We start from the raw sequence: 51,527 nt of genomic DNA, 5'->3' as shown, positions 1-51,527 counted from the left end.
ATCAAACTCTTCAGTTCAATCTCTGTGTGACCCTCGCGGGTCTCGCTCTTTCGAGCGGTCGCTCACTCTCAGAAAACTGACTGACCAGATCCGAAGACCCAGTCACGTTTTGCTGTGCGAGCACTGTATAACTTGAAGCATCACTGTCCGTAGACAGCGGCGTCCGCTACCCAGCGCCCACACTTATCGGTTGTTTGTTTGTTAAAGAACTTCGCCGCCCGGCTTTGCCGTTCAGCGCGCTGCGTTGTCTGCAGCAGAGAAACGAGATTATGCAGAGCTTTCTTCGTTTCGTCAACCGTTTGCAGCAATCTTTTTTGCTGCCGTCAGCGCTGCAAACCTCGCTGCGCCAACCTCCCGGCCGACCCCGCAACCCTTGCTGCGCCTGCCTTGCAGGGGCCGCGTCGCGTTGCGAGGGGGCGAATAGTAAGCGAGCGCAGCGGGGTTGGCAAGGGGTATTTGAAAACTTCTTCGTGCCGCCATCGGCGGCCCCTTAAAATCGGCAAATGCCTGACCTGACTACCTATCAACCGTCGCGCCTGCCCGCGGACGGTACCCGCCTGCTCGATGCCCAGTCGCTGGCCGCCGCACTGTCGCGTCCTATCGTATTTGTCGACCTCGAAACCACCGGTGCGGACGCCCAGCGCGACCGCATCACCGAGATCGGCGTGGTGGAGGTGGGCCCGGACGGTATTGTCGAATGGGAGACCCTGCTCGACCCCGGCATGTCGATCCCGCCGTTTATCCAGCGCATGACCGGCATCAGCGACGACATGGTGCGGGGTCAGCCCACCTTCGAATCCCTGGCCGAGTCGCTCGCGGAGCGACTGCAGGGGCGCCTCTTCGTGGCCCATAACGCACGCTTCGACTACGGTTTCCTGAAGAACGCGTTCCGGCGCGCCGGGGTGACGTTCCGGGCCGACGTGCTGTGCACTGTCAGGCTCTCGCGCTCGCTGTACCCGTCGGTCGAGCGCCATGGCCTGGATGCGCTGATCGCCCGCTTCGGCCTGATGCCCAAGGGCCGGCACCGTGCGCTGGCCGACGCCGAGCTGCTGTGGCAGTTCTGGCAGAAGATCCATGCCACCTATTCGGTCGACCTGGTGGAAGCGGCGGTGCGCACACTGGTGCGGCGCGCCAGCCTGCCGGCCGGCCTGGAAGAGACCGCGCTCGAAGACGTGCCCGCGGCGCCTGGCATTTATATCTTCTATGGCGACCAGGACGTGCCGCTCTATGTCGGCAAGAGCGTGCACCTGCGCCAGCGGATCGGCGCGCATTTTTCGGGCGACTACCGCTACGGCAAGGATATGCGGCTGGCGCGGCTGGTGCGCCGGGTCGAATGGCGGGAAACCGGCGGCGAAACCGGCGCGCTGTTACTGGAAGCCCGGCTCGTCAAGGCCATGCAGCCGGTGCACAACCAGCTGCTGCGCCGGAATACGCGCCTGTACGCATGGGAGTTGCCGCAGCAGTTGCCGGTGCCGCGCCTGCGCTCGGATCGCGACACGGACTTCTGCCGGCAGCGCGACCTGTTCGGTGTCTTCGGCAGCCGTGGCGCGGCCGAGGCACGGTTGCGCGCGCTGGCCGAGGAGCACGGCCTGTGCCTGGCCACGCTGTCGCTGGAAAAGACCACGCGCCGTGGCAGCCCCTGCTTTGCGCGCCAGGTCCACCGCTGCGCCGGCGCCTGCGTCGGCGTGGAATCGTCGCGCGAACATCGTGCCCGTCTGGCCGCCGCGCTGGGGCCGATCGCGCTGGTGCCATGGCCGTTCGACGGCCCGGTGGCCTGGCGCGAGCAACACGGCGCGCGCGCATGGTGGCATGTGGTTGACGAGTGGTGCTACCTGGGCTGCGCGGACACGCTGGAGGAAGCCGGCGCACTGGCCGCCGCGCCCGCACATTTCGACCTGGACACCTACCAGATCCTGGCGCCGCGCCGGGAGCAGTGGATGCCGGACGCGGTGCCGCTGTCGGTGCGCCGGGATTTCACGCTGACCGCGCCAGAGACGCACGCTGAAGCCGCGCGTCCTGCACGCGCGGTGGCGACGCATGCTGCGCGCAAGTCCCCTGCCGCCGCCGGGCAGCAAACCCTCGGCTTGTTTGCCGAGTAAGCCTGCCAGGCCGCCGGCCGCGGCAGTCTGTACGCCAGGCCCCAAACGCCTCTTGCAAACGATGTGACGGCTCCGCTAGTCTCCACAGACCGGCCCTTGCCGCCGGCTGCGCCGATGTGGAGCCGCCATGCCCGCCAATCCAGCCCGATTTGCGTATGCCGCCCGAACCGGGGCGCGCAGGCTAACGCGCGCCGCTGTCCTGTGCGTGGCGACTTTGGCCGCGGCCTGCGCGGGAATCGGGACGGGCGCGATGCAAGACGTCATCGATTCCTGGAAGAACATTTCCGTCGAGGAGGCGAAGCGCCAGTGGGGCCCGCCGCAGGCCGTGCAGGCCCTTCCCGCCGGCACCGCCTACGTCTGGACCGATTCCGTGCCGGCCGCGCGGCCGCCGGGCAGCGGCCCGCGCGATGCCGGCATGGAGCGCACGCCTGTGCCGGGGCAATGCCAGCGCAAGCTGGTGGCGGATCCCAATGGCATCGTGACCGGCGGTGAGTGGCGCGGCGATGCCTGCTGCATCACCGCGCTGGCCGGGCGCTGTGCCGCGCTCAAATACCGGGCGCGCCGCTGAACCCGACCATCGTCCGGCGCTCAGCCCACCGCGCTCAGCGTTCCGGCCACGCGCCGGTATCGTCCAGCACCGGCGAGAATTCCCGGAACGCGAAGCGCAGCGGCAACACGCGCTCGCGCCGCACCACGCGTTCGACATGCAGCCGCACCAGCCGCTCGGCGCCAGCGTAAGAGGCCAGCTCCTGGCCCTCCCAGATCACTTCGGCGCGCCCATTCACATGCAGCAGCGAACCGTCGGCAAAATCCGGCACGACGATGCCCGCACGTGGGTCGGCCAGCAGGTTGCCGATCGTGTTGAAGAAGTTATTGCCGTTGAAATCCGGAAACGTCAGGGTATGGGCGTCGTCCACGCGGATAAAGCCAGGCTTGCCGCCGCGGTGCGAGACGTCGACACCCCCGGTGTGCTCGCCCTCGTCTTGCGGCGACGCGACATGGCTGGACGCGATGAACAGCGTATCGGCGCCGCGCAGCCAGACGCTGGCCTGCGCGTCGAGCGCGTCGCCGTGCCATGTTGCAGGGGCGGCGGCAAGCTCGGCAGCGGCTACGTCGCGCAGCTGGATGTAGCGCGGGCAGTTGCCGAAGCTCTGCTCGACCTCGACCGTCAGCCCCGCCTGATCGCGCGCCACGATGATCCCGTTCATGCGGTTGCGCCGGCGCGTCGGCAGCTCGATGCCAAGCAGCCCGATGCGTGCGCCCTGCTCCAGCGCCGCGGCCAGCGGATCGCCGGGCAACGGCACGGCGTCGATGCGCAAGTGCGTGGCGTCCGGCGTCTGCGCAAACCCGGGGGGGCCGACCAGCAGCGTGGCCCACGGCATGCCGTCGGCATCGACCGCCCCGGCCAGCAGGAACGGTAGTTGCGCGAAGAACGTGCGGTGCTGTTCCGGCATCTCGCCGCGGATCACGCGCGGACCCGCCGCGGCCATGCGCTCGCGCTTGCCGGCGCGCTGCTGTGCGGCGAGTTCGCCGGCGTGGAATGGCAGGCCGGCATGCGGCCAGGTGGGCAGATCCATGTTTGGCTCCTTCGCAACGGAAATGGCTTGACGCTCGCCGGACGCAATGGCTAGACCGCCACGCTGGGCTTCGATACCAGCATCGGCACGAAGCCAGGCAATGCCTCCATGCGGCGCAGCCAGGCATTGAGCGCCGGGTACGGCGCCAGCGGCACGTTGCCTTCCTCGGCGCGGGCGATATAGCTGTAGGCGGCCACGTCGGCAATGGTGGCGTGATCGGCGGCCAGGAACGAGCCACCGGCGAGCACCGATTCCATCAGCGTGAACAGCCGCTGCGCGCGGGCGACGGCATCTTCCATCGGCACCGGCCGGCCGAACAGCACGCCCAGGCGCGCGGCGGCCGGGCCGAACGCAATCTCGCCGGCAGCCACCGACAGCCAGCGCTGCACGCGGGCGGCGCCGACCGGATCGCGCGGCAGCCAGCGGCCGTCGTCGTAACGCGTGGCCAGGTAGACCAGGATCGCGTTGGAATCGCCCAGCACCACGCCGTCGTCGTCCAGCACCGGCACCTGGCCGAACGGATTCAGGCGCAGGAAGGCCTCGCTGCGTTGCTCGCCGCCGCGCAGGTCGACGTCCACCAGCCGGCAGGGCAAGCCCAGCAGCCCCAGCATCAGTTCGGCGCGGTGCGCGTGGCCGGACACCGGCGAACGATACAACACCAGCGGCCTGGCGGGCACTGCGGGGGAATTGGTCTGTTGCATGGCACTCTCTCCTGAGCGGTTGGTATGGATGGATTCTCGACGCCGGCGACAGTGGAATAAATGGGGCCATTGATATTTGACTACTCCGGAAAATGGAGTAATGTTTGGCGCCATGGACAAACTACGTGCAATGCAGACCTTTGTGCGGATCGTCGACGAAGGCAGCCTGACGGCCGCCGCGGCGTCGCTGCATACCTCGTTGCCGGCGGTGGTGCGCACGCTGGCGGCGCTCGAATCCGAACTGCAGGTGCGGCTGCTCAATCGCACCACGCGGCGGCTGTCGCTCACCGCCGAGGGGCGCAGCTACCTGGACGGCTGCCGGCGCATCCTGGCCAATATCGACGAAGTCGAAGCGGGCCTGACGGAGAGCCATGTCGAGCCCAGCGGCCAGCTCACCCTGACCGCCTCGGTGCTGTTCGGCCAGATGTACGTGGCGCCGGCGGTGACGCGCTTCGTGCAGCGCTATCCGCGCGTGCGCTGCCGCATGGAATTCACCGACCGCGTGGTGAACCTGCTCGAGGAAGACCTCGACGTGGGCGTGCGCATCGGTCCGCTGGCCGACTCTACGCTGGTGGCGCAAGCCGTCGGCCGCATCCGCCGCGTGGTGGTCGCCACGCCCGCCTATCTGCGCAAGCACGGCGTGCCGCGCCACCCGGACCAGCTGGCCAGCGCCAACTGTTTGCGCTTCACCGGCAACCATGCGCACTGGTGGTCGTTCCGCGATGGCGAACGCGAGTTTCATGTGCCGGTGTCGGGCAACCTGGAATTCAACCAGACCGCGCCCGCCGTGGCCGCCTGTGCCGCCGGTGCAGGCTTCGGCCATTTCCTGTCGTACCAGGTCGCGCAGCTAGTCGAGGAGCGCAAGCTGCGCATCGTGCTGGAGGACTTCGAGCTGCCGGCGTGGCCGCTGTCGCTGATCTATCCCCACGCGCGGCTGCTGCCGGCGCGTACGCGCGCCTTTATTGACTGGATGCGCGACGAGCTGAGCCCGCGGTTCAGCTGAACCCTGATCTCACGCGCTCGCATTCACAATGCTCTGATTGATCGCTCCGGCAAAGCGCACGGCACGCGGCTCGCACTGTCGTGCACCGCATGGCATCCGTGCGGGATATTTGCAGGGCCAGCCGACAAAACCTCTTGACGCGTTGCGGTGCGCACCGGTATTTTCAAATTCGAATCCGAATTCGAATACGGAAATATGACCATGTCAGCGACGCCTTCCAGCTTCCCCGCCAACGCTTCCTTCCCCCGTATCGACACCCCCTCGATCCTGCAACCGCCCCGCCAGCGCCGTGCGCGCGAGACCGAGCAGGCCTTGCTGGGCGCGGGTCGCGAATTGCTTGCGACGCGCGACTTCGCCGCGGTCTCGGTTGCACAGATCGCAGCGGCGTGCCAGGTCTCGGTGGGCGCCTTCTACGGGCGTTTCCGCGACAAGATGGCCTATTTCGAGGCGCTGCGCGCGCTGGTGATGGAAGAGACCTCCGCCTCGATCGACCGCTACCTGGCGCAGGAACGCTGGGACGATGTCGCCACGCCGGTGCTGCTGGAAAAGACCGCCAGGTTCATGGTGCTTGGCACGCTCGCCAACCGTGGCGTGATGCGCGCGTCGCTGCGGCATGCCTCCACGCGCCCCGAGGAATGGCTGCCCCACCGCCAGAACGGCGAAGCCATTGTCGAGCGCATGGTGCAACTGCTGGTGCCGCGCCTGCCGCTGCCCGCCGACACCGCCGAACTGCGCGTGCGCTTTGCCATGCAGGCCGTCTTCAGTGTGCTGGTCAATGCCGTGCTCAACGATTCCGGCCCGCTGCACCTTGACGACGAACGGCTGATCACCGAGCTGAGCCGCCTGATGGCTGGCTATCTCGACGTCAGGCCGACCGAGACGGCCTGAGCCTGCCTGGGTAATGCAGCCGGGCCATGGCTGCTATGAATTGCGCGGCGCTTGCTTGGCGGTGGCGCCGGCGCTCCCTACAATCTGCCCACGCCCGGCCCCGCGCCGAGGCAGCCTTATCCGCCTCACTGCTCATCGGGACCACTCATGGCCACGCTTTTCCTCGTCCGCCACGGACAAGCCTCGTTTGGCGCCGCCAACTACGACTGCCTGTCGCCCACCGGGCGCCAGCAGGCGCGCTGGCTTGGCGAATATTTCGCTGAACGCGGCGTCAGCTTCAGCCGGGTAGTGTCGGGCACGCTGGTGCGCCAGCAGGACACCGCCGCGGAAATCCTGGCCGGCATGGGGCAGCCGCAGGCCGCGGTGATCTCGCACCCCGGCCTGAACGAATACGACGGCGAGGCGCTGTACCGCTGCCACACCGGCGGCGCCGACCACCGCGCCCACCAGAACGCCGACTACAACGACTACTGGCGCACCTTCCGCGCGGCCTACGCGGCCTGGACGCAGGACGGGCTGGCCGACATGCCCGAGAGCTGGGTGGACTTCGGCGCGCGCATTGCCGGCGCGCTGGCGCAGGCCAGCGAGGGCACCAGGCGCGAGGACGCAATCCTGGTGGTCAGCTCGGGCGGCGCTATCGGCCGCGCCACCGCCGACCTGCTCGGCGCGCCGGCGCAGGCTGCGATCGAAATGAACCTGCAGTTCCGCAATACCGCGTTCTGCGAGATCATCGTCGGCCGCGGCGTGCAGCGTCTGCTGAGCTTCAACAACGTGCCCCACCTCGAGCGTGCCGACCGGCGCAGCGCCGTGACCTTCGCCTGACGTACCTTGCGGGTTCGGCGCCAGCCGCCCACCAAATGACAATGGCCGCGATTTCGCGGCCATTCTTTATCTTTCTCCGGCTGCTGGCGCGGGCACTTTGACATGCCCGCGCCGCCGGTCCTTCTCCCTTTACTGCTCTGTGCCGCTGCGCCTCTGTCTTACAGGCGCTCGACGATGGTCACGTTGGCCAGCCCGCCGCCTTCGCACATGGTCTGCAAGCCGTAGCGCTTGCCATGCGTATGCAGCGCATGCACCAGCGTGGTCATCAGCTTGGCGCCGGAGCCGCCGAGCGGGTGGCCCAGCGCGATCGCGCCGCCATGCACGTTCAGCCGCTCCGGATCGGCGCCGGTGGCCTTGAGCCAGGCCAGCGGCACCGGCGCGAAAGCTTCGTTGACTTCGAACAGGTCGATATCGCCGATACGCAGGCCGGCGCGCTTGAGCGCCACCTCGGTGGCCGGCAGCGGCGCTTCCAGCATCACCACCGGGTCATGGCCGATCACGGTCATGCTGTGCACGCGCGCCAGCGGCTTGACGCCCAGTTTCTTCAGGCCGGCTTCGTTGACCACCATCTGGCCCGCGGCGCCGTCGCAGATCTGGCTGGCGGTGGCAGCGGTGACGCGGCCGCCTTCGGCGATCAGCTTGACGCTGCCGATGCTTTCCAGGGTGGCGTCGTAGCGGATGCCTTCGTCGGTGGTGTGCATCTCGCCGTTGGCGCCATCGGCGGTGCGCACTTCCACCGGCAGGATCTCGGCGCTGAAGCGGCCGGCCTTGGTGGCGGCGATGGCGCGCTGGTGACTTTGCAGCGCGTAGGCGTCGAGCTGTTCGCGCGACAGCTCGTACTTGCGCGCGATCATCTCGGCGCCGGTGAACTGGCTGAATTGCACGCCGGGATAACGCGCCTCGACGCCCGGGCTCTTGGGCACGCCGAAGCCGTTCTTCGCCGGCAGCTGCGAGGACAGGCCCATCGGTACGCGCGTCATGCTTTCGACGCCGGCGGCGATGACGACGTCCATCGCGCCCGACATCACCGCCTGCGCGGCGAAGTGCAGGGCCTGCTGCGACGAACCGCACTGGCGGTCGACCGAGGTACCCGGCACGCTTTCCGGCAGGCGCGAGGCCAGGATGGCATTGCGCGCCACGTTGCCCGCCTGCTCGCCCACCTGGCTCACGCAGCCCATGATGACGTCTTCGACCAACGCAGGATCAGCGCCGGCGCGTTCCACCAGTGCGTCGAGCACCTGCGCGGCCAGGTCGGCCGGATGCCAGCCCGACAGCTTGCCGCCCTTGCGGCCGCCGGCGGTACGGACCGCCGCGACGATGTATGCCTCTGCCATGTGATCTCCTTGGTTCGGTGCGGGCCGCCGGGGCAGCCGTGTTGTGGTGCGGCATGCCGGCATGAGAGCCGGCAGGCGTCGATGGCTATTGTTGCGCCGCGGGTGGCGCCGAGCGTCGTCGGAAGCGACGAAGTTGCCGCAGCACTCAGGCGCGCGGCGCCAGCACCGCGAAGATCGCCGTGGCGCGCAGCAGGCAGCGCTCGCCGCTGAACAGCCGGCAGGTGCCGTAGCGCAGCCGCGAGCCGAGCTTGTCGAATTCCACGCGGGCTTCGACCCAGTCGCCCGGGCGCGCCGAATCGAGATAGTCCAGACTCAGGTTGACCGTGACCGCGCTTTTGGCGCGGCCGGTTTCCAGCGACATCATCATGCCGATGGCGGTATCGGCCAGCGTCGCCAGCATGCCGCCGTGCGGGATACCCAGGTTGTTGAGGTGGCTCTCGTCGATGCGCACCGCCAGCGTGCGGCGGGCCGCGTGCAGATAGAGCTGGCCGAAGCCGGCCATGTAGCCGCTCATCCGCCGCAGCGGGACAAAGCCTTCGGGCACGTCGGCGCCGGCTTCGGCCGGCGCGGCGCTGGCGCGTGCCAGCGCCGCCTCGATTTCCGCCTCGGCCATGGCGTCAGGCGAAGTAGCGCGAGGCCACGCTGAGGTGCTCGCGGCAATCGGCTACCATGCGCGCGATCAGTTCTTCGCAACTGGGCACGTCGTCGATCAGGCCCACGCACTGGCCGGCGCTGATGATGCCGCCGTCGGTCTCGCCCGCCTTGAGCGCCGCCTTGCCGCGCACGCCGGCGACCAGGTGCTTGACGTCCTCGAACTGTGCGCCGCCGGGACGGCGCTCGATGCTCACCACTTCGTCCGACACGGCATTCTTGAGCACGCGCGCGGTGTTGTGCAGGGTGCGGAAGATCAGGTTGGTGTCGCGCTCGCTCGCCTGCACCAGCGCCTGCTTGACGTTGTCGTGGATCGGCGCCTCGCGCGTGGCGCAAAAGCGCGTGCCCATGTTGACGCCCTCGGCACCCAGCACCAGGGCCGCCGCCATGCCGCGCCCGTCGGCGATGCCGCCCGAGGCGATCACCGGGATCGACAGCTTGCGCACCGCCTGCGGGATCAGCACCATGCCGGGCACATCGTCCTCGCCCGGATGGCCGGCGCACTCGAAGCCGTCGATCGAGACCGCGTCCACGCCCAGCCGCTCGGCCGACAGCGCATGGCGCACCGCCACGCACTTGTGGATCACCTTGATGCCCGCGGCCTTGGCCCGCGCGATATGTTCCTTGGGGTTGTTGCCGGCGGTCTCCAGCACCTTGACGCCGCTCTCGATAATGACGTCGAGGTAGCGCGCGTACGGCGGCGGGTTGATCGACGGCAGCAGGGTCAGGTTCACGCCGAACGGCTTGTCGGTCATCTCGCGGCAACGGCGGATCTCGTCGGCCAGGTCCTCGGGCGTGGGCTGCGTCAGCGCCGTCAGGATGCCCAGGCCGCCGGCGTTGGAAACGGCGGAGGCCATTTCGGCGTAGCCAACCCATTGCATGCCGCCCTGGATGATCGGGTAGCGGATGCCAAGCAGTTCGGTGATGCGTGTCTTCATGGTGGTCCTTTTGCTGTCTGTGCCGGCAGCGGCAACGGCGCAATGTCGTGATGTGCCGGCCCTGCCGCCTGCCCGGCATCAGTCTACGGTGCCGCGCGCCGTCACAGCCTCGTCGGAAGCGACGATTGCGGGCGGCGCAATCTGCACTAGTGTTGGGCGAGCCCGCCCCCGCTGCCTGCGCTAGTCCCGGCACCTCCGGCATCCCTTCCTACCCCCCAGCAGGAGCCCGCATGACGCCAGCCACGCCTTCGTTCGAAACCCTGCGCTATGCCGTTGCAGACGGCGTTGCCACCATCACCCTGCACCGCCCGGACCAGCTCAATGCCTTCACCGCGCAGATGATGCATGAGCTGATCGCGGCGTTCGACGCCACCGATGCCGACGACAACGTGCGCGCGGTGATCGTCACCGGCTCGGGCCGCGCGTTCTGCGCCGGCGCCGACCTGTCCGGCGGCAGCTCCACCTTCGATTTCGAGAAACGCTATGGCGCCAGCCCGGACACCGCGCATCGCGACGGCGGCGGGCGCGTGTCGCTGCGCATCTTCCGCAGCCTCAAGCCAGTGATTGCCGCGGTCAACGGCGCCGCGGTCGGCGTGGGCGTGACCATGCAGCTGCCGATGGATATCCGGCTGGCCTCGACCGATGCCAAGTTTGGCTTTGTCTTTGCACGCCGCGGCATCACGCCGGAAGCGGCGTCGTCGTGGTTCCTGTCGCGCGTGGTCGGGATCTCGACCGCGCTGGAGTGGTGCTATACCGGCCGCGTGTTCTCGGCGCAGGAAGCGCACGAGCGTGGCCTGGTGCGCTCGCTGCACGCCCCCGAAGACCTGTTGCCGGCGGCGCAGGCGATTGCCCGCGAGATCGCCGCCAATGCCGCGCCGGTGTCGGTGGCGATCTCGCGCCAGCTGATCTGGCGCATGGCCGGCGCCAGCCACCCGATGGAAGCACACAAGCTCGACAGCCGCGCGATCCAGTCGCGCGGACGCTCCGCCGACGTGAAGGAAGGCGTCAGCGCATTCCTGGAAAAGCGCCCCGCCGCGTTCCCGGAGACCGTGTCGCACGACATGCCGGACTTCTTCGACTGGACCAGCGAGCCACCCTTCGCCTGACGCGCACGCGTCGATGTTTTTTCCGGAGTCCCGATGAAAGTCAGCCAAGCCGTCGCCAGCCGCAAGTCCGTCCGCGGCTTCCTGCCCCGGGCCGTTGCGCCCGACACCATCCGCCGCGTGCTCGACGCCGCGGCGCGCGCGCCGTCCGGCGGCAACCTGCAGCCATGGCACATCCATGTGGTCGGCGGCGAGGCGCTGGAGCGGCTGCGCGGCATCATGCGCGAACGCATCGCCGCGGCCCCTGCCGGCGAGGCGCGCGAGTACGACATCTATCCGCGCGAGCTGGTCTCGCCCTACCGCGAACGCCGCTTCGAGGTGGGCGAGGCGCTTTACCACCACCTCGGCATCCCGCGCGAGGACAAGGCCCGGCGGCTGGCGCAGTTCGCCAGCAACTTCACCTTCTTCGGCGCGCCGCTGGCGCTGTTCTGCACCGTGGACCGGCGCATGGGCCCGCCGCAATGGTCGGACCTCGGCATGTACCTGCAGACGGTGATGCTGCTGCTGCGCGAAGAAGGCCTGGACAGCTGCGCGCAGGAGTGCTGGGCCATGTATCCGCAGGCCATCGCCGAATTTTTGTCGCTGCCGGCCGAACGGATGCTGTTCAGCGGCATGGCGATCGGCTACGAGGATCCCGAGGCGCCCGCCAACCGGCTGCGCGCCGGGCGCGCGCCGCTGGCGGAATTCACCGAATTCATCGGTATCTGAGCCGGAGCTTCAGAGCAGGCCGAGCTGGCGCGCGATCGCAACCGCCTGGGTGCGGTTGCTGGCGTGCAGTTTGGCGCTGATATTGCGCAGGTGGGTGCGCACCGTGGTCTCGGACACGAACAGGCGCTCGGCCATGGCCACGTTGGAATAGCCCTCGGCGAGCAGGTGCAGCACCTTCTGCTCCTTGGGCGTCAGCGGCTCGACCAGCGCCGGCGGTGCGGGCCGGCCGGCGCCGGGCGGCTCCGCGGCGGCCTGGCCGCAAGCCTGCAGCAGCTTGTCGACGTAAGGCGCCGGCAGGCTGGCCGCCTGGCGCGCGCAGGCGTCGGCCACCAGCCGGCGCACATCGTCGCCCTCGTCGGCAAAGATGCGCACGAAGCCTTCGGCCGCGCCGAAGCGCAACGCCTCGCCCATCACTACCAGCGCATGCGCGCCGTCGCCGGTGCGCTGCCACGCCTGCGCCAGCAGGATGCGCAGCTTGAGCGCGCGGCGCATCAGCTGGTTGCCCGCGGCGGCCGCGAGTTCGCGTTCAATGGCCTCGCGCACCGGCGTGCCCGGGCGCGCGTACAGGTCCAGCCGCAGGCGGCCCAGCGTGATGTCCTCGACATCGCTGGCAAACGAACTGACGCCGGGCCGCGTGCGCCACAGCGCCGGATCGGCGGCGCGCTCGATCGCCTCCTGCGCCGCGTGCACATTGCCCTGGCGCAGCGCCAGGCGGGCGCGCTCCAGCATCGCCGCCATCACCAGCCGCGTCAGGCCGCGATGGTGGCCCAGCGCTTCGAGCTGCGCCAGCCATTCGTGAGCCTGGTCGGTCTCGCGGCGCTCGAAGGCGATGCGGGCCAGCACCGCGTGGCCGGTGATGATCTGGTCGGGCAGGCCGAGGTCGCGCGACAGCGGCAGGTAGACGTTGAGCAGGCGGCTGGCGCGCTCGGAATCGCCGCTCTCGTACAGACCCTCGGCCAGCAGGATGCCGGCCATGGCATTGCCGTTGGTGGGTCCGAAGCGGTTTGGCAGCATCGTGCTGGCGGCGATGCGGAAGCGCGCCAGCGCCTGCTGCAGCCGCCCCTGGCGCAGGTCGATCAGCCCCTCGACCGATTCCGAGAAGATCTTGTTGAAGTTGCTGTCGGACCCGCGCACCGCGTGGCGCGCCACCTGCAGCAGCCGGCGCGCCTCGGGGTAGTCCCCCACCACCGCGGCCAGCCGCGCCATCGAGGTGGCCAGGATCGCGTCGGGGAAGGCATAGCCCATCGGCAACGGCGGCAGCTCGTTGCGGGCGAAGGCGCGCGCGTCGTCGAAGCGGTCCATCATGTTCAGCAGCATGTGGCGCAGCGCGCGGATATGCGCCAGCAGGTCGCCGGCCGCGCCCTCGGTGGGGATCTGCTGCAGCAGCGCGATGGCTTCGGCCGGCCCGCGCGTGAACGACACTGCCCACACCCGCGCGATCTGCAGCTTGGGCAGCCGGGCCAGCTCGTCGGCGGGCACCGACTCCAGCCAGCGCGTCAGCAGCCGCATGCGGCCCTGCGCCAGCAGGTCGTCGGCGGCGCTGTCCAGCAACTGCAGCGCATGCGCCAGCGCACCGGCGGCGAAGGCATGTTCGATGGCGGGCACCAGCCGCCCCTGCGACTCATACCAGCGCGACGCGGACAGGTGCAGCCGCGGCACGGACCCGGGCATCGCCTGCGCCAGCTGCGCGCGCAGGAAACCGGAGAACAGGCTGTGATAGCGATACCACTGCTCGGGCGCGGCGCCGGAGCCGCGCTCGCCATAGCGTTCGCTCTCCAGCGGCAGCAGGAACAGGTTGGCGCGCTCCAGCCAGGCGAGGATCTCCTCGCTGCTGCCGGCTGCAGGCTGGCACACCGCATCGCACAGCGGCCCGCACAGCTGGTCGAGGATCGAGGTGCGCAGCAGGAAGTCGCGCACCGCTTCGGGCAGGTGCAGGAAGACGTCTTCGACCAGGTAATCGGCAATGGCCGCGTTCGAGCCCGAGAACCCGGCGATGAAGCCCTCCGGCTGGGTGCGCCGCTCCAGCGCCACCGACGCCAGCCACAGCGCCGTGGCCCAGCCCTCGGTGCGCCGGTGCAGCACGCTGATGGCGGACTGTTCCAGCTTCAGCCCGCGCGCCTGGCGCAGGAAGGACGCAGTCTCGTCAGCGGAAAAGCGCAGCTGCGCCGGCTCGATCTCAAGCAGCTCGCCGCGCGCGCGCAAGCGCGCCAGGCCGGTTTCGGGGACCCAGCGGGTGCCGACCACCACGCGGCAGCCGGGCGGCAGGCTTTCCACCAGTTGCCAGACCAGTCCCGCCACGGCGGCATTCTGCACAGCTTCGAAATCGTCGAGGAACAGCGTGAAGTCGCCGTGATGGCTGGCGAGGCGGTCGATCAGCGCCAGCGCCTGCTCGCCCGGGTCCTGCGCCAGCGCCTGGCGCGCGGACCGGTCCGGCCCGCCGCTGCCCAGGCCCTGCGCGATCGCAGCCTCGATCGAGCCTAGGAAGCGCGAGGGGTCGTTGTCCGAGCGGTCCAGCGTCAGCCACGCGGTGCGGCCGCCAGCGGCCTCGAGCCGCGCGCGGCACTGGAGCATGGCGGTGGTCTTGCCGAAGCCGGCGGGTGCGCGCACCAGCACCAGCTTGACGAAGCCCGCCGCGCATACGGCATCGCAGATCGCCGCGCGCTGGACCTGGAACGGGGTCAGCAGCGGCGGGCGCAGCTTGGCGGCCAGCGATGCCGCGCCGGCAGGTGGCGGCGTACGCCGTCCGGTCTCCTCGATACTTGCCATTGGCTGTCAGTGGTCTCCCGCACATCGCGGCCCTTGGCGGGCGCGCCATGCGCCCCCGGCGCTGCAGGGTGCAGGCGGGTGGCCGTGGCTGTGGTGTAGCGAGGCATTATGACGTAAACCGCTGCGCTGGCGAAAACGCGGGCAGCGGCCAGGCACCGTTTGCCGCGGTCTCACACCAGCTTGCTGGCGTGTCCGGCCCAGTAGCGGTCGCGCAGCAGCCGCTTGAGCAGCTTGCCGGTGGGCAGGCGCGGCAACTCGGGCTCGAAGTCGACCGAGCGCGGGCACTTGATGGCAGACAGGTTGGCGCGGCAGAACGCAATCAGCTCGGCCGCCAGTTCGGGCCCCGCCTGGCCCATGTCGGCGGGCTGCACCACGGCCTTGACCTCTTCGCCGAAATCTTCGTTGGGCACGCCGATCACGGCGACATCCATCACCTTGGGGTGCGTCATCAGCAGGTTCTCGGCCTCTTGCGGATAGATGTTGACGCCGCCGGAGATGATCATATTGGCCTTGCGGTCTGTCAGGTACAGGTAGCCGTCCGCGTCCACGTAGCCGACATCGCCAATGGTGCTCCAGTCCGGATGCTGCGGATGGCGTGTCTCCGCGGTCTTGGCCTCGTCGTTGTGGTACGTGAAGGGACGGCCCTCGGCAAAGTAGATGGTGCCCGGCTCGCCCGGCGGCAGCAGCGCGCCGTCTGGCCCGCAGATGCGCAGCTTGCCCACCATGGCGCGCCCCACCGTGCCCTTGCGCTGCAGCCATTGCGGCGTGTCGACCACGGTCACGCCGTTGCCCTCGGTGCCGGCGTAGTACTCCCAGATCACCGGCCCCCACCACGCGATCATGGCTTCCTTGACCTGCACCGGGCACGGCGCGGCCGCGTGGATCGCCACGCGCAGCGACGACACGTCATAGGCCTGCCGTTGCGCCTCGGGCAGCTTGAGCATGCGCGAGAACATCGTCGGCACCAGTTGCGCATGCGTGATGCGGTGTTGCTGCACCAGCCGCAGGAACTGCTCTGCATCGAAATGCTCCATCACCACCGCGGTGCCGCCCAGTGCCTGCACCGACATGGTGTAGCGCAGCGGCGCCGCGTGGTACAGCGGCGCGGGCGAGAGGTAGCGCGTGTCGGCATCGAAGCCGTAGAGCCGCTGGCACAGCGCGGTCAGCGTCGTCGGCGCGTCGATGTCGGGACTCGACGGCGGCGCGTACACGCCTTTGGGCCGGCCAGTGGTCCCTGATGAATACAGCATGTCGCCGCCGGTGACCTCGTCGTCGATGCGCGTGGCCGGACAATTGGCCAGCGCGGTCTCATAGGCCTGATAGCCGGGCACGATGCCGTCCAGCATCAGGCGCGCCTGCAGCGCCGGCGTCTGCCCGCTCAGCGCCGCGGCGATCTCCGCCTGCGCGTGCGTGGTGACCAGCACGCGCGCGCCGCTGTCATTGACGATATAGGCGGCATCGGCCGCGTTCAGGCGCGTGCTCAGGCAGATATAGACGATGCCGCTGCGCTGGGCACCCCAGCACAGCTCGAACAGCCGCGGATGGTTCTCCACCATGAAGGCCACGCGGTCGCCGGGCCGCAGGCCGAGCTGGCGGAACAGGTGAGCAACCCGGTTCGAGCGCTGGTCCAGCTCGCGGTAGGTGACGACGGCGCCGCTGCCGCCCATGATGACGGCGGGCTTGTCGGGCGTGCGCTGCGCGTGGATATGCGGATGCATGGCGTGGAGCTCCTCGACTGGGATGGTGGGTGGGCGGATGCCGATCCCGCATTCTCGGAACCCTGGCGGGTTCGACCATCGTCGGAAGCGACGAAGCGGCATGGCCGCGTTTTGCCGCAGCGCCGCAAAAAACGGCTTCCTCCGGGCGGCGCCTCAGCTTCGTCCGATGCGACGATGCGCCGCCGGCCGGCATGGCCGGAAGATGCCCGCCAGACTACCGCCCTCACGCCTCACCCTTATCCGAAGGAGCCAAGGTGGATTTCCAGTTCAGCGAAGAACAGTCGATGCTGCGCGACACGCTCGCGCGTTACCTTGCCGATCACTATGATTTCGAAGCCCGCCGCGCGGCGGCGCAGTCCGGGGCGGGTTGGCGCCCGGATTGCTGGCGCGCGTTTGCGCGCGACCTCGGCATCCTTGGCGCGGCCTTCCCCGAGCGGCTGGGCGGCCTCGGCGGCGGCGCCGTCGAGCACATGGTGGTGATGGAACAGCTCGGCCGGCACCTGGTGCTGGAGCCCTACCTGGGCACCGTGGTGCTGGGCGGCGGCGCGCTGCTGCACGGCAGCCCCGAGCTGGCGGCGCAGTGGATCCCGGCCATCATCGGCGGCGAGGCCACCGTGGCGTGGGCCCATGCCGAGCCCGCCAGCCGCTACTGCCGGCACGATGTGCAGGCCAGCGCCACGCGCCAGGGCGACGGCTACCGGCTCAGCGGCCACAAGCACGCCGTGGCCGGCGCGCCGTTCGCGTCGCACCTGGTGGTCAGCGCCCGCACCAGCGGCGCGCGCCGGGACCCGCGCGGCATCAGCCTGTTCTGGATCGCGCGCGACACGCCTGGCGTGACGCTGCGCACCTATCCCACCTTCGACGGGCAGCGCGCCGCCGAGGTGCTGCTCGACAACGTACAGGTGCCGGCCAGCCAGCGCATCGGCGCTGAAGGAGAAGCGCTGGCCCTGATCGAGCAGCTGTGCGACCACGCCATGATCGCGCTGGCCGCCGAAGCCAATGGCGCGATGGCGCGCATGCTGGCCGACACCATCGACTACGCGCGCCAGCGCAAGCAGTTCGGCGTGCCGATCGGCACCTTCCAGGTGTTGCAGCACCGCATGGCCGACATGTACATGCAGCTGGAGCAGTCGGTGGCGCTGACGCAGGTGGCCGCCATGCAGGCCGGCAGCGCTGCGCCCGTGCGCGCGCAGGCCGCGTGCGCGGCGAAGATCCAGGCCGGCCAGGCGGGCGCCTTCGTCGGGCAGGGCGCGGTGCAGATCCACGGCGGCATGGGCGTGACCGAGGAACTGGCCGTGGGCCACTACTTCAAGCGCGTCACGGCCATCGACCTGCAGTTCGGCTCGGCCGAGCACCACCTGCGCCGCTATGCCGACCTGCTCTATCCCGCCCGGGCCGCGGCCTGAAGCCATCCCGATAAACATCGATTACCAGCGAGGCCCGTCGATGCATCTCGATTTCTCCCCGCAAGACCAGCAGTTTCGCGAAGAAGTGCGCGCCTGGATTGCCCAGGCCTATGACGCCGACCTGCGCGCGATGATGGCGCAGTCCAAGAACGGCTACCTCGACAAGGCCGGACAGGTGCGCTGGCAGAAGGCGCTGCACGCGCGCGGCTGGGCCGCGCCGAACTGGCCGAAGGAATACGGCGGCCCGGGCTGGAGCGCGGCCGAGCGCTTTATCTTCCAGTCCGAACTGGCCGCCGCGGGATGCCCGCCGGTGTCGCCGATGGGCCTGAAGATGGTCGCGCCGGTGATCATGAAATACGGCACGCCCGAGCAGAAGCAGCGCTTCCTGCCGCCCATCCTGAGCTCCGACGTGTGGTGGTGCCAGGGTTATTCCGAGCCCAACTCCGGCTCCGACCTGGCGTCGCTGCAGCTGCGCGCCGACCACGGCACCGACAGCGACGGCGAGCACTACATCCTCAACGGCTCCAAGATCTGGACCACGCATGCGCAATGGGCCGACTGGATGTTCTGCCTGGTGCGCACCAGCCGCGAATCGAAGCGCCAGGAAGGGATTTCGTTCCTGCTGCTCGACATGCACACGCCCGGCATCACGGTGTCGGCGCTGCCGACGCTGGACGGCCCGATGCCCGGCCAGCAGGAGGTGAACCAGGTCTTCTTCGAGAACGTGCGGGTGCCGGTGGCCAACCGCATCGGCGAAGAAGGCAAGGGCTGGACCTACGCCAAGTACCTGCTGGAATTCGAGCGCGGCGGCACGTATAGCCCGATGCTGCGCAAGCAGCTTTCCAAGATCGCGGAGATCGCCGCGGATCAGCCTGGCGACGACGGTGGGCGGCTGCTGGACGACCCGGTGTTCCGGCGCAAACTGGCCGCGCTGCACCTGCGTGCGGCGGCGCTGGAAGCGGTGGAATTGCGGGTGTTTTCCGGGGTGGAATCGGGCACCTCGATCGGTGCCGCGTCGAGCATGCTCAAGCTCACGGGCACCGAGACGCTGCAGGCGGTTAGCGAACTTGCGGTGGAGGCGGCGGGGCCTGCGGCGCTGCCTTTCGTGCACGATACCTGGGCCGGGTTGCAGGGACGCGAGGCGCCGGCACGGGTCGGGCCGGATTATGCGGCGGTGCTGGCGCCGCGCTATTTCAACTATCGCAAGGCGTCGATTTACGGGGGGTCTAATGAGATCCAACGGAACATCATTGCGAAGGTTGTGTTGGGGCTTTGAGGTTGAGGGGGGTTACGTGCGAACCGGTTTTTTGGGGGTGGTCGCTGTTGGTGACATGCTGTCGGCTGTTGAAGCGCGTGGTTCCGCCCTCCTGGGCGGGTCACTTTTTGGCCGAGCGCCAAAAAGTAACCAAAAAGCGCGTTTACTGCCCTGCGGGCGGCATGTCTTATCGTAGTGTGCGTTGGGGTTTTCGTACGGGGCTTGGCTTCCTCACATAGCGGGACTGCCTGCCGCGGTGGTGCACCACCGTGGCAGGGGCGTTGAAGTGTGGGTTGAACGAGCCCAGAGCGCGGAGTGGCCCCTGCTGCGGGCCTTGTCGTAGGAACGCCTACGGCTGCGCTGCGCGCCGGCAGTATCGTGGGCCAAGGGCATGCACGGAACGCGTCGCTGCGCTCGCTTGGCGCTTTCGGTGCGAGCGCAAGATTCGCGTCGCTTCCGCGCAGTGGGCCTCCGGAGGGGCGCGTTCGCGCCGCGACAGCGCGTGCGAGCACAGCGACGCACTCCGTGCCAGTGCAGTAGACCTGAGATTGGGAGCGCGCGCAGCGCAGCCGTAGGCGTCCCACCAATAACGTCGTTAGCAGGCTGCCACCGACCTAAAGTCGGGTTCGTCCATCCGACCCCGAACGCCAGGCACATCCAGGTAGCGTCAGCAGGGTGGAACCACCATCCGCCTGTCCGTCAGTCACCACCGCTGGAACCACCAACGCCGCCTTAGCCAGCCGCTCAGGCGACGCGTTTTTTGGTTACTTTTTGGCGCTCGGCCAAAAAGTGACTCGCCGGCTACGCCGGCGAAACAGCCACGCCCGCCAAGAACGATCCCCCTCGGTATTGCGCCCCTCCTAGGGTTCCCCCTTAATTGACGCTCCCTCCCCACACCCATATATTTTTATGAACACTTAGTTCATTTTTGAACACAACCCAATCAGCCAGCTTGAAAAAATGCCTCTCAAAATCGGAATCAACGGCGCCGGCATAGGCGGCCTCGCCGCCGCCATCGCACTACGCAAACTCGGCCTGCACCCAGTCGTCTACGAACAAGCCCCCCGCTTTGCCCGCGTCGGCGCCGACATCAACCTGACCCCCAACGCGGTGCGCGCGCTGGACGGGCTGGGCGTTGGCGAGGCCCTGCGCGAGACCGCGGCACGCCCCAGCCACCGCATCAGCCGCATGTGGGATACCGGCGCCGAAACCTCGCGCCTGCCGATGCAGGAAGAGGCCGAGCGGCGTTATGGCGCGCCGCAACTGACCATGCACCGCGCCGACCTGATGACCGCGCTGGAAGCCGCCGTGCCGGCCGCCGGCGTGCGGCTCGGCCACAAGGCGGTGGCGGTCGAGGCCCGCGCCGATGGCGCCACGCTGTCCTTTGCCAATGGCGCGCAGGAGCACGTCGACGTGCTGGTGGGCGCCGACGGCATCCATTCCACCGTGCGCACCGCGCTGTTCGGCCAGGAAAGCCCGATCTTCACCGGCGTGGTTGCGTATCGCGCCGTGGTGCCGGCCGCGCGCCTGGCCGGCGTGCCCAACCTCGGCGCCTTCACCAAATGGTGGGGCCCGGACGCGGCCACGCAGATCGTCACCTTTCCGCTCAACCGCGGCCGCGACATCTTTATCTTTGCCACCGTCGCGCAGGACGCCTGGCGCCATGAGTCGTGGACCACGCCGGGCCGCGTGGAAGACCTGCGCAACGCCTATGCCGGCTTCCATCCCGAGGCCCGCGCGCTGCTCGACGCCTGCGACGACGTGCTGATCTCCGCGCTGTACGTGCGCGATCCGCTGCCGGCCTGGTCGGCGGGCCCGGTCACGCTGATGGGCGATGCCTGCCATCCGATGATGCCGTTCATGGCGCAGGGCGCGGGCATGGCGATCGAGGACGGCGTGGTGCTGGCGCGCTGCCTGGCCGATGCCGCCGGCGACGGCGCCGCTGGGGTGCCGGCCGCGCTGGCGCGCTACCAGGCCGCGCGCCACGCGCGCACCAGCCGCATCCAGGTCGGCTCGCGCAGCAATGCCTGGCTCAAGGAAGGCGGCAATGCCGACTGGGTGTACGATTACGACGCTTGGAACGTCGCCCTCGGCTGAAGCCCGCGGCCCGCGTTCCACGCCAGCACGGCCGCCTGCGCGGCCGTTTTCCATGGACAGTCCACGCCAACATGCCCAAGTCCCGCCTGACCACCGAACCTGACCTCGACGACGGCGCCGCACCGGAGGATGCCCGCGAGGCCCAGCTGGTATCGCCGGTCATCCGCGGCCTGCGCCTGCTGCGCTTTATCGCCGAAGGCGGCGCCACCGCCAACCTGAGCGAGGTCGGCCGCCGCATCGACGTGAACCGGGTCACCGTGATGCGCCTGCTCGATACGCTCGAGCATGAAGGCATGGTCGAGCGGCTGCCCCAGGGCGGCCACCAGGTCGGCTTCAACTTCCTGAAGCTGGCCTCGCGCGTGCTGGCTTCCAACGACCTGACCAGCTTCGCCGGGCGCGTGCTGGCCCGGCTCAGTGCGTCGCTGCAGCTGTCGGCCTACCTGGCGGTGCGCGATGGCGGCGATGCGCTCTACCTGCTGCGCCAGATGCCGGCGGCGGCGCTGGTCAGCAATATCCAGGTGGGCAGCCGCGTGGCGGCGCACCTGACCACGCCGGGCCGGATGCTGATTGCCGAACTGCCGCCCGAGACGCTGCGCGAATTGCTGGGGCCCGATCCGCTGCCGGCGGTCACCGGGCAGAGCCCGGCCACCCACGCGCGGCTGGCCGAGATCCTGGCGGCCGACCGCGAACGCGGCTGCGCGTGGAGCTTCTCCGCCTACGAACCCGGCATCGATGCCTGCGCGGCACCGGTGCGCGGCGCCGACGGCGCGGTGATCGCCGCCATCAGCGTGGCCGGGCCGCAGCAGCGCTTCGAGGCCGACGGCACGCTGCGCGAGCGCGTCGCCAGGGAAGTCCGGCAGGCCGCGCGCGACCTGTCGGGGCTGATGGGTTACCGCGGCGACGCTACTCCGCGGTGATGCCGTATTGCCGGATCAGCTTGGCCCACGTCGCGGTTTCCTCGCGGATGCGCTGGGCGAGCGCCTGCGGCGTGCTGCCCACCGGCTCCATGCCCTGGCGCTGCAGCTCGGCCCGCACCGCGGGCGTGGCCAGCAGCGCGCGCACGTCGGCGCCGAGCGCATCGGCCGCGGGCTGCGGCGTGGCTTTGGGCACCAGCAGCGCGTACCACGAACTGACGTCGATGCCGGGCACGCCCTGCTCGGCCAGCGACGGCACGTCAGGCGCGGCCGGTGAGCGTTTCGGCTGCGTCACCGCCAGCGCGCGCAGCGCGCCGGAGCGGATGAACGGCGCCAGCGTCGGCCAGGTGCCGAACAGCAACGGCACCTGGCCGCCGACCACATCGTTGAGCGCCTGCGTGGTGCCCTTGTACGGCACGTGCAGCAGCGCGATGCCGGCCTGGTGGCGGAACAGTTCGCCGGCCAGGTGCAGGCCGCTGCCGACGCCCGGGCTGGCATAGCCGAGCGGCTTGCCAGACTGGCCGGCCTGCCGCGCCAGCCTGACCAGGTCCTGCACCGAATCCGCCTGCACCGACGGATGCACCGCCAGCACGTTGGGCGAGCCCGCCAGCAGCGACACCGGCCGGAAATCGCGCTCGACGTTGTAGGCCAGCGCGGGCATCAGCGTCGGGTTGATGGTGAGGTTGCCGGCAGGGGCCAGCAGCAGGGTGCAGCCATCGCCCGGCGCGCGCCGCACCGCGTCGATGCCGATATTGCCGTTGGCGCCGGGCTTGTTGTCGACCACGAAGGGCGTGCCGCGCCGCTGCTGCAGCCCGTGGGCCAGCGTGCGCGCGAGCTGGTCGGCGGGCCCGCCCGCCGGAAACGGCACCACGATGCGCACATTGGCGCAGGCCGCCGCCTGCGCCGCCTGCCAGGGCACGCATGCGGCCAGCGCCGCGGCCAGCACCGTGCCGGCCAGCCATTGCCGGCGTCGCGGCGCCGCCTGTCGTTGCTTGCATTGCTGCATCTTGCTTTCCCCTGGTGGCGGGCGGCACCGGGCCGTCAGGCGAACGGCCTGGGCACCTCCGGCCGGTAGTCGAGCAGCCGCGACAGCTCCGCCGCGGCGCGCCGCACCTGTTCCACCATGTTGTCGAGCTGGTCCGGATCGATGCGCGCGGCCGGGATGGTCGCGCCCAGCGCCGCCGTCACCTTGCCGCTGCGGTCGCGCACCGGCGCCGCGATGGTGGAGATGCTGGCCTCGAAGAATCCTTCGTGCAGCACATAGCCGCGCTGGCGGTCGCGCTGGACCATTTCGTACAGCTCTTCGACCGTGCGCGGCGTGCTTTCCGAATAGACTTCCAGCCGCTCTTCCGGATAGAGCGCGCGCAGTTCGGCCAGCGACAGGTCTTCCAGCAGCACGCGCCCCAGCACCGTGGCATGCGCCGGCAGCCGGGTGCCGACATTGACGGTGCTGGCAAACGGGCGCGACGCCACCGACTTGGCCACATAGACGACGGAGCGGCCGTCGCGCACCACCAGGTTGCACGGGTAGTGGATCTCGTCGCGCAGCCGGTCCAGCAGCGGGCGCCCAAGCTCGGTCAGCTCCAGCGAGGCCAGGTAGTCGAAACCGAGGCGCAGCACCGCCATGCCCAGCCGGAACTCGCGCCCGCCGTCGGTGCGCTCGACAAAACCCATCATTTCCAGCGTGGCCAGCAGCCGGAACACGGTCGAACGCGGCACCTTGAGCCGGCGCGCCAGCTCGGCGGCCGACAGGGTGCGCTCGCGGCTGCTGAATTCGCCCAGCAGGCGCAGGCCGCGCTCCAGCCCCGGCACGATGTACTTGTCCTGCGCGCTGTCCTGCGCACCCTCCTGGCCGCCTTCCTGCGTGTCGTCCTGCGGCGAATCGGTCGTCATGGTCTGTCTCTGCAATAGTCGGTCTTGGCGCAACGCTCTCATATATCACGCCCGCACCCGATAGGGTACCCGTATTGCGGACAGTCCCGCCGTCAGGGCCGCTATGCGCCCGGGCGCAGGTAGTCGCGCAGCCACGCCGCGCACTGCTCGCCATGCGCCGCGGGCCAGCGCACCACGATGGTCTCGTCGGCGCGGCGCAGCTCGATGCAGATCTCGGCAAGCGGTCCGCGCGCGGCGTCGCCGCGCCCGAACAGGCGTGCCAACAGCCCGGCCGGAGCGGCTTGCAGCGCCTGCGCGCGCGGCGGCAGCACTGCGTGGCCGTTGGCGGCCGTACGCGGCGCGGCGGCCGCCGCCTGCGCCACCGCGGGCGCTTGCGGCGCCGCCTCGGCCGCGGGCTGTCCGCCCTGTGGCTCCAGCCGCGCCAGCAGGTTGGCCCCGAACTCGTCCCACATGCGGTCGGCCTTGGTTTTCATCACGCTCAGGCCGAAGGTCCCCAGCCGCCCCAGCACATCGACCTGCACCCTGATGCGCAGCTGCGTGCCGCCATCGTCTAGCGGCGTCAGGAACAACTCGCTCGACTGCCGCAGCGAGCTGGCCACCGAAGCGTCCTCGCCGGTGCCCTCGGTGCGCAGGTAGTGGGGCGCGCGGGTCTCGACGATCTTCGTATGCAGCCGGAAGCGCGCGTTGATGAAGGCGATCTTTACCGCCATGTGCGCGACGTACTCGACCTCGCTGAGCACTTCGATCGATGCCATGCCGGGCACGCACGCGCCCATCACGTTGGGGTCGAGCAGCAGCTCCCACACGCGCGCCGGCGGCGCCGCGGTGACCAGGGTCTTTTCAATTTCCACGCATTGCCTCCGCGGCGGACAGGACCGATTCGACGATGCCGACATAGCCGGTGCAACGGCACAGGTTGCCGTTCAGGCCATGGCGGACTTCTTCTTCGGTCGGATTGGGATTGTTGGCGAGCAGCGCGCACGCCGCCATCAGGAAGCCCGGCGTGCAATAGCCGCACTGCAGGCCGCCGTGCTCCATGAAGCTTTGCTGCAGCGGATGCAGCTGGCCGTCGGCGGCCAGGCCCTCCACCGTCATCACATGGCGGCCGCGCGCCTGCACCGCGAGCATCAGGCAGGACTTGACCACCTCGCCGTCGACCAGCACGGAGCAGGCGCCGCAGATGCCGGTCTCGCAGCCACGCTTGGTGCCGGTCAGGTTCAGGTCGTCGCGCAGCAGGTCGGCAAGCAGGCGCCGCGCCGGCACCTGCACCAGGTGTTCTTCACCGTTGACGGTGACTTCGATGCTGATTGGGTTCATGGGTAGGCTCCTTACTCCGATGCCACGCCGAACAATGCGGCAATCGTGCGGCGCGCGACCACGCGCACCATCTCGCGGCGGTAGGCCCCGGACCCGCGCGCGTCCGACACGGCGTTGATGTCCTCGGCGACGATGGCCGCGGCTTGCGCGGCCAGTTCCGCCGTCACTGCCTGGCCCGCCAGCAGCGCCTCGGCGCGCCGCAGCCGGCACGGCACCGGCGTGGAGGCGCCCACCGCCAGGCGGGCCTCGATACAGAACGCCCCCTCGCGCCGCACCGCCAGCGCCACGCTGGCCAGCGGGCGGTGCTCGGCAGCCGTGCGCAGGAAGCGCGCATAGTGGCCATCGGCCCCGGCACGCGGGGCCGGCACGCGGATCTGCGTGACGATCTCGTCCGGCGCCAGCGCCGTGACGTAGTAGTCGACCAGGAAGTCCTCGATGTCGATCACGCGCTCGCCGCCGCGTCCGCTGACCACGATCTGCGCACCCAGCGCCATCAGGCAGCCAGGCGGATCGGTGGCAGGATCGGCATAGCAGAGGTTGCCGCCGAGGGTGCCCTGGTTGCGCACCTGCGGATTGGCGACGCGCGCGGCCATGCTGGCCAGCATCGGGTAATGCGCCTGCACCAGCGGCGAGCGCGCGACCTCGGCATGCAAGGCGAGCGCGCCGATGCGCAGGCCGTCGCGCGCATCGAAGCTGATGCCGCGCAGCGCATCGAGCCGGCCCAGCGAAACCAGGTGGCCGGGCGCCAGCATGCGCTGGCGCATGCCCAGCATCAGCGCGGTGCCGCCGGCAAAGATGCGGCAGCTGTCGCCCAGGTCGGCCAGCATGTGGCTGGCTTCGGCCACGGTGGCCGGCTCCAGCAAGGCAAAGTCACGCATGGGTGGCCTCCTCTTCCTTCAGCGCGCGCAAAGCCGCCAGCACCTTCTCGGGCGTGATCGGCAGCGACTGGATGCGCACGCCGACCGCGTCGAACACGGCATTGGCGATCGCCGCCGCGCCCGGCAGGATCGCGGTCTCGCTGGCGCCCTTGGCGCCGTAGGGGCCGTTGGGGTCGTTCGATTCGACCACGTCGGTGCGCAGCATCGGCACGGCGTCGGCGGTGGGCATGGTGTAGTCGGCGAAGTTGCCGTTCATCAGGCGGCCGTCCTCGTATTGCAGGTGCTCGTACAGGGTCCAGCCGATCGCCTGCACGGTGGCGCCGTGGGTCTGGCCATGCACCGCGAGCGGGTTGATGGCCTTGCCGCAGTCGTCGGCGACAAAGCTGTCGATCACGGTGACCTGGCCGGTACAGGTATCGACCTCCACTTCCACCGCCTGCGCCGCGAACGAATGCGCGGGGGCCACGTTGCCGTAGTAGTCGGCGTCGTGCATCACCGTGGGCGCGTCGTAACTGGCGCGCACGTGGATGCCCTCGCCGCCGTGGCGGAAGATATGCAGGCGCGCGATCTCGGCCAGCGTGGCGGACTGGCCGGGCTGGTCCGGCACGGCGATGCGGCCGTCGGCGATCACCAGTTGCCGCGCCTCCACGCCGAGCTTTTCCGCCGCAAGCGCCAGCAGCTTCTGCCGCGCCTCGCGCGCCGCGCGCAGCACCGCATTGCCCGAGATGATGGTCACGCGCGACGCCAGCGAGCCCAGGCAGAACGGCGCGGTATCGGTATCCGGCGCCATCACGGTGACGTGCGCCAGCGCAATGCCCAGCTCCTGCGCGCAGATCTGGCTGAGCATGGTGTTGGCGCCCTGCCCCATGTCGCACTCGCTGGTCTGCAGCATCACGCGCCCGTCTTCGTTGATCTTGAGCAGGATGGTCGAGCCGTCCCAGTTGCCCAGCGTGCGGTTGCCGCTGACGTGCATCGCCGCGGCAATGCCGACGCCGCGCCGGCGCGTGCCGGTGCCGCGCGGCGCCGCGCGCTTTTCGTCCCAGCCGATGGCGCGGCGCGTCATGTCGAGGCATTCGGCCATGCCGGTGCTGCTGATCTTCCAGCCATGCACGCTGGTCTCGCCGGCGCCGATGGCATTGCGCCGGTGCACTTCGATCGGGTCGATGCCGAGCATGCCGGCCAGCACCGTCAGGTGGCAGTTCAGCGGAAACTGCATCTGCTGGCCGCCGAAGCCGCGGAAGGCGCCGCGCGGCGGGTTGTTGGTATAGGCCATCACCGCGTGCGAGCGCACGTTGTGCACGCGGTGCATGTTGTCGCTGCGCATGGCGGTGACGTGCATCACATCGCCGGCAAGTCCGGAATAGGCGCCGCACTCGGCCGTGATGCGCACGTCCTTGGCCAGGATCACGCCGTCGGCGTCAAGGCCCAGGCGCAGCCAGACCTGCATCGGCACGCTGGCGCGCGCGCCCTGGAAGTCTTCCAGCCGGTTGTTGACCAGCCGCACCGGGCGCTCCAGCCGGCTCGCCAGGAAGGCGCAGATCAGGCTGTTGTTCTCCTCGACGATCTTGGCGCCGAAGCCGCCGCCGGTGGTGGCCTGCACCACGCGGATGGTCGAGACCGGCCGGTCCAGCGCCTCGGCCAGCCGCGCGCGCGCCAGGAACACCGACTGCGTCGACGCCCACACCGAGAGCCGCCCGTTGCCATCCTGCGCCGCGACCGATGCCATCGGCTCGAGGTAGCCGGGATACTGCGAATGCATCTCGTAGGTGGCTTCATACACCGCTGCGCACGCCGCGAACGCGGCCTCGACATCGCCGCGCTCGATGCGCATTTCATGGCCGATATTGCGCGTGCCGGCGTGGATCTCCGGCGCGTCCCCGGCCAGCGCCGCGGCCGGCGTCAGCAGCGCGGGCAGCGCCTCGTACTCGACCCGGATCAGGTCCAGCGCGTCGCGCGCGATCTCCTCGCTGAGCGCCACCACCGCGGCCACTTCCTCGCCGACATGGCGCACCACGCCGCAGGCCAGGATGCGCTGCTCCTTGCGGTGCGGGCCCCAGTGACGGGCGGGCACGTCGTGGCCGGTCACCACCAGCTTCACGCCGGGCAGCGCCCTGGCGGCGGCGGTGTCGATGCGCACGATGCGCGCGTGCGGGTGCGGGCTGCGCAGCACCTTGGCGTGCAGCATGCCGGGCAGCTTGATGTCGCCGGCATACTGCGCGCGCCCCATGACCTTTTCCCGCGCGGTCACCTGCGGCGTGGACGTTCCCACGATGGCCCTGCTCATGCCGGCCTCCTGTCTGTCGTTGTCGATGGCGTGGTGCCGGAAGGCGATGCGCCGGCGCGGCTCATTCCGCGGTGATCGCCAGCTCGCGGATCACCTTGCCCAGGCGCTCGTGGTCGGCCGCGTTGACTTTCTCCAGCGCGGCCGGTGCGCCGCCGACGGGGGTGGCGCCGAAGGTGGCCATCTTGTCGGCCACCTCGGGCAGGCGCAGCACCTCGTTGAGCTGCTGGTTCAGCGTCCTGACTACCTCGGGCGGGGTGCCTTTGGGCGCCATCACCCCGTGCCACGCGCCGACCACCACGTCCTTGTAGCCCAGCTCGGCCAGCGTCGGCACGTTGGGCAGCAGCGGCGAGCGCCGCGCATCGGTGATCGCCAGCGGAATCAGCCGGCCCGTATTGAGGTACTGCGCCACCGGGCCCAGCGTGACGTAGGCAAACGGCACGTGCCCCGCCACCACGTCGTTGACCGCGGGCGCCACGCCCTTGTAGGGCACGTGCTGGATCTTCACGCCGGCGGCGCGGTTCAGCATCTCGCCGGCGATATGCATCGGCGATCCCGCGCCCGGGCTGCCATAGGTCAGCGCCTTGCCGGCCCTGGCCGCGGCCACCATCTCGCTCACGCTTTTCACGCCCGCCTGCGGGTTGGCCACCAGCAGCACCGCCTGCACGGCGGTCTGGATCACCGGCGTGAAGCCGTGCAGCGGGTCATAGCTGGCCGACGGCGCCAGCTTCAGCACCATCGGCGCCAGCGTGAACGGGTTCGGCGTATACAGCAGCGTGTAGCCGTCCGCCGGCGCGCGGCTGACGAATGCGGCACCCACCACGCCGCCGGCGCCGGGACGGTTCTCGACGATGACCGGCTGCTTCAGGCGGGCCGACAGCTTGTCGGCGTAGAGCCGTGCCATGGCGTCGGTATCGCCGCCTGGCGGGTAGGCCACCACCATGGTGACGGCCTTGGCTGGATACGCGGGGGCGGCCAGCGCGGTGCCCGCGCTCAGCGCAAGCACGGCCATGGCCGCGGTGGCGACGGCGGCAGCGGCGCGTCGGGGACGTTGTTGTCTCATCTACAGCTCCTGTGGGGGCGCATTCGCGACGCTGGAGTCACCGGTTGTGCACATCGCGAAAACAGGGGTGGCTTAAGTACAACTCTCTTCGGTTGTTTTATTAATGAAACGCAAGTTCAAACAAGGAACACATCCATCGTATGCGCCGTAAGTTGACAACTCAACTTACGTTAAACACTAATTGACTATCCGTATTTTTTTTGGGATTTATTTGCATTCACCCGGGTCGCCACACCGTGGCGGCAATGGCAAGCGCCTGTGAGACAATCTGCCCCGCCCACCGGCCACGCATCCTGGCCGACAGACCAGACCAAGAGGAACGCATGCCCCGTGATGCCGCGCCTGCCAATGGCACGCCCGCGCCCGCCCCTGCCGCCAACGCCAGCCCGTGGACCGACCTCGACGAGGCCGGCAGCGGCCTGACCGTCGACAACTTCCTGACCACGATGCTGAGCCAGCTGGTGACCGCGCTGCGCAGCACGGTCACCAAGCCCTATGCGGAGCAGTTCGGCCTGACCGTGCCGGAATGGCGCATCCTGGCGCTGCTGGCCCATGCGCGCGCGTTGCCGTTTGCCGAACTGGTGACCCAGTCCACCTCGGACAAGGCGCTGGTCAGCCGCACCCTGCGGCTGCTGGAGGATCGCGGGCTGGTGCAGCTGACCTCCGCCGGCAATACCCCGCGCAAGAAGCTGCTGTGCGCCATCACCGAAGCCGGCATCGCGCTGCACGACCAGGTGATGCCACTGGCGCGGCGCGGACAGGCCGAGGTGATCCGGCAGCTGTCGCCGCAGGAGCGCGAGGCGGTGTACCAGGGACTGCGCAAGCTGTTGCGGGCCCAAGCCTGAGGCCACTGGCCCGCCACCGCCGCGGCATCCGCCGGATACCCGCTGTCCGGGTTTCATCTGGCAAAACTTCTCCACGCCTGGGCATGACGGCACCAGCCAGATAGCCTATAACGTCTGCTACCGGTTTCACGTAACGAAAACCGGACCCAGGAGACGAACGGCGTGACCATCCCGAGCACTTCATTGCAGAAGGCTTGCCGCCTGCTGCGCGCGCTGACCGATGCCCGCAACCGCCGCCTGACCGACCTGGCGCTGGCCGCTGGTGTCGACAAGGCCTCGGCGCTGCGGCTGCTTGAAACCCTGGCAGCCGAGGGTGTGGTCCAGCGCGATCCGGCGACCAAGGCCTTTGCGCCGGGGCGCGAATGGCTGGCGTTGCACGCCGCCGCCCTGCAGCGCACCGACCTGCGTCCGCTGGTGCGCCCGGCGCTGATCCGGCTGGCCAATGCCTTCGAGGACAGCGCCATCCTGTCGGTGCCGAGCGGCTGCGAATCCGTTTGCATCGAGCTGCGCCTGGGCACCTTCCCGATCCGCGCCAATTACCTGGAAATCGGCAGCCGCCGGCCCCTGGGCGTCGGCGCCGGCAGCCTGGCGCTGCTCGCCGCGCTGCCCGATGCCGAGGTCGACGCGGTGCTCGAAGGCATCGCCCCGGCCATGCGCCGCTACCCCCGCTTCAGCCGGCCCATGCTGCTGGAGCATGTGCGCGCCACGCGCGAGCGCGGCTACGCGGTGCTGCTTGACGTGGTGATCGAGCGCATGGGCGGCATCGCCATCGTCCTGCCCGGCCCCGACGGCTACCCGCTTGGCGCCCTCAGCATCGCCGCGCTCAATGACCGCATAAGCGGTCGCGAGACCGCCATGGCCCGCGCATTGAAGCGCGAGGCCGATGCCATTTGCCAGGCCTGGCGCCGGCACGCCGGCGACGCAGATCGCCGCGGCCCGGCCAGAGCCGCATACCACAACACACCGGAGGAGACACCATGACGCTTCGCCATTCGATCCGACGCCGCGCCGCCGGCGTGCTCGCGCTTGCCACCGGGCTTGCCACCGCGCTGGCCTGCGGCGCCGCGCAGGCCCAGCCCAGGGCCGCGATTTCCGACGACGTGGTCAAGCTCGGCATGCTGCTCGACATGAGCGGCCTGTACGCCGACGTCACTGGCCGCGGCAGCGCCACCGCGGCGCAGATGGCCATCGACGATTTCGGCGGCAAGGTGCTCGGCAAGAAGATCGAGCTGGTCGTGGTCGATCACCAGAACAAGGCCGATATCGCCGCCAACAAGGCGCGCGAGTGGTACGACACCGGCAATGTCGACGCCATCCTCGACGTGGCCGCCTCGGCGCCGGCGCTGGCGGTGCTGGAAGTGGCGAAGCAGAAGAACCGCATCGTGGTGTTCTCGGGCCCCGGCACCGAGCGCATCACCAACGACCTGTGCACGCCGGTGTCGGTGCACTACGCCTACGACACCTACGCGCTCGCCAACACCACCGCGCGCGCCACGGTGCAGCGCGGCGGCAAGAGCTGGTTCTTCCTGACTGCCGACTACGCCTTCGGGCACACGCTGCAGGACTCCGCCACCGCGGTCATCAACGAGACCGGCGGCAAGGTGGTGGGGGCCGCGCGCCATCCGATCGGCGCCAGCGACTTTGCCTCGTACCTGCTGCAGGCGCAGGCCAGCAAGGCGCAGATCGTCGGGCTGGCCAACGCCGGCGGCGACACCATCAACGCGATCAAGGCGGCATCCGAGTTCGGCCTCACGCGCAACAACGCCCAGCGCATGGCGGGCCTGCTGCTGTACGTCAACGACATCCACGCCATCGGGCTGAAGACCGCGGCTGGCCTCATGCTGACCGAAGGCTTCTACTGGGACATGAACGATGCCACCCGCGCGTGGTCGCGCCGCTATTTCGAGAAGCTGAAGAAGATGCCCAACATGAGCCAGGCCGGCGCGTATTCGTCGGTGATGCACTACCTGAAGGCGGTGCAGGCGGCAGGCACCGACGAGACCGCGGCGGTGATGAAGCAGATGAAGTCGATGCCGATCAACGACTTCTTCGCGAAGAACGGCCGCATCCGCGAGGACGGCCGCATGATCCACGACATGTACCTGTTCGAGGTGAAGACGCCGGCCGAATCGAAATACCCGTGGGACTACTACAAGGTGGTGGCGACGGTGCCCGGCGAGCAGGCCTTCATGCCGGCATCGAAGTCGAAATGCCCGCTGCTGCGGCACTGACATGCACGCCACCTTTGTACGTGGCACCGGCAATACGCGCTTCGGCCGCATCGACGGCAGCACCCCGCTGACGCTGATGGCGCAGGCTGCCGATGCCGCGCTGGCCGACGCCGGGCTGGCGCGCGCCGAGCTCGACGGCGTGCTGTGCGGCTATGCCACCACGCTGCCGCACCTGATGCTGGCCGACCGCTTTTGCGAATACGCCTCGCTCAGGCCCGCCTACGCCCATGGCGTGGCGGCAGGCGGCGCCACCGGGGGCGTGATGGCGATGCTGGCGCACGAGCTGGTGCGCGCCGGCCGCTGCCGCCATGTGCTGGTGGTCGCGGGCGAGAACCGCCTCAGCGGCCAAAGCCGCGACCAGTCGATCCAGACGCTGGCGCAGGTGGGCGAGCCGCATGCCGAGGTGCCCAACGGCGCCTCGGTGCCGGCCTACTACGCGCTGCTGGCGTCGCGCTACCTGTACCAGACCGGCATGGATGCCGATGCGCTGTCCGGCTTTGCGGTGCTGATGCGCGCGCATGCCGCCGGCCATCCGGATGCGCACCTGCGCGAGCCGCTGTCGCTCGCGCAGGCATGTGCGGCGCGTCCGATCGCCACGCCGCTGCGGCTGTCCGACTGCTGCCCGATTTCCGATGGCGCGGTCGCGGTGATCGTCTCCGCCGAGCCCGGCGCCGGCACGCCGGTGCGCATCGCCGGCGCCGGCCAGGCGCACCGGCACCAGCACCTGGGCGCGCTCGACGACGTGATGCAGACCGGCGCCGCCGACGCCGCGCACCGTGCCTTTGCCGAGGCCGGCGGCGACGTGGACAGCATCGACTGCCTGGCGATCTATGACTCGTTCACCATCACCCTGGTCATGCTGCTCGAAGAACTTGGACTGGCGCCACGCGGCCAGGCGCACGCGCGGCTGCATGCCGGCGATTTCGGCTGCGATGGCGCGCTGCCGCTCAATACGCATGGCGGACTGCTGGCGTTCGGCCACTCCGGCGTGGCGGGCGGGCTGATGCATCTCGCCGAAGCCGCGCGCCAGCTCGCGGGCCGCGCCGGCGAACGCCAGCTGAGCCGGCGCCGCCGCGCGCTGTTCCATGCCGACGGCGGCGTGCTGTCGTCGCATGTCAGCCTGGTGCTGGAGGCCGCAACATGAGCGATCCCGCCCGCCATCCCTATACCGACGGACTCGATGCCGGCGTGGTGCGCTACCAGTGCTGCGACGGCTGCGGCGCCTGGCAGCCGCTGGAGCGCCACGCCTGCCGCGCCTGCGGCAGCCTGCAATTGCACTGGCGCGATGCCGGCGGACTGGCCACGGTCTACGCGGTCACCGAGATCAGCCGCGCCCCCACCGATGCCTTCCGCGCCCTGGCGCCTTACACGCTGGTGCTGGCCACGCTGGACGAAGGCCCACGCGTGATGGGCCATGCCGAGCCCGGCGTGGCGATCGGCGAACGCGTGCGCGCGGGCTTCCGGCGCTTCGGCGAAGCCACCCTGCTGCGTTTCCTGCGCGAATAGCGGCCCGCGGGCGCCAGCCGGCGCGCGCCCGTCCCCATCCCGGCCGGCAATCCCAACCCGGAGAACTCCCTTGGCACCGAATCTATCCCGGCGGCACGCGCTCGCCCTGTTTTCCTGCCTGGTCCTGTCCGCTGCGGCCGCGCCGCCCGCGCTGGCGCAATCCTTTCCGGCACGGCCGGTCCGGCTGGTGGTGCCCTACCCGCCGGGCGGCCCCACCGACATCGTCGCGCGCGTGGTGGGCCAGAAGCTCTCTGAGCGGCTCGGCCAGCCACTGGTGGTGGAGAACCGTCCCGGCGCCGGCGGCAATATCGGCGCCGAGGCAGTGGCCCGCGCCGCGCCCGACGGCTACACGCTGCTGGTCGCCACCACCGCGCATGCGATCAACATGACACTGTTCCGCAAGCCCGGCTACGACACCCGCAAGGACTTCGCGCCGGTGAGCCTGCTCACGCGCGGCCCGCTGGTGCTGGTGACGGCGCCCGCCACGCCTGCCGCCAATGTCGCGGAGCTGATCGCCATGGCCAGGACCAGGCCGGGGCAGCTCACCTTTGCCAGCTCGGGCAACGGCCAGTCCACCCATCTCGCCGCGGAGCTGTTCAACAGCATGGCCGGCGTACGCATGACCCACGTCCCGTACAAGGGCAGCGCGCCCGCGCTGACCGACGTGATGGGCGGCCAGGCCACGGTGATGTTCGACACCATGCTGTCGGCGATGCCGTTCGTGCGCGATGGCAAGCTCAGGGCGCTGGCGGTCACGGGCGCGCAGCGCTCGCCGGCCGCGCCGGACACGCCGACCATCGCGCAGTCAGGCCTGCCCGGCTACGAGGCCACCGCCTGGAATGCGCTGCTGGCCCCCGCCGGCACGCCGCCCGCGGTGCTCGAAACGATCGCTGCGGCGCTGAAATCCGTGCTCGACGACGCCGACGTGCGCGCGCGTTTTGCGACCCAGGGCTTTGCCGCGGAATGGACCTCGCCACCCGCCACCGCGAAGTTCCTCGACCAGGAAATCGACAAATGGGCGCGGGTGGTCAAGGCCTCCGGCGCCACCATCGACTGAGCCCCACGCACCCGCCACGCACCAGCCACCCATACGCCACGCCCTCGCCATGACCGCTTCCCTCCAGTCCCTGCTCGCGCCCCGTTCCATCGCCGTGATCGGCGCCTCCGACAACGTCCACAAGATCGGCGGCCGGCCCATCCATTACATGAAGACGCACGGCTACGCCGGCACGCTCTACCCGGTCAACCCGCAGCGCGACACCATCCAGGGCCTGCGTGCCTTTCCGACGCTGGACGCGCTGCCGGAAGTCCCGGAGCTGGCCATCGTCATCGTTGCCGGCGACGCCGCGGTGCAGGCGGTGCGCGACTGCGCCCGGCTGGGGGTGGCGGCGGCGATCGTGATCGCGTCAGGCTTCGGCGAGGCCGGTGCCGAGGGCCGGCGCCAGCAGGACGAGATGGTGCGCGCCGCGCGCAGCGCCGGGATGCGGCTGGTCGGCCCCAACAGCCAGGGGCTGGCCAACTTCGGCAGCGGCGCCATCGCCAGCTTCTCCACCATGTTCATCGAGGTGCCGCCGCAGGACGGCCCGGTCGCCGTGGTCAGCCAGAGCGGCGGCGTGGCGGCGATGGTCTACGGGCTGCTGCGCGGCCAGGGCATCGGCGTGCGGCACATGCACGCCACCGGCAACCAGGCCGACATCACCGTCAGCGAACTGGCGCTGGCGGTCGCGCACGATCCCGGCGTGCGGCTGGTGCTGCTGTACCTGGAAAGCCTGTCCGATCCCGAGGTGCTGGCGGAGGCGGCGCGCGTGGCGCGGGCGCGCAACGTGCCGGTGGTGGCGGTCAAGGCCGGACGCTCGCAGGACGGGCAGCGGGCGGCGGCCTCGCACACCGGCGCGATGGCCAGCGAGGATCGCGCGGTCGATGCCTTTCTGGCGCGCCACGGCATCTGGCGTGTCGACGATGCGCACGCGCTGGCGCGCTGCGCGCCGCTGTACCTGCGCGGCTGGAACACGGAAGGACGCCGGCTGGTGGTGGTCAGCAACTCGGGCGCCAGTTGCGTGATGGCGGCCGATGCCGCGCCCTCCTTCGGGCTGGCGCTGGCGCCGCTGTCCGACGCCACGCAGGCTGCGCTGGCCGAACGCCTGCCGGGCTTTGCCGCCACCGCCAATCCGATCGACGTCACCGCGGCGCTGCTGACCAACAGCGCACTGTTCGGCGACGTGCTGCCGGTGGCGGCGCGCGATCCGGCTGCGGACCTGTTCCTGCTCGACATCCCGGTCTCCGGCATGGGCTACGACGTGCCCCGCTTTGCCCGCGACGCGGCCGCCTTTGCCGACAGCGCAGGCAAGCCCATCGCGGTGGCAGTGTGGCAGGCCACGGTGGCCGAAGCCTTCCGCCAGGCCGGCGTGCCCACCTTCGCCAGTGCCGCCGAGGCGCTGGGCGCTTTCGGGCAGCTGGTATCGCACCAGCAGCGCCTGCGGCAGATTGCAGAGGAAGGCGCGCCGCCGCTGCCGGCAGCCCCTGCGCTGCCGGCGAGCATCGCTGCCGGCGTGACGCTGAGCGAGGCCGCCAGCCTGGCACGCCTGTCCGCCGCCGGAATCTCGGTGGTCGAGCACTACCTGTGCCAGGACGTCGACGCCGCGGTAGCCGCGTGGCGGCGCATCGGCGCGCCGGTCGCGGTCAAGGCCAGCTCGCCGCAGGTCCCGCACAAGAGCGAGCATGGGCTGGTCGCCCTGCACTGCAACGACCCCGAGGCCGTCGCCAGCGCCTTCACCTCGCAAGTCCGCACCCTGAAGGCCATGGGCGCCGCGTGCGAAGGCATCGTGGTCGCGCGCATGTCGCGCGGCCAGCGCGAATGCATGATCGGCGCGCACTGGGATCCGGTGTTCGGCGCGGTGCTGGTGGTGGGCGATGGCGGCAAGTACGTGGAAGTGCTGCGCGACACCGCGGTGCTGCTGGCGCCCTGCCGGCCGGCGGAGGTTGCCCGGGCGCTCGACGGGTTGCGTATTGCGCCGCTGCTGCGGGGGGTGCGCGACGAGACCGGGGTCGACATCGGCGCGCTATGCCGGCTGGCGATACAGGTGGGCGACCTGGTCCATGCCGCCGGCGGTGCGATCCGCTCGGTCGACCTCAACCCGGTGATGGCTGGTGCGCAGGGCGTGGTGGTGGTCGATGCGCTGATCGAGGTACCAGATGCCGCACTGCCCATGCGCTCCTGACGGAAGCGGCATGGGCACCTGCCCGCTCAGACCTCCAGCTCCTCCAGCACCCGCCCCTTGGTCTCGATGCCAAGGCAGTGCACGGTGATGGCCGCCAGCGCCGGCACCACGGACAGCGCGAAGAAAGCGAAGCTCAGGTCGCCGCTGCCGATGGTGCTGGCGATCAGCCCCGGCGCGAAGATCGCCGCCAGCTTCAGCCAGGCCCCGCCGAGGCCGCAGCCCATGGCCCGCACGCTGGTCGGATACAGCTCCGGCGTGTAGACATAGGCGGTGATGAAGCCGCTGGCGAGGAAGCCCATCGCCAGCGCGCAGAAGGTCGCGACCACGTACACGCTGGAGGCGTGGAACACGCCCGCCAGCACCAGCGACAGCGCGCACAGCAGGAACGACACATTGATCACCGGCTTGCGCCCGACCTTGTCGACGATCATGGCGCAGACCAGCGATCCCACCACGCCCAGCACCGACGCCGCCGCGGCCAGGTTCAGCGCCAGCTGCAGCGGCGCGTGGTAGACCGTCTTGTAGACCGTGGGCAGCCAGGTCGACAGCCCGTACTGGATAAAGCCGCACGTGGCCCACAGCATCCACACCGCCAGCGTGCGGCCGAGATAGGCCTTGCCGACGAGGTCGCGCAAGCGGCGGCGCGGGTGGCTGACCATGCGATCGTAGGCGCTGGCGTCGACCGGCGGCGGCAGCGGCGTGCGGGCGCGCGCCTCGAACGCGCGCAGCGCGGCGTCGGCCTCTTGCAGCCGGCCCTTCTCGGCCAGCCAGCGCGGCGATTCCGGAATCACGCGGCGCAGGATAAAGAACAGCACCAGCGGCACCCCGCCGATGAAGTACATCACCTCCCAGCCGTAGTGCGGCACCAGCCAGGCGCCGACCCCGTTCGACACCATCAGGCCGATCGGGAACACCACCTCGTACAGCAGCACGAAGCGCCCGCGGCCGTGCGCGCGCGTGACTTCGTTGATATAGGTGGCGGCCACCGGCAGCTCGCCGCCGAGGCCCAGGCCCTGCACGATGCGCAGCAGCAGGAAAATCTCGAACGACGGCGCGAAGCCGCAAGCAATGCTCATCAGGCCGATGATGCCCGCGCTCCAGCCGATCGAGCGCAGCCGGCCGAAGCGCTCGGCCAGCCCCGGGAACAACAGCGCCCCGACCAGCTGGCCGACCGACGGCGCCGCGATCAGGACCCCGATCTGCCCGGGCGTGAGCGACCACTGCGCTATCAGCAGCGGCAGCGTGGCGGCGATGGCGATCACGTCGAAGCCGTCGAAGAAGGTGGCCAGGCCGATCAGCAGCCGGGCCCGCACATGCATGGCGTTGCCGGGCATGCGCTCGATGCGGGCGACGATATTGCCGCGCGTGAGCGGGCCGGTGCGGGCGCCGGCGGCGCTCTGGCCGGCACTGTCGGCCACGGTCACGATACCTGCGGTGGCGGCCACCGGTGCGCCGGGGGACGCTGCGTCTTGTCTCTGGGTTAGCACGGGATTCTTTGGGTTGGGTCTTTAATGGCTCCCCTCTCCCGCTTGCGGGAGAGGGGTTGGGGGAGAGGGCCGGCGCTTGCAGGCGGCAGACGCCCGGCTTGCCCGTGGCCCTGGATGCGGAAGTCGGAACCCGGCATGGCGCTGGCTTCGGCCGGCGCTGGCCCTCTCCCCCGCCCCTTTCCCGCTCGCAGGAGAGGGGCGAAAACACGCGCGGAACGCGCGATGGAGGCTTACAAGTCCAGCACCAGCTTGCTGCCCTTGCACCCCGACACGCACACCATCATGGTCTTGTTGCTGGCGCGCTCGCTGTTGCTCAGCACGCTGTCGCGGTGGTCCGGGCAGCCTTCCAGCACGGCGGTCTCGCACGAGCCGCATACGCCTTCGCGGCAGCTGTATTCGACCTCCACGCCGGAATCGAGCAGCGCGTCCAGCAGCGACTTGCCCGACGGCACCTTCACCAGCGAGCCGGTGCGCGACAGCTGCACCACGTACTCGCCTTCCTGCACCGCTTCGGTCGACGGGTCGGCGGCGAAGCGTTCGATATGGACGTTGGGATAGGCATGCGCTGCGCATGCGGCCTCGAATGCGTTCAGCATCGGGCCGGGGCCGCAGCAGTAGAAGTGCGTCTGCGCGTCCTGTCCGGCCAGCATGGCCTGCAGGTCGGGCGGCGCGCCGGCTTCGTCGTCGAAGTGGAAGCGCACGGTGTCGCCGTACGCCGACAGCTGTTCGGCGAAAGCCGCCTCGGCGCGCGAGCGGGCGCAGTAGATCAGCGTGAACGAGCGGCCCAGCTCGGCCAGCCGGCGCGCCATGCAGACGATCGGCGTGACGCCGATGCCCCCGGCGACCAGCACGGTATGCGCGGCGCTCTCGTCGAGCTCGAAGTTGTTGCGCGGCGCGCCCACGGTCAGCGTGGCACCGACGCGCAGCTGCTCGTGCACGTAGCGCGAGCCGCCGCGGCTGCCGCGGTCCAGCAGCACGCCCACGGTGTAGCGGGTGCGCGTTTCCGGCGCGCCGCACAGCGAGTAGCTGCGCACCAGGCCGTTGCCCAGGTGCAGGTCGATATGGGCGCCCGGGCTGTACTCGGGCAGGGTCTTCCCTTCGGGGTCTTGCAGTTCGATGCTGACCACGCCGCGCGCTTCGTAGCGCATGGCCTGGACCCGCAGGGTCAGGGACTGGTGGGCACTCATTGCTGCTTCCTTCTGTTGCGCTGCTGCTTACCGCTTCTCGGTCAGGAACTTGCCTGCCGGGCCGCCCGCGTCCTTCTGGCGGCGGGTGTTGCCGTCGATGCCGCCCTCGATCGCCCATTCGGCGAACATGGTCGGGCCCGGCTCGAAGGCGCGCGGCTCCCAGTGCTCGTCGAGCTGGTCTTCGTCGGCGTAGTACTCGATCAGGCCGCCGGCCGGATTCTTGAAGTACCAGAAATAAGCCGATGAAATCGGGTGCCGGCCCGGGCCCAGCTGCGTGTCCCAGCCCTTGCGCGACACGTGCATGCCGCCGCCGAACACTTCATGGATGTCGCGCACGGTGAAGGCGACATGGTTCAGGCCGCTCTTGGGCTCCGGCAGCTGCAGCAGGAACAGGTCGTGGTGGCCGCCGTCCGCGGTGCAGCGCAGGAACGCGCCGCGGTCCGGATAGCGGTCGGACGGCACGAAGCCGAACTTCTCCACATAGAACTGCTCCGTAGCCTTGACGTCCTTGACGAAGAACACCACGTGGCCAACTTCGATCGGCGTGGCGTGGTCGTAGATCGGGCTGCGCTGGTTCATGCGCGGCTTGTCGTTCCACGTGTTCATCAGCGCGCATTCGACCTGCACGTCGTGCTTGCGCGTGACCTGGAAGCGCACCGCCAGGCCGTTCGGGTCGGTGCAGCCGATGCGCAGCGTGGCGCCTTCGCCTTGCCTGATGAAGCCCGGCGCATCGGCGATCGCGTTGGCCAGGTGATCGAGCGATGCCTGCGATTCAACGCCCCACACCACTTCGCGCAGCGTCGGGCCGGCCTCGATCGCGGGCGGCAGCGACGGGTCGTCGATGCGGCGCACCAGCACGCGGCAGCCGTTCAGCGTTTCGAAGTCCAGGCCCTGCGCATCGTCGCGCTTGATGGCCAGGCCCCAGTCAGTGAAGAAACCGCGGCAGGCGTCGAAGTCATCCGCGCCGTACACGATCTCGTCGATTCCCAATACCTTGATCATTGCTTCTCTCCAGCGTGCCGGGTTCAGTGGTTGGCCCACGGCAGCGGTTGTTCGTTCAGGCCCCAGTACACGCTTTTCTGCTCCATGTACTGCAGGATGCCCAGCCGTCCCTTCTCGCGGCCCAGGCCGCTGTCGCGCCAGCCGCCGAACGGCGTCGCGATCGAGAACTGCTTGTAGGTGTTGATCCACACATTGCCCGCCTGCACGGCACGGGCCACGCGCCACGCGCGCTTGTAGTCGCGCGTCCAGATGCCGGCGGCCAGCGCGTAGACGCTGTCGTTGGCCTGCTCGATCAGGTCGTCCTCGTCGTCGAACGGGATCGCCACCAGCACCGGGCCGAAGATTTCCTCCTGGCAGATGCGGGCGTGGTTATCCAGGCCTTCGATGATGGTCGGCGTGTAGAAATAGCCGTTGGGCAGCCCGGCCACGTCGGGACGCACCCCGCCGGTGCGCAGCTGCCCGCCTTCGTCCACGCCCGCCGCGACGTACGATTCGATCGAATCGCGATGGCGGTCGGTGATCAGCGGACCCATCTGGGTGCGCTCGTCGGCCGGGTCGCCCACGCGCAGTTGCGCGGCGCCGTGCGCCAGCCGGTCGATGAAGGCCTCGTACTGCGACCGCGCCACGAACAGCCGCGAGCCCGCGATGCACGATTCGCCCGACGAGCTGAAGATGCCGTACAGCACGCCGTTGACCGCGTGGTCGAGGTCGGCATCGTCGAACACCATGGTCGGCGACTTGCCGCCCAGTTCCAGCGACACCGGCATCATCTTGTCGGCGGCGATATGGGCGATGTGCTTGCCGGTGGTGGTGCCACCGGTGAACGACACGCGGCGCACCAGCGGATGCTTGGTGATGGCGTCCCCGATCACCGAGCCCTTGCCCGGCAGCACGCTGATCAGCCCCCTGGGCACGCCGGCTTCTTCGCAGATGCGCGCCAGTTCCAGCGCCATCAGCGGCGTGACTTCAGCCGGCTTGACCACCACGGCGTTGCCGGCGGCAAGCGCGGGCGCCATCTTCTGCGCCTCGCTGGCGATCGGCGAGTTCCACGGCGTGATCGCCGCGACCACGCCCATCGGCTCGTAGACGCTCATGGTCAGGCAGTCGCCGCGCTGGGGCGTGATGGTTTCTTCCAGCGTTTCGCAGGCGGCGGCAAAGAACTGGAAGGTGCCGGCGGCGCTGGCAACCAGCGCGCGCGTTTCGCTGATGGGCTTGCCGTTGTCCAGGCGCTGGCGCTGGGCCAACTGCTCGCCCTGGGCGCGGATCAGCTCGGCCACGCGGTACAGCACGGCGGCGCGTTCGTGGGGCTTGCGTTGCGCCCAGCCGCTGGTGAGGAAAGCGTGGTGAGCACCCTGCACGGCTTCCTCGACGTCAGCCAGGCTGGCGGCGTTGAGCTCTGCGACGACTTCGCCGGTGGCGGGGTAGCGCGTGCCGTAGCGGTCGCCGGTCCCCAGGCGCCATTCGCCTGCGATGCAGATGGGGAGTACTTCTTGTGGGTTCATGTCGTTGCCTGCTGTGTCTGTCGTGGCCTGCGGTGCTTTGCTGCCGGCCTTACTGCGTTATTTCGCTGCGATGCCCTCACCCATGCTGCGGCGGGACTCCCCTCTCCCGCTCGCGGGAGAGGGGTGGGGGAGAGGGCGGGCGCTTTTCACGGAGTGACGCGCGTCATGCTTGCCACACGCCTGCCCTCTCCCCCGGCCCCTCTCCCGCAAGCGGGAGAGGGGAGCAAACCCGCAGCGGTCGTTGGCGCCTCAGTCGCTTAAATCGAAACCGCGTGCGCCCGGTTCCCCAGCGCCCGCACCACGCTGAACACCGTCAGCGCCGACGTCTTCGGGTTCGCCGCCAGCGGCTTGCCGCGCATGGTCAGCTCAAACCCGCCGAACGCCCCGCGCGCTTCCACGTGATGCACGTTCTCCACCGCGTGCGGATCGGCCAGCAGCTTCACCGAAGTGCGGTCCAGCCCCAGGCCGGCCAGCGACACCGTGGCGGCGACGTTGGCGTTCTTCGGGTACAGGCGCGCGGCGTCGCGCGCGGTGCCTTCGAAGATCACCGTGGTCTCGGTCAGCGCGGTCAGGTCGAAGAGCTGCTCGGCCGGCGTGCCGGTCCATGCGCGCGCGGGCTTGCGGCCGGTGTAGATGACCTCGTCCAGCCCGCCGACGCGCGCCGCGGCCAGCGCGTCGATGGCGCCGATCGCGCCGGACAGCAGCTGCACCTGCGTGCCGCCGCGGCGCGCCGCGGCTTCCAGGCGCTCGGCCATGCCGGGCTCGGACAGCGCGCCCACCGACACCACCATGCACGGGATGCCGCGCTCCAGCGCCGGCACGATGTGCTCCTCCAGCGCATGGTGGCCGGCGCACTCGACCAGCAGGTCGGGCCGCTGGTCGTCCAGGTGCGTGGCAACGCGGGCGCGCGGCGCCAGCGCGGAGACCGCGCCGCGGGCCTCGTCCATCGTGTGCTCCGGCACGATCACCACGTCAAACACTACGTCCGGATCGCTCTTGAGCAATTCCAGCACGCCGCGGCCGATCGCGCCGCAGCCAACCATGGACACATGCAGCATCGCGGGTCTCCCTCAGGCGGTGACAGTGGTTTGTTCGCGCGCCGGCTCTTCGTTGTCCTTGTTCACCGGGGGGCCGGCGAAGATGGTCTTGAAGGAACCGATCGACAGCATGTCGATTTCCAGCAGGAACGGGCCGGACTCGGCCCTGGCCGCGTCGAGCGCGGCGCCGACCTCGGCCAGGTTGCTGACGCGCGCGTGGCGCAGCGACAGCGACTTCGCCAGCGTGGCGTAATCCGGCGTATGCAGGTCCACATAGTGGCGGCGGCCGCCGTACTGCGCGTCCTGGATGTTCTTGATCACGCCGTAGCCCTTGTCGTTCATCAGCACGATCACCATGTCGGCGCGTTCCTGCACCGCCGTCGCCAGTTCACCCAGGTTCAGGATGAAACCGCCGTCGCCGGCCAGGGTGTAGGTCTTCTTGCCCGAGGCGGTGGCCGCGGCGCCGATCGCGGCGCCGATGCCCATGGCCAGGCCCTGGCCGATGCCGCCGCCCAGCGCATGCACGCCGGCGCGGGAGTCGAAGATGCGCAGCTGGCGGTTGCCCCAGGTGCTGTTCGACACGGTCACGTCGCGCACCCAGTTGAAGTTGCGGCCGACCGCGTCCTGCAGCGCCTGCACCAGCGCCGAGTACGGGCCCAGGCCGTCGACCAGGCTGTTGACGGCGGTGTCGTGCGCGCGGCGCAGGTCGGCGGCGAAAGCCGGGTCGATCTGCATGCGCTGCTCGAGCCGGTCGGCCAGCGCATCCAGCGCCAGCGCGGCGTCGCCGCTGACGAAATAGTCGCTCATGTAGCAGCGGCCTTCGGCGGCGGGATCGGCGTCGATGCGCAGCAGCGGGCGCGGCAGCTTCAGCTCGTACTTCAGGGTTTCATTGCCGCGCAGGCGCGAGCCCACCACGAGCATCGCGTCGCAGCTCTGGTAGAAGGCCTCGACCGGCTTGTGCAGGTTGAACGCGCCCAGCGAGCGCGGATCGTCCTCGGGCACGATGCCGCGGCCCTGGGTGCTGGTGACCACGCCGAAGCCCAGGTCCAGCAGGCGCTGCACCTGCTTGCTGGCATGGCGCGCGCCGCCGCCCAGCCACAGCAGCGGGCGCTTCGCCTTCACCAGGCGCTCGGCCAGCGCGTCCAGCGCGTGCGCCGACGGCACGTGCTGCGGCACCGGCAGCGGCTGCAGGTCCACCGGCATGTCGATCAGCGCGGCCTGGATGTCGATGGGGATCTCCACGCTGACCGGGCCGGTCGGCGCCGTCAGCGCGGTCTGCACCGCCAGCTTGATGGTGCTGATCGCGGTGTCGGCGCTGCGGATGCGGAACGCGGCCTTGGACACGGCCTTCAGCATGGTGAGCTGGTCCGGCGCTTCGTGGATGTAGGCCAGGCTCTGGTCCAGGTACGGAGTCTCGATCTGGCCGGTGATATGCAGCATCGGCGTGCCGGCAGTCAGCGCTTCGACCATCGCGCCAGCGGCGTTGCCCGCGGCGGTGCCGGTGCTGGTCAGGCACACGCCCAGGCCGCCGGTGGTGCGGGCATAGGCGTCGGCCATGTTGGTGCCGCCCGCTTCGCCGCGCGCCGGCACGAAGCGGATCTTGCCGCGCTCGCCCATGGCGTCGAGGATCGGCATGTTGTGGATCGAGATCACGCCAAAGGCGGCCTTGACGCCGCACTGCTCGAGAAACGCCGTGATGGCGCAGCCGACGGTGACCTGCTGCTGTTCGTACGGTTGTTGATTAGGCATGACGGGAGTGTCCTCCGGAGATATCGATATGGCTGCCCGTGGTGTACGAAGACAACGGCGAGGCAAGGAACAGGATGGCGCGGGCTGCCTCGACGGGCAGGCCCAGGCGGCCAAGGGGAATATGTTTCTGCCGGGCCAGGCGCGCGGTCCACGCGGCCCAGTCCAGGTGGCGGTCCTCCTCGGGACGCGCGTCGAAGCGGCGGCGCCACTGGCCCGACTCGACCAGCCCGATCAGGATGCCGTTGACGCGCACGCCCTTGGGCGCGAACTCGGTGGCCATCGAGCGCACCAGGTTGAGCACGCCGGCGCGCGCGGCGGAGGTTGCCACCATGTGCGGCTCGGGCTGCTGCGCCAGCAGCGAGTTGACGCAGACGATGGCGCCCTGCCCCGACTGCTCCAGCTGCGGCAGGAACGCGCGCGTCGGGTGGATCACCGAGAAGAACTTGAGCTGCAGCTCGTCCATCCAGGCCGCGTCCTCGGTATTGGCAAAGGTGGACACGCGGCCCTGGCCGGCGTTGTTGACCAGCATGTCGACGTTGCCCAGCGTGGCCTGCACCTCGGCGGCAAAGGCGGCGACCTGTTCCGGCTTCAGCACATCACAGGTGGCGGCATGGAGCCTGCACCCGGGGAATTGCTCGCGCAGCTGCGCTTCGGCGCTGCGCAGGCGGGCCTCGTCGCGGCCGCACAGGGCGACGGCGGCGCCCGCTTCGAGCAGCAGCTCGACGGTCGCCAGCCCGATGCCGGAGGACCCGCCGGTAACGACGGCAACCTTGCCGCCGAGTTCAATCATGGACATTGTCCTCACTCCCGATACAGATTCACGACCTTGCCGGCGCTGTGCAGCGACGGCCGGTAGTCGAGCAGGCGCGACAGCTCGCCCGCGCTATCCCTGACTTTCTCCACCATCGCGTCCAGCTGCTCGGGATCGATATGCGCGGCGGGGATGGTCGCGCCCAGCGCCGCCACCACCTTGCCGGTGCGGTCGCGCACCGGCGCCGCGATGGTCGAGATGCTCGATTCGAAAAAACCTTCCTGCAGCACGTAGCCGCGCTCGCGGTCGCGCTGGACGATGGCGAAGAGCGCATCGGCGGTGCGCGGGGTGCTGTCGGAGAACACTTCGAGCTGCGCCTCCGGGTACAGCGCGCGCAGCTCCGCCAGCGTCAGGTCTTCCAGCAGCACGCGTCCCAGCACGGTGGCATGCGCGGGCAGCCGCGTGCCGACGTTGACCGAGCTGGCGAAGGGCCGCGGCGACACCGCCTTGGCCACGTAGACGATCGAGCGCCCGTCGCGCACCACCAGGTTGGTCGGATAGCCGATCTCGTCGCGCAGCCGCTCCAGCAGCGGGCGGCCCAGCTCGGTCAGCTCCAGCGACGCCAGGTACTCGAAGCCGAGCCGCAGCACCGCCATGCCCAGCCGGAAATCGCGCCCGCCGTCGGCGCGCTCGACGAAGCCCAGCATTTCCAGCGTGGCCAGCAGGCGGAACACGGTGGAGCGCGGCACCTTCAGGCGGCGCGCCAGTTCCGCGGCCGACATGCTGCGGTCCTTGCTGCTGAACTCGCCGAGCAGGCGCAGGCCGCGCTCCAGCCCCGGGACGATGTACTTGTCCGGGGTCTCGTTGGCGGCGGGCGTGGTCGGGATGGCGTGGGTGTTCATGGTCGGTGCGTGCGGTCTGGCCGAGAGCGCCTCAGCGCTTGATCTGCGCCAGCGGGTGCTCGGGCGGGTAGGTCGGCGTGATCGGCTTCTTGGCGCCGAGCATCACGCACATCAAGACGTCTTCGTCGCCGATATTGATCTCCTCGCGGTACACGCCCGGCGGCACCGATACCAGGTCGCGCTCGGTCAGGATGGTCTCGAAGCGCTCGCCGTCCTTTTCCAGGATCAGCTTGACCTTGCCGCGCAGGATGAAGAACACCTCCTCCACGTCGGTGTGCAGATGCGACGGGCCTTCATGGCCGGCCGGGATGACCATGGTGGAAAAGGTGAAGTGCTCGCTCGGCACGGTGTTGGTGTCGGCGGCCACGCCGGTGCCGCCGGTGCCCAGGTAGCGCATCTGCGCGCGGCGGTACTTGGGGTCGTAGTCGGCCTGGAACTTCAGCGCGTCCCAGTCGTACTTGCGCGTGGAGAAGCGCGCGACGCGGCTCTCCATCCACTGGTCGAACGAGGCGCCCTCCGGCTGGTCCCAGGAACGCTTGATGTTTTGCTGTTGGGAAAGATCGCTCATTTGGATTCCTTGTGCTTGGATGTGGCTATCGGTGGATCGGTGGATCAATGCATGACAAAGCCGCCGTTGACCGCCAGCGTCTGGCCGGTCACGAAACGGGCGAGGTCGGACAGCGCGAACAGCACCGCGCCGCAGACGTCGTCGGGCAGCTGCTCGCGCGAGATCGCGCGCTGCTCGCGGTACAGGTCGTGGCGATGCTGCGGCACGTATTCGGTGGCTTCCACCAGGGTCAGGCCCGGCGCCACGGCGTTCACCGTGATCTGGTCCTTGCCCAGTTCACGCGCCAGCGAGCGGGTCATGCCGATGATGGCGCTCTTGCTGGCCACATAGGCGAGCAGGTTGGGCGCGCCCCACAGCGGCGTGTCCGAGGCCAGGTTGACCACCGCGCCGCGGCCGCTGGCGCGCAGCGCCGGCAGGCAGGCGGCGGTCATCAGCCAGGTGCCGCGCACGTTGACGTTCATCACGCGGTCCCAGGTGGCGATGTCGATGGCACCGGCGTCGCGGCCGCCCGAGTCGGTCACGGCGGCGTTGTTGACCAGGCCGTCGAGGCCGCCCAGCGCCGTCACCGCCGCGTCGGCGCAGGCCTGCACCGAGGCGGGGTCCGACAGGTCGAGCGTGACCGGCACCACCTTCAGGCCGCGGGCGCGCAGCGCATCGGCTTCCTGCTGCAGGCGCTCGGCCAGGATGTCGGCCATCGCCACGGCGGCGCCGGCTTCGGCCAGCGAGGTGGCAAAGGCCAGCCCCAGGCCGCGCGCGGCGCCGGTGACCAGCACCTTGCGGCCCGCCAGCAGCGTGTTGTGCTTGATGGCTTCAGGCATGGCTGGCGGCTCCCGCAGGCTTGAGCACGGCCACCGGCTCGTCGGCGACTTCCTGCTCGGCGCGGCGCTTGAGCAGCCGGCGCACGCGCGTGATGCCGGCATCGTGCTGGTACAGCATCTCGTGGTCGCGCGCATTCGGCGCCATCATTTCCAGCACCACGCGGTCCTGCTCCAGCACGTCCCAGTGCAGCTGCTCCAGGCGGTTGCGATAGAGGAAACGCCACACGTCGCGCTCCCAGCCCTGCACGTGGCGGGTGCGCCAGAAGAACACCATGCAATGGTCTTCGTCCACCGGCGTGGCCATGCCGACGATGCCGAACGGGCCGCCGGGGCCGACCTTGGCGCGGTACGGGATCGCCAGGCGCAGCCACAGCGTGCCGGTCTCGCCGAACTCGACCCAGTCGAAATTGACGCCGCGCTGGCCGGTCTTCTCGAACACCAGGCCGTGCTCGGTCTCGCGGATCTGCATCACCGCGGACTTCTCGCCCGCAGCCATCGAGTGCGACACCGCATGCAGGTAGGCGCCGTGCATCGGGTCCATGACGTTGTCGATGGCGTAGCGGTAGTTGCAGTCCCAGTGCGCCACGCACAGGAAGTGGCTGTGCTCGTCGCTGGCCAGTTCCTCGGGCAGGCGCAGTTCGTCGGGGCTGCCCTCGCCCTGCGGGGCCTGCTCGCCGAACCACAGGAAGATCGCGCCGGCCTTTTCCTGCACCGGGTAGCTGCGCACGCAGGTACGGCCTTCCAGCGGGCAGCTTTCCACCGCCGGCACGCTCTTGACCTGGCCGTCGCCGCCGACTTCGACGCCGTGGTACCAGCAGGCGACGCGGTCGCCCAGGTTCCAGCCCATCGACAGCCGCGCGCCGCGGTGCGGGCAGCGGTCTTCCAGCGCGTGCACCTGGCCGGCGCCGTCGCGCCACAGCACGATGTTCTGGCTCAGGCGGGTGATGCCGATCGGGGCATGGGTCACCGCCCACGAGGCGGCAACCGGGTACCAGTAGTTGCGCAGACCGGTGTTGAGGCGGGCTTCGGCGCGGGCTTGCTTGTTCGATTCCATGTGGTTCTCGCTAACGCTTTGCTGGGGCGGCTTTGGGCTCAGGCGCCCAGGCGGCGCATTTCCGACAGGAAGCGCTCTTCAGTCCAGGGCTGGCTGTCGACGGTGAGGAAGCCGGCGGCATTGAACGCGCGCACGATGTCCTGCGGGTTCTGGGCACCGCCTTCGAAGGCGGCCTCGAGGGCGTCGCCGAGCGCGTTCTCGTACGCGCTCGGTGCGGCGGCGCGGGTCTGCCAGACGATGTTGGCGACCTTGCCGGGTTGCTCGATATGGCCCTTGCCCGCCACGTTGTTCGGCGCCGGACGCTCCCAGGGCACCAGGTTCGGGTTGTACGAGAGGCTTTCCATTGCGCTTGGCTCCATGTCTTGCAGCGGGGGGACCGTGTTCCGCGTGTGCGGCTGGCCGTCTCCGGGTTGCCGCGCTACGTTTTACTAATGAAACACTGGTTTAGATATTGAACACAGGTACGACTATAGACAACGACGGCGTAAAAATTGACTGGGGTTAACCCGCGACCGGGCAGATTGCCCGGCGGTGCGGCGCAAGCGAGGCGCCGCCGATGCGGGACCGCGGCGGCAGGACGCCGCCGCGGCAATCAGTGGCCGGCCGGCAGGGCCGAACGGATCAGCCGCGCCGTGGCGGCGGCCTGGTCGATATAGCAGGCATGGCCCGCATCCGGGATCAGCGAGAACGGCAGCCCGAAGCGCTCGGCCAGCGCGGCGCAGGCGGGGGGCGTGGTGACGACGTCGCGGCCGCCGCAGGCGATCTGCGTCGGCATGCCTTCAGGGCGGCGCGCCAGGTAGGCGTCGATGTCGTCGCCGCACAGCATCGCCACCGCCTGGCGGTAGCCGTCCGGGTTCAGCCGCCGCATGTTCCAGCGCACCCAGGCCTGCGCGCCCGCATCGGCCGCTTCGCTGAGCAGCCGCGCCGGGCCGCGCTCGGCCAGCCCTTCCACGCCCAGCGAGGCAAGCGCCTCCAGGCGCTGGCTCGCCACCGCGCTGGCTTGCGCCTCCTTGCCGGCCGCGCCGTAGCCTTGCGCCACGCTCAGCAGCAGCAGGCGCGCCGGCAGCTGGCGCGCGGTGACGGCATAGGCGGCCGCCATCAGCGCGCCCAGCGAGTGCCCGACCACCAGCGCCGGCTGCACGCCCAGGGTCTGCAGCAGGCCCTCGAGCCGCCGCGCATAGTCCGCGGCCAGCGGCCGCGCCTGCGCCAGCGGCGACGAATCGCCATAGCCCGGCGCGTCCCAGGCGATCACGCGCGCATGCGCGGCGAGCAGGCTGGCGCACGGCAGCCACGACGCCGCACCGGAGCTGATGCCATGCAACAGCACCACCACCGGCCCGGAGCCACCGCCGCAGCGGTAGGCAACGCGCTCGCCATCCACCTGCGCCACGCGCTGGGCAAAGCCGCTGTCGAGTGCCTCCAGCACGCCGCGATCCGGTTCCGGCGACGTCTTGGGCTGATTTTGTTCCATATATAAAACTATAGTTGGCAAATAAAACCCTTGAAGGATAGGCGTTGCCGTGGCGGCAATGGGATCAGGGTTAACGATAGGCAAGCCGGCAAATGGCGCCGCGACGCCAGCGCCGGTCATCCGGTCACCCGGCTTTAGGGATAACCCTCCTCACATTTTCCGGAAGGTCGCAGCTATATTTTGCTCAACGTTTCTTATGTTGTTTGATGTTTCATATATAAAACACAAAAGAGACCGAGACGACATCCGGCGCCGCCATCCGCAGTGGTACCGGGAGCACAAGACCAAAACACCATAAGACGGAACGGAAGGAAACCGGTAGATGAAACTTGCACGAACCGCCGCGGCGCTGCTTGCGGCTTCCCCCCTGCTGGCCTCGGCCCAATCGGCGCAATCGTCGGTCACGCTGTATGGCGTGATCGACAGCGGCGTCGAGTACGTGAGCAATGTCGGCGCCAATGGCGACGGCCTGGTGCGCATGCCCAACAACACCGCCACGGTGCCGTCGCGCTGGGGCATCCGCGGCACGGAAGACCTGGGCGGCGGGCTCAAGGGCCTGTTCGTGCTGGAATCGGGCTTCTCGCCCGACACCGGCAGCGCCAACCAGGGCGGGCGCCTGTTCGGGCGCCAGGCGCTGGTCGGCCTGAGCAACCCGTACGGCCAGCTGTCGTTCGGCCGCCAGTACACCATGCTGTTCTGGGCCATCCTCGACAGCGACATCCTCGGGCCCAACGTCTACGGCTCCGGCTCGCTCGACAGCTACCTGCCCAACACGCGCGCCGACAAC

Annotated in this window: 45 protein-coding genes and 1 pseudogene (1 of these 46 only partly in view); 19 read left to right on the top strand and 27 right to left on the bottom strand. The window is 69.6% G+C overall.

All coding sequences use genetic code 11. The annotated features are described in order from the left end of the window. Nucleotides 1-503: 503 nt before the first annotated feature. Complete coding sequence (locus FHX60_RS20135; protein WP_183284362.1) at nt 504-2,099, top strand: 3'-5' exonuclease family protein; 1,596 nt, start codon at nt 504-506, stop codon at nt 2,097-2,099. Between the two features lie 127 nt (nt 2,100-2,226). Continuing rightward, nucleotides 2,227-2,667, top strand: coding sequence for a hypothetical protein (locus FHX60_RS20130; protein ID WP_183284361.1), 441 nt, complete (start codon nt 2,227-2,229; stop codon nt 2,665-2,667). 34 nt (nt 2,668-2,701) lie between these two features. On the opposite strand, the gene FHX60_RS20125 is transcribed toward FHX60_RS20130, so the two are convergent. Together FHX60_RS20125 and FHX60_RS20120 are read right to left on the bottom strand one after the other, a co-directional pair. Next, nucleotides 2,702-3,676 carry a pyridoxamine 5'-phosphate oxidase family protein gene (locus FHX60_RS20125; RefSeq protein ID WP_183284360.1) on the bottom strand — a complete coding sequence of 325 codons (975 nt, stop codon included), beginning with the start codon at nt 3,674-3,676 and terminating at the stop codon, nt 2,702-2,704. A 50-nt stretch (nt 3,677-3,726) separates the two neighbouring features. Beyond that, nucleotides 3,727-4,377 carry a glutathione S-transferase family protein gene (locus FHX60_RS20120; RefSeq protein ID WP_183284359.1) on the bottom strand — a complete coding sequence of 217 codons (651 nt, stop codon included), beginning with the start codon at nt 4,375-4,377 and terminating at the stop codon, nt 3,727-3,729. A 100-nt stretch (nt 4,378-4,477) separates the two neighbouring features. Between FHX60_RS20120 and FHX60_RS20115 the strand changes: the two genes are divergently transcribed. The 3 genes from FHX60_RS20115 to FHX60_RS20105 all read left to right on the top strand — a co-directional run bounded on the left by FHX60_RS20115 (nt 4,478) and on the right by FHX60_RS20105 (nt 7,090). Further along, nucleotides 4,478-5,380, top strand: coding sequence for a LysR family transcriptional regulator (locus tag FHX60_RS20115; RefSeq protein WP_183284358.1), 903 nt, complete (start codon nt 4,478-4,480; stop codon nt 5,378-5,380). A gap of 201 nt (nt 5,381-5,581) precedes the next feature. Further along, entirely contained in the window at nt 5,582-6,268 is a 687-nt protein-coding gene (locus tag FHX60_RS20110) for a TetR/AcrR family transcriptional regulator (protein ID WP_183284357.1), read from the top strand. A 147-nt stretch (nt 6,269-6,415) separates the two neighbouring features. Next, nucleotides 6,416-7,090 carry a histidine phosphatase family protein gene (locus FHX60_RS20105; RefSeq protein WP_183284356.1) on the top strand — a complete coding sequence of 225 codons (675 nt, stop codon included), beginning with the start codon at nt 6,416-6,418 and terminating at the stop codon, nt 7,088-7,090. A 158-nt stretch (nt 7,091-7,248) separates the two neighbouring features. On the opposite strand, the gene FHX60_RS20100 is transcribed toward FHX60_RS20105, so the two are convergent. The 3 genes and pseudogenes from FHX60_RS20100 to FHX60_RS20090 all read right to left on the bottom strand — a co-directional run. Continuing rightward, entirely contained in the window at nt 7,249-8,424 is a 1,176-nt protein-coding gene (locus FHX60_RS20100) for an acetyl-CoA C-acetyltransferase (protein WP_183284355.1), read from the bottom strand. Nucleotides 8,425-8,569: 145 nt separating this feature from the next. Further along, the gene (locus tag FHX60_RS20095) at nt 8,570-9,037 is read right to left on the bottom strand and encodes a PaaI family thioesterase (RefSeq protein WP_092311286.1); all 468 of its coding nucleotides are present in this window, start codon (nt 9,035-9,037) and stop codon (nt 8,570-8,572) included. Nucleotides 9,038-9,041: 4 nt separating this feature from the next. Further along, nucleotides 9,042-10,016, bottom strand: a pseudogene (locus tag FHX60_RS20090) (NAD(P)H-dependent flavin oxidoreductase); the annotation flags it as partial. 227 nt (nt 10,017-10,243) lie between these two features. On the opposite strand from FHX60_RS20090, the gene FHX60_RS20085 reads away from it, so the two are divergent. After that, a complete protein-coding gene (locus FHX60_RS20085) occupies nt 10,244-11,119 on the top strand; it encodes a crotonase/enoyl-CoA hydratase family protein (RefSeq protein ID WP_092311292.1) in 876 nt (291 codons plus the stop codon). Nucleotides 11,120-11,152: 33 nt separating this feature from the next. Beyond that, a complete protein-coding gene (locus tag FHX60_RS20080) occupies nt 11,153-11,824 on the top strand; it encodes a nitroreductase (protein WP_112774932.1) in 672 nt (223 codons plus the stop codon). A 9-nt stretch (nt 11,825-11,833) separates the two neighbouring features. On the opposite strand, the gene FHX60_RS20075 is transcribed toward FHX60_RS20080, so the two are convergent. Then, complete coding sequence (locus tag FHX60_RS20075) at nt 11,834-14,590, bottom strand: winged helix-turn-helix domain-containing protein (RefSeq protein WP_183284354.1); 2,757 nt, start codon at nt 14,588-14,590, stop codon at nt 11,834-11,836. 170 nt (nt 14,591-14,760) lie between these two features. After that, a complete protein-coding gene (locus tag FHX60_RS20070; RefSeq protein ID WP_183284353.1) occupies nt 14,761-16,308 on the bottom strand; it encodes an AMP-binding protein in 1,548 nt (515 codons plus the stop codon). A gap of 254 nt (nt 16,309-16,562) precedes the next feature. Between FHX60_RS20070 and FHX60_RS20065 the strand changes: the two genes are divergently transcribed. From FHX60_RS20065 to FHX60_RS20050, 4 genes are all read left to right on the top strand, one after another. Next, nucleotides 16,563-17,714 carry an acyl-CoA dehydrogenase family protein gene (locus FHX60_RS20065; protein WP_183284352.1) on the top strand — a complete coding sequence of 384 codons (1,152 nt, stop codon included), beginning with the start codon at nt 16,563-16,565 and terminating at the stop codon, nt 17,712-17,714. Between the two features lie 40 nt (nt 17,715-17,754). Then, nucleotides 17,755-18,990: an acyl-CoA dehydrogenase family protein gene (locus FHX60_RS20060; RefSeq protein ID WP_183284351.1), complete on the top strand. Its 1,236-nt coding sequence runs from the start codon at nt 17,755-17,757 to the stop codon at nt 18,988-18,990. A 939-nt stretch (nt 18,991-19,929) separates the two neighbouring features. After that, entirely contained in the window at nt 19,930-21,066 is a 1,137-nt protein-coding gene (locus FHX60_RS20055) for an FAD-dependent monooxygenase (protein ID WP_183284350.1), read from the top strand. A 71-nt stretch (nt 21,067-21,137) separates the two neighbouring features. Beyond that, nucleotides 21,138-21,983: an IclR family transcriptional regulator gene (locus FHX60_RS20050; protein WP_112774926.1), complete on the top strand. Its 846-nt coding sequence runs from the start codon at nt 21,138-21,140 to the stop codon at nt 21,981-21,983. Here the strand turns inward: FHX60_RS20050 and FHX60_RS20045 are convergent. The 7 genes from FHX60_RS20045 to FHX60_RS20015 form a co-directional block, all read right to left on the bottom strand. Further along, nucleotides 21,970-22,986: a tripartite tricarboxylate transporter substrate binding protein gene (locus FHX60_RS20045; RefSeq protein WP_183284349.1), complete on the bottom strand. Its 1,017-nt coding sequence runs from the start codon at nt 22,984-22,986 to the stop codon at nt 21,970-21,972. The two genes, FHX60_RS20050 and FHX60_RS20045, sit on opposite strands and share 14 nt — an antisense overlap. A gap of 35 nt (nt 22,987-23,021) precedes the next feature. Continuing rightward, nucleotides 23,022-23,873, bottom strand: coding sequence for an IclR family transcriptional regulator (locus tag FHX60_RS20040; protein WP_092311319.1), 852 nt, complete (start codon nt 23,871-23,873; stop codon nt 23,022-23,024). A 101-nt stretch (nt 23,874-23,974) separates the two neighbouring features. After that, the gene (locus FHX60_RS20035) at nt 23,975-24,724 is read right to left on the bottom strand and encodes an SRPBCC family protein (RefSeq protein WP_183284348.1); all 750 of its coding nucleotides are present in this window, start codon (nt 24,722-24,724) and stop codon (nt 23,975-23,977) included. Beyond that, nucleotides 24,714-25,190 (bottom strand): (2Fe-2S)-binding protein, encoded by a 477-nt coding sequence (locus FHX60_RS20030; protein ID WP_183284347.1) that lies wholly within the window; start codon nt 25,188-25,190, stop codon nt 24,714-24,716. Before FHX60_RS20030 ends, FHX60_RS20035 begins: the two co-directional genes overlap by 11 nt. Before the next feature lie 11 nt (nt 25,191-25,201). After that, entirely contained in the window at nt 25,202-26,068 is an 867-nt protein-coding gene (locus tag FHX60_RS20025) for an FAD binding domain-containing protein (protein ID WP_183284346.1), read from the bottom strand. Next, complete coding sequence (locus FHX60_RS20020; protein ID WP_183284345.1) at nt 26,061-28,352, bottom strand: xanthine dehydrogenase family protein molybdopterin-binding subunit; 2,292 nt, start codon at nt 28,350-28,352, stop codon at nt 26,061-26,063. Before FHX60_RS20020 ends, FHX60_RS20025 begins: the two co-directional genes overlap by 8 nt. Nucleotides 28,353-28,413: 61 nt before the next feature. Further along, nucleotides 28,414-29,412: a Bug family tripartite tricarboxylate transporter substrate binding protein gene (locus FHX60_RS20015; RefSeq protein ID WP_260164218.1), complete on the bottom strand. Its 999-nt coding sequence runs from the start codon at nt 29,410-29,412 to the stop codon at nt 28,414-28,416. Between the two features lie 323 nt (nt 29,413-29,735). On the opposite strand from FHX60_RS20015, the gene FHX60_RS20010 reads away from it, so the two are divergent. The 7 genes from FHX60_RS20010 to FHX60_RS19980 all read left to right on the top strand — a co-directional run bounded on the left by FHX60_RS20010 (nt 29,736) and on the right by FHX60_RS19980 (nt 37,212). Next, nucleotides 29,736-30,257 (top strand): MarR family winged helix-turn-helix transcriptional regulator, encoded by a 522-nt coding sequence (locus tag FHX60_RS20010; RefSeq protein WP_183284344.1) that lies wholly within the window; start codon nt 29,736-29,738, stop codon nt 30,255-30,257. Nucleotides 30,258-30,419: 162 nt separating this feature from the next. After that, nucleotides 30,420-31,238 (top strand): IclR family transcriptional regulator, encoded by an 819-nt coding sequence (locus FHX60_RS20005; RefSeq protein ID WP_183284343.1) that lies wholly within the window; start codon nt 30,420-30,422, stop codon nt 31,236-31,238. Next, nucleotides 31,235-32,488, top strand: coding sequence for an ABC transporter substrate-binding protein (locus tag FHX60_RS20000; RefSeq protein WP_112774917.1), 1,254 nt, complete (start codon nt 31,235-31,237; stop codon nt 32,486-32,488). Before FHX60_RS20005 ends, FHX60_RS20000 begins: the two co-directional genes overlap by 4 nt. Before the next feature lies 1 nt (nt 32,489). Next, a complete protein-coding gene (locus FHX60_RS19995) occupies nt 32,490-33,632 on the top strand; it encodes a thiolase family protein (RefSeq protein WP_183284342.1) in 1,143 nt (380 codons plus the stop codon). Continuing rightward, entirely contained in the window at nt 33,629-33,994 is a 366-nt protein-coding gene (locus FHX60_RS19990) for a Zn-ribbon domain-containing OB-fold protein (protein ID WP_183284341.1), read from the top strand. The genes FHX60_RS19995 and FHX60_RS19990 overlap by 4 nt, the downstream gene beginning before the upstream one ends. A gap of 70 nt (nt 33,995-34,064) precedes the next feature. Then, nucleotides 34,065-35,051: a tripartite tricarboxylate transporter substrate binding protein gene (locus tag FHX60_RS19985; RefSeq protein ID WP_183284340.1), complete on the top strand. Its 987-nt coding sequence runs from the start codon at nt 34,065-34,067 to the stop codon at nt 35,049-35,051. Between the two features lie 49 nt (nt 35,052-35,100). Further along, a complete protein-coding gene (locus FHX60_RS19980; RefSeq protein ID WP_183284339.1) occupies nt 35,101-37,212 on the top strand; it encodes an acetate--CoA ligase family protein in 2,112 nt (703 codons plus the stop codon). A 26-nt stretch (nt 37,213-37,238) separates the two neighbouring features. On the opposite strand, the gene FHX60_RS19975 is transcribed toward FHX60_RS19980, so the two are convergent. From FHX60_RS19975 to FHX60_RS19915, 13 genes are all read right to left on the bottom strand, one after another. Beyond that, nucleotides 37,239-38,657, bottom strand: a complete 1,419-nt coding sequence (locus FHX60_RS19975) for an MFS transporter (protein ID WP_375790544.1) — start codon at nt 38,655-38,657, stop codon at nt 37,239-37,241. Between the two features lie 272 nt (nt 38,658-38,929). Continuing rightward, nucleotides 38,930-39,886 (bottom strand): PDR/VanB family oxidoreductase, encoded by a 957-nt coding sequence (locus FHX60_RS19970; RefSeq protein WP_183284338.1) that lies wholly within the window; start codon nt 39,884-39,886, stop codon nt 38,930-38,932. A 27-nt stretch (nt 39,887-39,913) separates the two neighbouring features. After that, on the bottom strand, nt 39,914-40,888 hold the full coding sequence (locus FHX60_RS19965) for a VOC family protein (protein ID WP_183284337.1): 975 nt from the start codon (nt 40,886-40,888) through the stop codon (nt 39,914-39,916). Nucleotides 40,889-40,911: 23 nt separating this feature from the next. Next, the gene (locus tag FHX60_RS19960) at nt 40,912-42,390 is read right to left on the bottom strand and encodes an aldehyde dehydrogenase (RefSeq protein ID WP_183284336.1); all 1,479 of its coding nucleotides are present in this window, start codon (nt 42,388-42,390) and stop codon (nt 40,912-40,914) included. 257 nt (nt 42,391-42,647) lie between these two features. After that, complete coding sequence (locus FHX60_RS19955; RefSeq protein WP_112774909.1) at nt 42,648-43,448, bottom strand: aspartate dehydrogenase; 801 nt, start codon at nt 43,446-43,448, stop codon at nt 42,648-42,650. A 12-nt stretch (nt 43,449-43,460) separates the two neighbouring features. Beyond that, the gene (locus tag FHX60_RS19950) at nt 43,461-45,176 is read right to left on the bottom strand and encodes a thiamine pyrophosphate-binding protein (protein WP_183284335.1); all 1,716 of its coding nucleotides are present in this window, start codon (nt 45,174-45,176) and stop codon (nt 43,461-43,463) included. Then, on the bottom strand, nt 45,169-45,972 hold the full coding sequence (locus tag FHX60_RS19945; protein ID WP_112774907.1) for an SDR family oxidoreductase: 804 nt from the start codon (nt 45,970-45,972) through the stop codon (nt 45,169-45,171). Before FHX60_RS19945 ends, FHX60_RS19950 begins: the two co-directional genes overlap by 8 nt. A gap of 5 nt (nt 45,973-45,977) precedes the next feature. Further along, entirely contained in the window at nt 45,978-46,829 is an 852-nt protein-coding gene (locus FHX60_RS19940; protein ID WP_092311376.1) for an IclR family transcriptional regulator, read from the bottom strand. A gap of 31 nt (nt 46,830-46,860) precedes the next feature. Beyond that, the gene (locus tag FHX60_RS19935; protein WP_092311378.1) at nt 46,861-47,397 is read right to left on the bottom strand and encodes a cupin domain-containing protein; all 537 of its coding nucleotides are present in this window, start codon (nt 47,395-47,397) and stop codon (nt 46,861-46,863) included. A 44-nt stretch (nt 47,398-47,441) separates the two neighbouring features. After that, nucleotides 47,442-48,215, bottom strand: a complete 774-nt coding sequence (locus tag FHX60_RS19930) for an SDR family oxidoreductase (RefSeq protein WP_183284334.1) — start codon at nt 48,213-48,215, stop codon at nt 47,442-47,444. Continuing rightward, on the bottom strand, nt 48,208-49,269 hold the full coding sequence (locus FHX60_RS19925; protein ID WP_112774904.1) for an aromatic ring-hydroxylating dioxygenase subunit alpha: 1,062 nt from the start codon (nt 49,267-49,269) through the stop codon (nt 48,208-48,210). The genes FHX60_RS19930 and FHX60_RS19925 overlap by 8 nt, the downstream gene beginning before the upstream one ends. Nucleotides 49,270-49,307: 38 nt before the next feature. Further along, nucleotides 49,308-49,613: a recombinase-like helix-turn-helix domain-containing protein gene (locus FHX60_RS19920; RefSeq protein WP_232344589.1), complete on the bottom strand. Its 306-nt coding sequence runs from the start codon at nt 49,611-49,613 to the stop codon at nt 49,308-49,310. A 248-nt stretch (nt 49,614-49,861) separates the two neighbouring features. Then, nucleotides 49,862-50,740, bottom strand: a complete 879-nt coding sequence (locus FHX60_RS19915) for an alpha/beta fold hydrolase (RefSeq protein WP_183284333.1) — start codon at nt 50,738-50,740, stop codon at nt 49,862-49,864. A 322-nt stretch (nt 50,741-51,062) separates the two neighbouring features. Between FHX60_RS19915 and FHX60_RS19910 the strand changes: the two genes are divergently transcribed. Beyond that, nucleotides 51,063-51,527: the beginning of a porin gene (locus FHX60_RS19910; protein ID WP_112774902.1), read on the top strand. Its footprint extends 639 nt past the window's final position; the window shows 465 of its 1,104 coding nt (coding positions 1-465); the start codon lies at nt 51,063-51,065; its stop codon lies beyond the right edge, outside the window.

The organism is Cupriavidus alkaliphilus, from assembly GCF_014191175.1.
GTDB lineage: Bacteria > Pseudomonadota > Gammaproteobacteria > Burkholderiales > Burkholderiaceae > Cupriavidus > Cupriavidus alkaliphilus.
The sequence above is the reverse complement of the archived record's forward strand: the minus strand, read 5'-3'. Positions and strand labels throughout refer to the sequence as shown.

Bases quoted from the DNA above. Each gene is read 5' to 3' on its own strand.
- FHX60_RS19920 (WP_232344589.1), bottom strand. From the start codon at position 49,613: ATGGAAAGCCTCTCGTACAACCCGAACCTGGTGCCCTGGGAGCGTCCG.
- FHX60_RS20080 (WP_112774932.1), top strand. From the start codon at position 11,153: ATGAAAGTCAGCCAAGCCGTCGCCAGCCGCAAGTCCGTCCGCGGCTTC.
- FHX60_RS20060 (WP_183284351.1), top strand. From the start codon at position 17,755: ATGCATCTCGATTTCTCCCCGCAAGACCAGCAGTTTCGCGAAGAAGTG.
- FHX60_RS20030 (WP_183284347.1), bottom strand. From the start codon at position 25,190: ATGAACCCAATCAGCATCGAAGTCACCGTCAACGGTGAAGAACACCTG.
- FHX60_RS19915 (WP_183284333.1), bottom strand. From the start codon at position 50,740: ATGGAACAAAATCAGCCCAAGACGTCGCCGGAACCGGATCGCGGCGTG.
- FHX60_RS20040 (WP_092311319.1), bottom strand. From the start codon at position 23,873: ATGACGACCGATTCGCCGCAGGACGACACGCAGGAAGGCGGCCAGGAG.
- FHX60_RS20020 (WP_183284345.1), bottom strand. From the start codon at position 28,352: ATGAGCAGGGCCATCGTGGGAACGTCCACGCCGCAGGTGACCGCGCGG.
- FHX60_RS20130 (WP_183284361.1), top strand. From the start codon at position 2,227: ATGCCCGCCAATCCAGCCCGATTTGCGTATGCCGCCCGAACCGGGGCG.
- FHX60_RS19945 (WP_112774907.1), bottom strand. From the start codon at position 45,972: ATGTCCATGATTGAACTCGGCGGCAAGGTTGCCGTCGTTACCGGCGGG.
- FHX60_RS20000 (WP_112774917.1), top strand. From the start codon at position 31,235: ATGACGCTTCGCCATTCGATCCGACGCCGCGCCGCCGGCGTGCTCGCG.
- FHX60_RS20010 (WP_183284344.1), top strand. From the start codon at position 29,736: ATGCCCCGTGATGCCGCGCCTGCCAATGGCACGCCCGCGCCCGCCCCT.
- FHX60_RS19925 (WP_112774904.1), bottom strand. From the start codon at position 49,269: ATGGAATCGAACAAGCAAGCCCGCGCCGAAGCCCGCCTCAACACCGGT.
- FHX60_RS20120 (WP_183284359.1), bottom strand. From the start codon at position 4,377: ATGCAACAGACCAATTCCCCCGCAGTGCCCGCCAGGCCGCTGGTGTTG.
- FHX60_RS19990 (WP_183284341.1), top strand. From the start codon at position 33,629: ATGAGCGATCCCGCCCGCCATCCCTATACCGACGGACTCGATGCCGGC.
- FHX60_RS20115 (WP_183284358.1), top strand. From the start codon at position 4,478: ATGTTTGGCGCCATGGACAAACTACGTGCAATGCAGACCTTTGTGCGG.
- FHX60_RS19980 (WP_183284339.1), top strand. From the start codon at position 35,101: ATGACCGCTTCCCTCCAGTCCCTGCTCGCGCCCCGTTCCATCGCCGTG.
- FHX60_RS19995 (WP_183284342.1), top strand. From the start codon at position 32,490: ATGCACGCCACCTTTGTACGTGGCACCGGCAATACGCGCTTCGGCCGC.
- FHX60_RS20100 (WP_183284355.1), bottom strand. From the start codon at position 8,424: ATGGCAGAGGCATACATCGTCGCGGCGGTCCGTACCGCCGGCGGCCGC.
- FHX60_RS19935 (WP_092311378.1), bottom strand. From the start codon at position 47,397: ATGAGCGATCTTTCCCAACAGCAAAACATCAAGCGTTCCTGGGACCAG.
- FHX60_RS20055 (WP_183284350.1), top strand. From the start codon at position 19,930: ATGCCTCTCAAAATCGGAATCAACGGCGCCGGCATAGGCGGCCTCGCC.
- FHX60_RS20105 (WP_183284356.1), top strand. From the start codon at position 6,416: ATGGCCACGCTTTTCCTCGTCCGCCACGGACAAGCCTCGTTTGGCGCC.
- FHX60_RS20015 (WP_260164218.1), bottom strand. From the start codon at position 29,412: ATGAGACAACAACGTCCCCGACGCGCCGCTGCCGCCGTCGCCACCGCG.
- FHX60_RS20050 (WP_112774926.1), top strand. From the start codon at position 21,138: ATGCCCAAGTCCCGCCTGACCACCGAACCTGACCTCGACGACGGCGCC.
- FHX60_RS19960 (WP_183284336.1), bottom strand. From the start codon at position 42,390: ATGAACCCACAAGAAGTACTCCCCATCTGCATCGCAGGCGAATGGCGC.
- FHX60_RS19955 (WP_112774909.1), bottom strand. From the start codon at position 43,448: ATGCTGCATGTGTCCATGGTTGGCTGCGGCGCGATCGGCCGCGGCGTG.
- FHX60_RS20070 (WP_183284353.1), bottom strand. From the start codon at position 16,308: ATGCATCCGCATATCCACGCGCAGCGCACGCCCGACAAGCCCGCCGTC.
- FHX60_RS20085 (WP_092311292.1), top strand. From the start codon at position 10,244: ATGACGCCAGCCACGCCTTCGTTCGAAACCCTGCGCTATGCCGTTGCA.
- FHX60_RS20135 (WP_183284362.1), top strand. From the start codon at position 504: ATGCCTGACCTGACTACCTATCAACCGTCGCGCCTGCCCGCGGACGGT.
- FHX60_RS19940 (WP_092311376.1), bottom strand. From the start codon at position 46,829: ATGAACACCCACGCCATCCCGACCACGCCCGCCGCCAACGAGACCCCG.
- FHX60_RS20025 (WP_183284346.1), bottom strand. From the start codon at position 26,068: ATGCGTGACTTTGCCTTGCTGGAGCCGGCCACCGTGGCCGAAGCCAGC.
- FHX60_RS20045 (WP_183284349.1), bottom strand. From the start codon at position 22,986: ATGCAGCAATGCAAGCAACGACAGGCGGCGCCGCGACGCCGGCAATGG.
- FHX60_RS20075 (WP_183284354.1), bottom strand. From the start codon at position 14,590: ATGGCAAGTATCGAGGAGACCGGACGGCGTACGCCGCCACCTGCCGGC.
- FHX60_RS19965 (WP_183284337.1), bottom strand. From the start codon at position 40,888: ATGATCAAGGTATTGGGAATCGACGAGATCGTGTACGGCGCGGATGAC.
- FHX60_RS20110 (WP_183284357.1), top strand. From the start codon at position 5,582: ATGTCAGCGACGCCTTCCAGCTTCCCCGCCAACGCTTCCTTCCCCCGT.
- FHX60_RS19970 (WP_183284338.1), bottom strand. From the start codon at position 39,886: ATGAGTGCCCACCAGTCCCTGACCCTGCGGGTCCAGGCCATGCGCTAC.
- FHX60_RS20095 (WP_092311286.1), bottom strand. From the start codon at position 9,037: ATGGCCGAGGCGGAAATCGAGGCGGCGCTGGCACGCGCCAGCGCCGCG.
- FHX60_RS19930 (WP_183284334.1), bottom strand. From the start codon at position 48,215: ATGCCTGAAGCCATCAAGCACAACACGCTGCTGGCGGGCCGCAAGGTG.
- FHX60_RS20125 (WP_183284360.1), bottom strand. From the start codon at position 3,676: ATGGATCTGCCCACCTGGCCGCATGCCGGCCTGCCATTCCACGCCGGC.
- FHX60_RS19950 (WP_183284335.1), bottom strand. From the start codon at position 45,176: ATGCCTAATCAACAACCGTACGAACAGCAGCAGGTCACCGTCGGCTGC.